Origin of the sequence: Lysinibacillus sp. NPDC097214 (assembly GCF_050277945.1) — a bacterium.
GTDB lineage: Bacteria > Bacillota > Bacilli > Bacillales_A > Planococcaceae > Lysinibacillus > Lysinibacillus xylanilyticus_B.
This window is the reverse complement of sequence record NZ_JBNNSS010000007.1, coordinates 45,991-103,661: the sequence shown is the minus strand read 5'-3', so window position 1 is coordinate 103,661 and position 57,671 is coordinate 45,991. Positions and strand designations below refer to the sequence as shown.

The window sequence follows — 57,671 nt, the reverse complement described above, 5'->3', positions numbered from 1 at the left end:
CCTGTGAACCTTGTAACTGCCGAATTGCGGAGGGACATGGTTTTTTTGTGTTTATTTTTAATTGATGACAAATGGTATATACATTTAGGAGGAAAACAAATTGAATTTAACAACTTTAGGATTTTCAACATATTTTGAAGAGCAAATGACTGGATATAAGCAGGATGCTAAACTGGCGAATTGTGTGCCAGCTAGGGTTACATTAGAGCATAAGCATTCCTATCGTGTACTGGCAGAAGAAGGAGAATGGCTAGCGACGATTGCTGGACATTACGCGTATACATCATTAGCACGTGAGGATTTCCCAGCAGTTGGAGATTGGGTGCTAGTTGAGAAAATGCCTGGTGAGGAAAAGGCGATTATTCATAAATTGTTTACACGAAAATCAGTCTTTTCACGTAAGGCTGCGGGTATGGGAATACAAGAGCAGATTGTAGCATCGAATGTTGATATCGTGCTTCTAGTGATGAGCTTAAATGCTGACTTTAATATTCGTCGTTTAGAACGCTATTTAGTAGCCGCGTGGGATTCAGGTGCGAAGCCGGTCGTTGTATTGACAAAGGCTGATCTGTGTGAAGATATTTCTAGTAAGATACGTGAGGTTGAGTCTGTAGCGTTCGGTGTGGACATTTATGTGACTAGTGCTGTGTCAGGAGAGGGCTTAGAAGATATTCGTACGCTATTTACAGAAGGTGTGACAGGTGCGTTGCTCGGTTCTTCTGGTGCAGGGAAATCCACATTGACTAATGCTCTTAGTGGTGAGGACTATATGAAGGTTTCGGATATTCGTGAAGATGATGCGAAGGGGCGCCATACAACCACACATCGTGAATTAGTTTTATTGCCAGGAGGTGGCTGTTTAATTGATACACCTGGAATGCGAGAACTGCAATTATGGGATCAGAGTGACAGCCTAGCCTCTAGTTTTAAGGATATTGAGGAACTTTCTACAGCCTGTCGTTACAGAGATTGCACACATAAGAAGGAGCCACATTGTGCTATACAGCAAGCCATTACAGATGGTGTGCTTGAACAATCACGTCTCCAAAGCTACTTTAAATTGCAAAGAGAGCTTGCTTTTATCGAACGAAAAGCAAATGCGCAGGCAAAGCTTGCTGAGCAACGCAAATCAAAGCAAATTGCGAAGGGGAAGAAAGGTAAAAAATCAAATTAAACGAAACTTGATATGAGCGGTTTCAAGTTGGGGGACATACGCATGACAATCCAAAACATAAATCATCTATTATTTTCAGTTTCAAATCTTGAGGAATCCATTGCATTCTATGAAAAGGTTTTTGACGCGAAATTATTAGTGAAGGGGAAAAGTACAGCCTATTTCGATGTAAATGGGCTGTGGCTTGCCCTGAATGTAGAGCAGGATATTCCACGCAATGAAATACATCAATCTTATACACATATAGCGTTTTCTATCCATGAGGACGATTTTGACAAAGTGTATGAAAAATTAATCCAACTTAATGTCAATATCCTAGAAGGTAGACAAAGAGATGTGCGAGATAAAAAATCGATTTACTTCACGGATCTAGACGGTCATAAATTCGAATTTCATACAGGGACTTTACAGGATCGATTAGATTACTATAAGAAGGAAAAAATGCATATGGAGTTTTTTGATGACTAATAGTTGCAACACTCCTTTTAATAATACGTTGATAATAGTAGAAGGGGTGATTTTATGAAAAAAGCTATTATTTTTGATATGGATGGTACTTTATTTCAAACAAATCTAATATTAGAGCCAGCACTATCGGCAACGTTCGATGTGCTACGTACAAAGGGATTGTGGCAGGGGGAAACACCTATAGAGAAATACCGCGAAATTATGGGTGTTTCATTACCTGTTGTGTGGGAAACGTTATGTCCTATGCACACGCTAGAGACACGTGAAGAAAGCAATGCATTATTCCACATTAAGCTTATTGAACAAATACGCAATTGCCAGGGCGCATTGTATCCACATGCGGAGCAAACACTGGCTACTTTGGCAGAAAACTATGATTTATTCATTGCTAGTAATGGGCAAACCGAGTATTTACAAGCAATAGTGGAAACCTATCAATTACAGCGTTTTATCAAAGGTACATATAGTATTCAGTCCATTTCGAGTGGTCATAAATCTGATTTAGTGAAAAACGTCATCGAGGAAAATGCCATTCAAAGCGGGGCAGTTGTTGGTGATCGTTCTTCTGATATTCAGGCAGCTCATGACAATCAGTTACTCTCTGTTGGGGTACGTTTCGACTTTGCACAGGAAACAGAATTACAGAAAGCGGACATTGTTATTGATGATTTAAAAGAGTTACTTGAAATAAAGCTAGGATAAAATGTTATCGACTACATATTCCGATTTATCGCTCAACTTTTTCGGTTTATCGAGAAGATTGAATGATTTATCACCCAACTTTTTTAGTTTATCGAGAAATAGGAACGATTTATCGACATACATTGCAATTCATAATCAAAAAGAGTAAGATGGTGGAAATCTATAATAAAAGCATTGATAAGGAAAAGTAGATTGGATAAGCATTATATAGAGAGCCTCTGTTGGTGGAAATGAGGTAAATGTCCCCTTTTGAAAATGACCTTTGAGCTTCGTACCGAAAGCATGTTTGCGAGTAGATTACGACGAGATGGGCACTCGTTACAACAGCGGCAGTATCTCTCATTGAAATTTGAAATGAGACGCACTGATGGAGGCAAATAGTGAGAGCTATTTGTAAATATAGGTGGTAACACGGGTATACTCGTCCTAATCAATTTTGATTAGGGCGTTTTTTTATACAATTTTTTCGTACATTTTTGGTGAGGGGAGCAATTTAGGATGACAATCGTTATTGGAGGCGCGTGGCCATATGCAAATGGATCTTTGCATTTAGGGCATGTTGCCGCATTATTACCGGGTGATATTTTGGCTAGATATTATCGACAAAAGGGCGAGAAGGTACTATATGTTTCAGGAAGTGACTGTAATGGCACTCCGATTTCTATTCGGGCTGCACAAGAAAACACGACAACGGAAGCAATTGCTAATCATTATCACGAAGAGTTTTCAAGATGCTTCAATGAATTAGGATTCACCTATGATTTGTATACGAGAACAGATGCGCAGCACCATCATGAATCTGTTCAAACAATTTTTTTACAGCTATTAGCGAACAATTTTTTATACAAAAAGAAAATTGAACAAGCATATTGCGAAACAGACAAGCAGTTTTTACCTGACCGATTTGTCGAGGGGATCTGTCCAAACTGTGGTGCGAAGGCGCGTGGTGACCAATGTGATAATTGCTCAACCATTTTAGACCCGCTCGATTTGATCGATAAACGCTGTAAAATTTGTGGAAATGCGCCAATTATCAGGGAGACAGAGCATTTTTATTTTGCTTTTAGTCAGTTTCAGGGGAGGTTGGAGACTTATTTAGCAGAGGCAAAGGCAGAAAAACGCTGGCGAGACAATGCCTTAGGTTTAACAGAGCGTTACTTGGCAGAAGGGGTCCCGGACCGTGCTGTAACAAGGGATTTACCAAATGGAATAGATGTGCCCGTACCAGGTTTTGAAGGCAAAAAAATATATGTATGGATTGAAGCAGTAGCAGGCTACTTAACAGCGAGTTTAGAATGGGCAAAGCAGCATCAACTAGCGATTGAAGATTTATGGAATGAAGAAACGATTTCATATTATGTACATGGTAAAGATAATATCCCGTTCCATACAGTTATATGGCCAGGCATTCTAATGGGAATAGGAGCGAAGGCATTACCTACACATATTGTATCAAACGAATATTTAACATTAGAAAAACGAAAATTATCGACGAGCCAAAACTGGGCGGTATGGGTGCCTTATATTTTGAGTCGTTACGATGCAGATTCCATTCGTTATTTTTTAACAATGAATGCGCCAGAAAATCGCGATACTGATTTCTCTTGGCGAGAATTTATTTATAGTCATAATGGTGAATTACTTGGCGCTTACGGTAATTTTGTTAATCGTACATTGAAGTTTTTAGAGAAATCATTTGATCGCAAAGTGCCTCATGCCGAGGTAGATGACACTATTCGAACACACACAATTCAGCTGTTTAACGATGTTGGGAATCATATAGAAGCGGGTCATTTTAAGCATGCATTAGAAGCTATTTTTGAATATATTCGTGCGGCTAATCGTTATTTTGACGAGCAGCAGCCGTGGCTGCAGGTGAAAGAGAATGTGGAAGCTGGCAATCGAACACTGGCAACATGTGTTTATATTATTGCTAATCTTGGCCAGCTATTACATCCATTTTTACCGTTTTCAGCTGAGAAGGTGAGGGTAATGTTAGGAATAAATGAAGTAACGTGGCATGAACAAGTGGACTTACCAGCAAGCATTAGCGAAGTGGCACCACTGTTTGAACGTCTTGATGTTGAATTGATTGAAGAGGAATATCGAAAGTTAGTAGAGGGCAGTCGATAGGAAAAATAAAAGCAGTATGACACTATTGGGTCATACTGCTTTCGACTATTTAATTCATAACAGGCGTTAATTTGGCAACAACAATACTGTTGATGGCATTAATATAAGCTAGCGCACTCGCTTTTAAAATATCTGTATCTGCAGCTTTGGCGATATACTTTTCACCTTCATGTTCGATTGTAATTTTTACTTTACCAAGCGCTTCCTTACCACGAGAAACGCTATTGATATTATATTCTACAAGTTTCACATCCATATTTGTAATTTCTGCGATGGCTGAATAAAGGGCATCAATTGGACCTGAGCCAACTGCACTAGCTTTAAATACCTCGCCACCTTTACGGACTTTCACGCTTGCTGAAGGGAAGCTTGCGTTGCTGACGACTTGTAAATCATCAAAGTCAAAGAATTGATCGCTATAATGAGTGGCATTGGCATTATTTGCGTCATGCTTTTCATAATAGCTTTCTACAATAACATATAAATCGTGATCGTAAACTTCTTTCTTTGCATCAGCCAGCTTTAAGAAGCCTTCGAAGATTCCTTCGAATTCATCCGTTGAAAGATTTGAAAAGCCCAGTTTTTCAAGGGCATTTTTCACCGCGTGACGCCCAGAGCGAGCTGTCAGGACTAGCTCCATATCATCAAGACCTACATCTTCTGGATGGACAATCTCATAGGCATCACGAGATTTAAGAAGACCGTCTTGATGAATACCAGATGAATGGGCAAAAGCATTATCTCCAGTAATCGCTTTGTTTACTTGTACGTCTAGGCCCATAAAGCTTGAAACAAGACGAGACGTATTCATAATTTCTCTTGTGTTGATACGTGTCTCAGCATTGTATACAGAGCTACGTGTTTTTAATGCCATAACGACTTCCTCTAATGCTGCATTTCCTGCGCGTTCGCCAATGCCGTTAATTGTACATTCTACTTTATCTGCGCCGTTTTTAATCGCAGCAAGCGTGTTAGCAGTTGCCATGCCAAGATCATTATGGCAATGAACACTTAACAGAACGCTGTCGTCTAAGTTTTTCATACGGTCATTTAGTTTATAAATCATCGCTCCAAATTCTTCTGGTTCTGCAAAGCCGACTGTGTCAGGTACATTAATCATCGTTGCACCAGCCTTCATTACGGCTTCAATGGTTTTCCAAAGATATTCAAAATCAGAGCGAGATGCGTCTTCTGTTGAATATTGGACTTGTGGTAGAAGAGTTTTCGCATATTTTACTGCATCTACGCCAATCTGTAGAATCTGATCCTTGGATTTGCTAAACTTTTTCTCTACATGAATATCAGAAGTACCCAGCACCATATGAATCATAGGATTTTCAGCGTATTTTACAGCATTATAAACAGCATCAATATCTGCCTGTACAGCACGTGCTAAAGCAGTAATCATAATATCACTTGTATTCCCAACTTTTTGTGCGACAGCTTTAACGGCATCAAAATCTCCTTGTGATGAAGCAGGGAAACCAGCTTCGATAATATCGACGCCTAATTTTTTGAGTTGCTGAGCAATCTCTACTTTTTCGTATAAATTCAGTTTTGCACCTGGCACTTGCTCGCCATCACGTAAAGTTGTATCAAACACCCAAATTTTTCTTCCCATTTTCAAACACTCCTTTTGTAGTAGTTATCATTATATTGATAATGTCTCTGCTTTGAACCGTTAGCTCTGTTAGAGACGAATTCCACACCTAGGCCAATGATTTTAATAAAAACAAAAAAACCCGCCTCTATATAAAAATATAGAGACGAGTTTATGCTCGCGGTACCACTCTAATTGACTTTCTCTTTACAGAAAAAGCCCCCTTATCGACAGCTATCACTGTCTATCCCGTTAACGGAGGAAACCGACGTCCCTTACTTAAAGTTCAGGGAGTGGCTCATGGACGAGTTCAAAATGTGTGCCTATCGGTTTGCACCAACCACCGACTCTCTACAAGTACACTTGCATTTCTACTATTTCCAATCTTGGCCTACAATAATGTGTTGTTGAAAGCAATCATACTTCGATATCATGTGAATGTCAATAATATTCTAAAAATTATTTCTTTTCTGTTTTATGTGGTAGGCAACAAATTATTATAAAGTCAATCATTTGATAATAATAAATTCCTTTATTTTTAGCTTTTCTCTGAAATTTTGGGGTGGTTTTGTTAAAACGTATGTCATGTATAAAGGTTGATCTTCGTTACGGCCGGGCGACTCCTTGGGGATCAGCAATAGAGGAACGAAGGCTAAAACCATCACGTCCTGTGATAACGCCTTCGTGACCAACATCCTGTTGCCCCAAGCAGCTCATCGGACGCCCCCAGGAAGCTTTGCTCTGTGCGAAAGCGAAGCGACAGCAATTGTTTTATCTGTGCGAAAGCGTAGCGACAGCAACAACAAAGCGCCCAGCCGGAACGGAAATCAACCCCACATTATGATAATAATCATTATTATTTCTACAATAAATGTAAATATTTATGAGATAATAAATGGGTAATGAATAGTTTAGAAAGAGGGCGTGACAATGAAATTTGTATTTGATTTAGACGGTACGATTTGCTTTAAGGGTCTACCATTAAGTGAGGGAGTTACTAATGCTCTAGAAGCTTGCATCGAAAATGGGCATGAAATCATTTTTGCATCAGCTCGTCCGATTCGTGATTTACTACCAGTATTACCGGAAACAATGCGAAAATTTTCAATGGTTGGGGGAAATGGTGCATTTGTTGCACGGAACGGAGAAACTATTGAGGTAACAGCATTTGAAGCAGGAATTGTAGAAGAGATTCAAAATATTATTTCAGCCTATCGATTGCCGTATTTAATAGACGGTGATTGGGATTATGCGTATACAGGCAGTGAGGCACACCCAATTTATCAAAATTTAGATCCACTAAAGCTTGCGAAAAATATTTCGTTGCAAGAGTTGAAGGATATAGTGAAAGTAGTATTATTCCCTGGAGATCAGCGTAATGAAATAGTAGTTGAACTAAAAAAACTACCAATCTCGTTGTATGAACATACATCCGAAAATATTGTAGATATGAGCCCGAATGGTATAGATAAATGGAATGGCTTAATGAAATTAGGGGTCTCTGAAGGTGAATTTATCGCATTTGGTAATGATGCGAATGATGCCTCGATGTTTGTAAAGGCAAAAGAAAGCGTTTGTGTAGGTGAGCATAAAGTACGTGAGCTTGCGTCCTTACAAGTACCAAGTAAGGAGACGTCGGTGATTGAAATGCTACATGTCTTAGTTGAAAAGTACAAATAAGGGACTCTACCTGAGCAGATTCCACGGCTACCTAAGCGGTATAAAGATACATATGAAGCGAAAGTGGTGAATTTTAGATAAACATGAAACACATACTCAGCGCAATAAAGCTGCCATTGAAACACGGTTGCCGATTGAGCAAGAAATGACATTTTTGCTAGGAAAACATACTGATTTTGACGTAGTGTTGACTAAGCTTAAGGGTCTTGTTGAAGAGGAAAGTGCTGGGAAATTAAGGCGAGCAGGTTTTTAATAAATGAAATCATTGAATGACATATACTAGATTCGAAGTTGCCTCCCAAATTGTATTTAATTACAAATACAGTTCGGGAGGCTTTTTTATGGAAAAGTTAATTTTGTCAACAAAATAGATTATCAAAATATGTCTGAGAATGAACAAATATTGATTTTGTTTATTTTAAAATTAATGCTATGTTTTGAGTGTCGAAGGGGAAGACGGAAATGTAACACCAGGTGATGATAAAATTAAAGGGGAATTTTGTTATGAAAAAAATTCTTTTTAGTTTTGCATGGTTAGCTCTATTTATCTTCCTTCCAATTAATGAAGCTTTCGCACAAGAGATATTACCTAATACAAAGCTTATAGATGAGGTTGAAGCGGAAGAAGAAGGGGACTTATCACAATCTATAGAAACTATTAAACCAGCTAATGCTCAGGGCATAAAGGCCTCTCGAAAAACTTCGACAACCTTAGAAGAAGCATATTGGTATATTAATGAAAAAGGCGAAGAGGTTCTAGTTACAACACTGAAAGTAAGTCAAGCGGACAGAGGTAAGTCGTATGATATTTCTATAAATCCAACGACAAATGAATATGAAGTGAAAGAATTGAGAGATTTTTTTCTAACACCAGAATTACGAGCTGCAAATATAAATTATTTTATTGGTGCCACATACACAACTTATGATCCTGTTTCAGTGGCATTAAATCGTTCAAGGCATGAATTAACTTGGGGAGGAAATCCCAATGATGCTTGGAAGATAAGTCGAAAAGCAACTGCTTGGGCAGCCAATCCATCTTCTTTAAATACTCATTGGTATATTGTTTCTAACAAGTATGAAGGGTATGTTGATGGTGGGAAATATATAAATTCTAGCTCTTACCATTCTTACTATAATACTGATTTTGTTTCAAGTAGTAAAAGAACAGATGTATGGCATAGATTAAATGTTCGAGGCTATGATGACGGCTATGCATATATCACGGCGGAAAATGGAAAGTCTGGAGAAGGGAGGTTATTCCTAAGTTTTAAATTAAGAACATATTAATTTATTAAAAAGGCTCTTCACCAAAACATGAGCTTGACTAAGAGTCGTACTCAATCCATTCTGCATCGCACTCAAGTAAAATCGTTTCCTTAAAGCGTTGCGGATTACGTGTGAAAAAATGCCGACATTGTATGGCTTTAAAGAGAGTTATTTTTCCCTTCAACTGCCACATTGGTGAAACGGTTTTTTATCCATTTTATTCAAGAACAGATTTTAGCGTTGAGCCATAAAAAAGGAAAGAAATTAATATTCTATAAGTATAAGAAATTAGTTCCTTTGATTTTATAAAAAGGAGAAAATAATATGATGGATTCTGACTCACTGTTGTTCCTTTGGCAGCTCTCATTTTTCATTTTTGGTGTCACATTAATAGTAGGTATTTTTAAAAAGTCTTGGGTTTTTATGCTGATAAGTACCATTACAGTTCTGCCTATAGCACTTTATTTTTTATTAGGAGCAAATAATGCTTTTAAATATATTGGACTAACACCAATTATTCTTTTCATTTTAACTATACTATTTTGGTTTTTAAAAAGAAAAAAATAAAATCTTTGCATTCATAGTAAAAAGTGTTTTCGGCGTTTCATCAACTTTAGAACGTCCTATACGTTTAACCATTGTCTAAATATAGGTCTTAATGGGATGGCTTAACTAAAACAAAAAGATACCTTATGAACTATCGTAAGGTATCCTTTATTTTAGCAATGTAAAAAAACCACTATCTTTTAAACTATACTGCGTAGAATCCGTAATACATTCAAAAGAATAAACAATAGAATCATTATTCTCAAGCTCTACAAAAAAAGTGATATTATTGAAATTACATAATAAATTACTAAAAGCTTCGACACTTTCAAAGTCTTTTTTTGCCTTACATACCTCCACTGTTTTTTCTAATGATTCTCTCAAAACAACTCTAGACAGTTCTGTAATTTCTTCCTTTTGGAGAACTATACCCATTTTTTTTGGACCATCTAATAAATCCGTAATCTCACTATCACTTAAAAGGTTAGATATACGCATATTTTTCATTGAATATCCTCCTATCTATTTCATAAATAGTTGAAAGCACATGATAGTATCAAAGCAGGCTTTAGTTAAATTTCAAAGATTTGAAAAAGTCAGCGCCTCCCAAGACAAATACAATTCGGGAGGCATATGATAGATCTTATTGCTAAACGTTAACTTTCAATTATCCCTTTTAATCTACTTTAAAACGCTCAACCTGTGTTTGTAATTCCTCGGCCATGTTGGATAGTGTGGCAGCAGAGGCGGCCACTTCTTCAATAGTCGCTAGTTGTTCCTCAGAAGCAGAAGCTACATTTTGTAGATTGGAAGAAGACATTTGAGCAATTGTTGCAATTTCATCGAAGGATGCGTAAATTTGCTCAGCACTTGATGACATTTCCTCTGAAACTGTCGTTGCCTCTTGAATTTGTTTGGATACTTGTTCGATCAGTTCAACGATTTTTGAGAAGCCTTCCTCCGCTACTTTTACAACTTGCATACCCACTTGAACCTCTTGTGTACCAGTATCCATAACAGTTACGGCGCGATTTGTATTCTGTTGGATTTCTGAAATCAAAGACGCGATTTGTTCAGCAGATCGCTTGGATTGTTCCGCTAATTTTTTCACTTCATTCGCAACTACCGCAAAGCCACGACCATGATCTCCTGCACGTGCTGCCTCAATTGCAGCATTCAGTGCTAGCAAATTTGTTTGCTCTGCAATATCTGTTATGAGGCTAATAATATTTCCGATTTCAACAGAATGGTTTTCTAAATTTTTCACAACGCTAGCAGATTCTAGAACTGCAGAGTTAATTGTGTTCATCTGTGTAATAACACGGTGAAGGGATTCATTTCCTTTATTCGCTTCTGTATTTGTCTCGATAGCAAGTTCTGAAACGGCAGCTGTAGTCGCAGCCAATTGTTGAATGCCTGTTGTCATCGTTTTCATAGCTACCGAGCTTTCAGTAGCATTTTTACCTTGAGCTTCGGAGCCACTTGCTACTTCTTGTATAGAGGAAGTAATTTGTTCTGTCGCTTGAATAGTTTGTTCAGCACTAGCGGTTAGCTCAGCAGCAGAACCACTTACTTGTACAGTGTTATGTCGTACATTTGTAATGAGATCCTTTAAATTTCCCGCCATTTGATTAAAGGCAAGCGCTAAATCACCTACTTCATCACGATTCTTAATGTGAATTTGCTCAGCTGTTAAATTGCCCCCAGCAATCTTTTTCGCAGTCTTCGCCATACCTTTGATAGGGCGGGAAATAAGGCTTCCCATGACCATAGCAATTATCAGACTAATGACGACGGCTAAGACGCCAAGAATAATCATTTGGAATTTAATGGATTGTATTTCTTTTGATGTAGCAGCAATTTTCCCTTTTATATATTCATCTTGATAGTTAGCGAGGTTAGCCACACGTGCATCGAATTGTTTAATAATTATGCGTCCCTGTGTGCTATCAAGCTTTACATATTGTTCTGTTTCACCATCTGCCTTTAATGAAAACATTCGATCTGCGAACTGTTGGACATCTTGTTCGCTTTTATAGATTGCTTCTAATAATTCAATTGATTTTTGAGAATCGAAGGATGTCTTTAATTCATCATATTTCTTTTTAAATTCTTCACGGGACGCTGTATTACTTTGATAATTTTGCTTGTCTCCAAGTAATAGATAGCCCCTCATATTTACAATTTCTTGTTTAGCAATTGCGCGGAGTTCTTGTATACTAATAGATTTTGTTGTTTGTTCTTCAAGTAACACCCGATATGTCTTGTTTACGGAATTAAGCTGCTTAAAGTTTAATCCGATGGTGCCAACTAATACTAAAATAACAATAAAAAAACCGAGTATTAACTTCTTATAGATAGTAAATCGCATAGTTGTCGTTTCCTTTCTCAGTAATTTAGTAGAAATGTTACAAAAAAATGAAATATGTATATACCATTTATATCAGATTATATGAATTTTACAAAGTATTATGAGAATTTTTACTATATTGAAAAGGAATAATAAGGGCGTAAGTTATAGATAAAATGATAAAAAAGGTAGAATAAAGTGCTGTTTTACGGTTAATGAAAGCGGATAGTTATGTGTATATAACAAACAATTAAGACAATTTGCATAAATTTGAAACTAAATGCACTGTAGTACCGTAGAAATAATAAAGGAATAAGCAAGGATGTGTGAAGATGTATAGACCTATTTTGAAATTACCGAAAACAACATATGAAAAGATTTGGGACTATATCGGTGGTGGATTATTTGTACTGTCCATCCTTTATACTTTTGTCATGTGGGGCAAACTACCCGAGGAGATTCCAGCTCACTTTAATGGTGCAGGAGAAGTTGATCGCTGGGGTTCCAAAATAGAATTATTTATCCTTCCGTTGATCGGAATATTTCTATGGATTTTTCTAGCGGTCCTTGAAAGGGTTCCGCATACGCATAATTACCCAGCACGTTTAAATGAAAGTAATGTTGAAGCTTTTTATTTAAATAGCCGAAAAATATTAAATGAAGTAAAAAACCTTTGTCTCATTTTATTTGCAGCTATATCATTCCAAATGGTACGTATTGCACTGGGTGAGGCGGAGAGTATTGGCTGGTGGTTCCTACCGATAGTGCTAATTGGAACAACTATTCCGATTATTAAAGGAATAGTAGCGACTACCAAAATAAAGTAGTTTATTTCAATGTAAATTAAACGCTCGAGAAAATTCGAGCGTTTTTTTTGTACGAATTTTTCATTAAATCAGCTATACTATCAAAACTAAGAGAAAATTGTATTGATTATTAAAAGAGGTGTTAAAGCTATGCAAAAGAAGTTTAAACTTAAAGATGGACTGTCTATGGCCATTCATAATCAGCCACAGGATATGATACTAGAGGGAATATCCCAATCTGGGAGTGTACCTCATGATCGAATCATTGCCTTTGTGTTTACGATTGATGAAATGGTTACATATTTACAAGATGCATTAAAGTTAAACATTCTCGCGGAACAGGGCTATTTATTTTTTGTTTATCCGAAAAAGGGGAATAAGAAGTATGAACAGTTTATCCATCGCGATGAAATCTTCCCAGCTATTCAAGTAGACGAGGGAAAATATATTGTTGGCAGTGATTATAAATTTGCGAGTCTGATGTCGTTAGATGAGACATTTTCGATATTAAGCATAAAAAGAGATGGCAAGGGCCGTGGCAAGAAGAAGACAGCGAGTAGTCAGTGCGTAAGTGATTATGAAGGTATGATTCCTCAATTGCGTGATGCACTTGCAGAAAATACGGATGATTTAACATTTTATGATGGATTAACACCGGGTTATCAAAAGGACTGGGCTCGTTATATCTATAGTGCGAAAAAGGAAGAGACGCAGGTAGCGCGCTTGGTGGAGATGCGTGAAATTATAAGACTTGGTTACAAAACAAAGGAATTATACAGAAAAGCAAAGGCAGAGGCCAAAGCATAAATAGCAAAGAAACTTTATTGATTCCTTTTAATGATGCTATATTCCTGGTAATTGGCAATCCTATGATTAGCCCAGCAAAATACTATGTTGAAAAGGGGACAGAGTATGAAAAACACTTATATTGAGCAAGTGGATGAAAAATGGCAGGAGGGTTTTGCCAAACTTGTAGATGTGGTAGAAAGCAATTTACCAGAGGGTTTTGAAGAAAGTATGTATTATGACATGATAAGCTATGTTGTCCCGTTATCTACTTATCCGAAGGGCTACCATTGTACACCGAATACTCCTTTACCCTTTATAAGTCTTGCTGCACAAAAACGTCATATTGCGGTTTATCATATGGGCATTTATGCAGATCAAACGTTACTCTCGTGGTTCCAGGAGGAATACGCGAAACGAGTACCGACGAAACTCAATATGGGGAAAAGCTGTATTCGTTTTACAAGCACTAAAAATATTCCGTATGAATTAATTGGAGAGCTTGTTTCGAAAATGACACCAGCACAATGGATTACAAAATATGAAGGGGAGTTAAATAAATGAAAAGTGCAACTACGTTTCTAATGTTTCAAGGACAAGCCAATGAAGCTATTCAGCAATATCAACAATGGTTTTCAGAGTTACAGGTAGAAAGCTTAACTTATATGGAAGACTCACAACAAGTTGCAATGGCTGTTCTTCATTTGAAGGGTTTGAAAATAATGGTGAACGATAGTGTGATACAACATAACTTTACATTTACACCGTCAACTTCTATTTTTGTGGAATGTGAGTCTATAGAAGAAATCGACAGTCTGGTTGCTCAAATTTTAGAGGGTGGACAGGCGTTAATGCCACTCGATAATTATGGATTTTCTAAGAAATTTGCCTGGATTCAGGATCGTTTCGGTGTATCTTGGCAACTAACATATAATTAAATTTAGGAATAGATGGATGGAATAAGCCCTTATGTCAGTAGAGGATGATACATAAATCCAATGCATAAGGTGCAATCAAGTTAAAAGGAGAATAGAATATGGCAGTAACTTTAGTGAGACACGCTATAAAATATGCTGAAGCGATGCATGCACTGTCTTCCGTGCCACAGGTTCGAGATGCACTAGGGTTACCTGCTGGCAAAGTGGAAGATACGATTAATTTTATTAAACGTGAGTGTGTGGACGAAGAAGCAGGAAAGACAGTTCCTCGTGTTGTCTTAGATGAGGAAGGACAACTTATTGGTGTGACTGCGTTAATGTTTATTGATCACAATAAAAAGAGCTGTCATATAGGTTCATGGCTGGGCCATGAATTTTGGGGAAAAGGCTATAATCTTCAATCAAAAATTGCCATTTTAGATATCGCATTCTTTGAGTTAGGTTTAGAGCGTGTTTTTGCAGGAGCTAGAAAGGTCAATATTCGCTCACAAAAGGCACAGGAAAAGTTGCCTTTTATTCGACTCGGAGTTGAAAATGATTTTCCGAAGGAGCATTCATGGCTAGAGGTCAAAGAAAAGCAGCCTTGTGTTTTAAATGTTTTTGAGCGTGAAGATTTTGTCCAATATCGTACATCTATAAAGAAAGTGGAAGGTGTTAGGGAAGACTATTTACCACACTTGTTATTGGCAGATGAAAGTGAGGAAGCTGTCCGAAAATATTTAAATGACGGTGAATTATACGAGATTAAATGTGGTGAGCAATTAGCGGGTGTAGCTTTACTTCTTGCTCAATCTGATAAGACAGTAGAACTAAAAAATATTGCGATTGTACCGAAGTATCAAGGTATAGGGTTTGGGAAAGAAGCGCTTCGTCAAATAACAGCAATTTGTCAAACACAAGGATATCAAACGGTAATAGTTGGAACTGCAAATTCTAGTATTGATAATATTGCATTCTATCAAAAAGCAGGTTTTCGTATGGAAGCAATTGAAAAAGATTTTTTCAGTAATTATCCAGAGCCAATCTATGAAAATGGGATTCGCGCACTAGATATGATTTTCTTTTCAAAGGCATTGTAAAATATATAGACATAAAAAATACCCGTCCAACTTGAGTTGTGCGGGTATTTTTATTCGCCAAGCAACAGTGCCATCAACTTTTCTTTCGAATGTAAAAAATCATCAAGCGTATAGCGATCTAAGACGGTTAAATAAGCTTGTAATGCTTCGTATAATACACCTTTTAGCTGACATTCTGGTGCAATTTTGCATAGATTATTTTCTTTGTCAAAGCACTCGACAAGATGAAAGTCTTCCTCTGTATGACGCACGATTTCACCAATTGTAATGGTTTTCGGATCAATTGCTAGGCGAATTCCTCCACCACGCCCTCGAATCGTTTCAATATAGCCCAATAATCCAAGCTGGTGTGTCACCTTCATTAAATGGTTCTTCGATATATTATAAGCATCAGAAATTTCTTGGATAGTTGATAATTGGCCTTCTTCCTTCGCACCCAAATAGATGAGTGTTCGAAGAGAATAATCTGTGTATAAAGTTAAGCGCATAAGAACACCCTACTTTCTATAGTTCAAAATAATTATAGCATTTTTACATTGAAGTATAATAAATTCAATACTTTTTTAAAGATGTATTTAATATACATTAATTATGTCCATTTTGTTAAAGATGTATTTGATATATTGCTTTTAAAAAACGAAAGCGTTATATTGTAATCACGAAAGGATGGTAGGTCATATGTTAAAACAAGAAACAGTACAAATTATTAAAGCAACAGTTCCTGTATTAGAAGTTCATGGAGTGGAGATTACTAAAACGTTTTATAAAAATTTGTTCCAAAATCATCCAGAATTATTGAATATTTTTAACCATACAAATCAAGAAAAAGGTCGTCAGCAAACAGCATTAGCAAACACAGTTTATGCTGCTGCAGCGCATATAGAAAATTTAGAAGCTATTTTACCAGCGGTGATGTTAATTGCTCATAAACACCGTAGTCTAGGTATTTTACCTGAGCATTATCCTATTGTTGGAGAATACTTATTAAAAGCGATTAAAGAAGTGCTTGGTGATGCAGCAACGGATGATATTATTAATGCTTGGGCTGAAGCATATGGCGTAATTGCAGATATCTTCATTCAAGTAGAAGAAGAGCTATATCAAAAAGCTGAGCGTAATGGCGGTTGGCGCTTATTTAAACAACTGAAAGTGGCGAAAAAAGTAGTAGAAAGTGATCTTGTTACATCTATCTACTTTGAAAATGAAGACGGTTCGCCTCTACCAGCTTATGAACCAGGTCAATATATCAGTATCCGCGTGAAAGTACCAGGCGAAGAATATTTAATGAACCGTCAGTATACGCTTTCGCAAGCAAGTGCAGAAGATGGCTACCGTATTTCAGTGAAACGTGAAAGTGATCATACGCCAAATGGTAAAGTATCTAACTTTATTCATGACGTATTAGAAGTGGGAGATTTAGTGGATGTAAGTGTTCCAGCAGGGCTATTTGTCTTAGAAGAAACTTCTACTCCTATTACATTTATAAGCGGTGGTATCGGTGTAACGCCATTAAATAGTATGCTGCAATCACTAACAGATGATGCGACAAATGAAGTGAGCTTTATCCAGTGTGCTCGCAATGAAAAAGTTGTAGCATTTAGCGATGACATCAAAAAGAAAGTAAATGTGCTACCAAATGCAACATACACAGCGTTATATTCGGATGAAAATAAGAAAATCTCAAAAGAATTATTAGCGGAAAAAGTAGCTGATAATGCAGATGTTTACGTATGTGGACCTGTTGGCTTTATGGAAGCAATCATTGAAAATTTACATGAGATTGGCGTGAAAGACGAAAAAATTCATTTTGAATTCTTTGGTCCAGCAATGCAGTTAGCAAAATAAATAACTATCTGACCCCTTGTTATAAGAAGCAGTTTTCTGCACTTGTAGCAGGGGGTTTTTGTGTGCGTAGAAAAAGTTAAAAAAAGTAATTGAATTCTTAGTAAAACAAGTGGTAATATACCCTATAAGAATACTAAGGTATTGAAGGGGGAATGATGGATGGGTCAAATGGTTATTACGGGACTTATTTGCGGAGCTTTACTTGGATTTGTTATGCAACGTGGTCGTTTTTGCTTAACTGGTGGATTCCGCGATATGTATTTAACAAAAGATAACCGTATGTTTTACGCATTACTTATTGCAATAGCAATCCAAAGTGTTGGTGTATATACCTTGATTAGTTTAAAGGTATTTGAATTCAGTGCTGGTTCTTTACCAATCGTGGCTGTTATTGTTGGTTCATTTATTTTTGGAATAGGCATTATTTTCGCTGGTGGTTGTGCAACAGGTACTTGGTATCGGGCAGGCGAAGGTTTAATTGGCAGTTGGATTGCATTAGCTGGCTATATGCTTGTAGCAGCAATGATGAAATCAGGCGTATTGTTGCCGTTGGATACGGCTATTAAAGAAACGAACATTAAAAGTAATTCTATTGCCGAGACAATTGGCGTAAACAACTGGCTGATAATATCGATTTTTGTAGTAGTTGTTGCACTGGTTATTTACCGTGAGCTAAAGAAGCCTCGATTGAAAATCCCGGGGTTAAAGCCGAAAAAAACGGGATTAGCACATGTTTTATTTGAAAAACGTTGGCATCCATTTATAACTGCAACAATTATTGGTGTGATTGCAACTTTAGCATGGCCGTTAAGTGTTGCTACTGGTCGCATAGGCGGGTTAGGCGTTACAACACCTTCAGCTAATATTTTGCAATTTTTGGTGACAGGACAAATTAGCTTCATCAACTGGGGTGTTTTCCTAGTGCTAGGGATTTTCTTAGGATCATTATTCGCTGCAAAAATGAGTGGCGAATTTAGATTTCGTATTCCAGATACAAAAACTGCGATTAACAGCTTATGTGGTGGACTTATGATGGGATTCGGCGCAGCTTTAGCAGGAGGTTGCTCAATTGGTAATGGATTGGTGATGACAGCGATGATGACTTGGTCAGGATGGATTTCTTTAGGATTTATGATTTTAGGTACATGGACTGCGTCTTACTTTGTATTCGTTCGACCAAATAAAAAAGCTAAGCAAGCTACACGAGTAATACCAGCGTAAAAAAAGGAGTGTTTTCATATGAAAAAAACATTAGAAGTTATGGGGATGGTTTGTCCATTTCCTTTAGTAGAAGCAAAAGAAGCTATCAAAGACTTAAATTCAGGTGATGAATTAGAAGTGCAATTTGATTGTACGCAAGGTACAGAATCCATTCCTCGTTGGGCAGCTGAAGAAGGGCACGAGGTAACAGAGTATGAACAAGTTGGCGAAGCGGCTTGGACAATTACGATTAAAAAGAAATAAGGCAATGTACTATGAAGTTCATATAAGCGAGAAATTCGGTGATAGAATCGTCGGATTTCTCGCTTTTTTTATTTAAGAAATAAAAGGAGATGTGGATAACAACCTGAAATTAACGGGATAAAACGTTGATACAAGAGGGACATAACATGAAAACGACGGTTAAGAAAAAATTAGAACTTTCATGTTGACAATATACCTAATGGGGTATATTATAAATCTCGTAAGCAAGTTCAATCAATCGTTTTGGAAGGAGGCGTGACAGTATGGCTTACGGTACAAAAACAGCTAATCGAGTGAAGCGAATAGAAGGTCAATTGCGTGGTGTTTTACGCATGATGGAAGAAGAAAAAAACTGTAAAGATGTGATTACACAGCTATCTGCCGTGCGTTCTGCGGTTGATCGGACTATCGGAGTAATCGTTAGTGAAAATTTATTGGAATGTGTAACGACTGCTGAAGGGGATGCTGGAAAAGTGAATACGGCCATCCAAGAAGCGATGGATTTAGTCGTGAAAAGTAGATAATTTTTATATACCCTAAATAGTATGTGTGAGGAGGCGGATGTTACTTGGAAACATGGATTATACTTGCTGTTGTTATAGCATTTTTCGTTTGGCGAATGAAGCCAACGAAAGGAGTACAGTCAATTTCAGGGGCACAATTGAAAAACATTCTAAATGATAAGGATAAAGTTTTTATCGATGTGCGTACACCAGCTGAATATAAGGGACGGAATATCCCGCAATTCAAAAATATTCCGCTCGGTTCTAGCTTTGACAAGATACCGAAGGATAAAGAGATCGTTGTCATTTGCCAAAGCGGCATGCGCAGTAGTCAGGCATGTAAACAACTGAAGAAACAAGGATTTGAGCGTGTGACAAATGTTCGTGGTGGCATGAGCGCGTATTAGGAGGAGAATAGCATGAAGGAAATTTCAACAATGGAAGTACAACAAGCTTTAGAGCAAGGTCAGGCAATAAATTTAATCGACGTACGTGAAGTAGATGAAGTGGAATCAGGACATATTCCGGGCATTTTTCATATCCCACTTGGCTTACTTGAATTCCGTATGCATGAGCTAAATAAAAATGAACCATATGTTATGGTCTGTCGATCAGGTGGTCGTAGTGGTAGTGCTACTCAGTTTTTAGAAAGCCACGGCTTCGATGTATCCAATATGGTTGGTGGCATGCTTTCTTGGAATGGTGAAGTAAAGTAACCTGAAACTCTTGCTATATTTTTTTAGAAGAAATAATACCTGTATAGGTATGAGGGAGGAAGTTATGAGTATTAAGGTAGATTTTCAGCTGGATGCCAAGGGGCTTTCTTGTCCTATGCCAATTGTTAAAACGAAAAAGGCGATGGCGGATTTAGTAGATGGTCAAATTTTAGAAGTATCAGCAACAGATAAGGGTTCGAAGGCGGATATTGCTGCATGGGCTGAATCTGTGGGGCATCAATATATTGGGACAGTCGAAGACGAAAGTGTGCTAAAACATTATATTCGCAAATGCTCAGACGACACGATAGATGAGCAAACATTTGAACATACAATGGAGCTAAAAGAGGCAATGGAAAGAGAAGGTCTTATTCTCGATGTGCGTGAGGAGGCGGAGTTTGCTTTTGGCCACATTGAGGGAGCAAAGTCTATTCCGATGGGTGAGCTAGATGGACGCCTTTCTGAGCTTGATAAAGAGCAGGAAATCTATGTGGTTTGCCGTACTGGCAAGCGTAGTGATTTAGCCGCCCAAAAGCTTGCGGCACATGGCTTTACAAAAGTATTTAACGTTCTACCAGGAATGACTTCCTGGACTGGCAACTTAACAAAAAACATTTAGGGGGAATTTTTTATGTCAAATAAAGTAGCAATTATTGCAAGTAACGGTGGTCTTTTCGATGCGTATAAGGTGTTCAATATTGCAACGGCAGCGGCAGCTACAGAGAAAGAAGTAGCAATCTTCTTTACATTCGAAGGGTTAAATTTAATTCATAAACAAGGGATGCATGCATTACCTATGCCTGCAGGAGCGGAGCATTTTGCAGAAGGGTTTGCTAAAGCTAATGTACCAGCAATTCCGCAATTAGTGGAAATGGCACAGGAATTAGGTGTGAAAATGATCGCGTGTCAAATGACGATGGATGTTATGGGTTTAACGACAGATGATTTTATTGAAGGTATCGAGGTTGGGGGAGCTGTGACGTTCTTAGAGTTTGCAAAAGATGCAGCACCATCATTAACGTTCTAATTAACATAAATGATTCAATATATAAGCGGAGAGGACAATCCTTTCCGCTATAAAAATCAACAAAATAATACCTTAGGGGGTAATCAGTGTGTCAATTTTAAAATGGAGTGCAGCAGAAGTAGCGAAAAAAGTAATTAATAATGAAGAATTATTTATTTTAGATGTTCGAAATGCGGATGCATTCGAAGATTGGAAAATTGATGGCCATAAATTTGAATACCTTAATATTCCATATTTTGAGCTACTAGATGGTGTTGAGGATATCTTGCCGGTGATTCCAGCTAATAAAGATGTATTAGTCGTTTGTGCGAAAGAAGGATCATCACTAATGGTAGCTGAGATGTTATCTGAAGCAGGACGTACGGTGGCTTATCTAGCTGGAGGAATGAAAACGTGGAGTGAATATTTAGAACCGATTAAAGTTGGAGATTTAACTGGTGGCGGTGAGCTTTATCAATTTGTACGTTTAGGGAAGGGCTGCCTTTCTTATATGGTCATCTCTGAGGGAGAAGCGGCGATTGTCGATGCTGTGCGTTTTACTGACGCATTCACAAGCTTTGCGGAAGAGAAAAACGTGAACATTAAATATGTGTTCGATACACATTTGCATGCTGATCATATATCTGGTGGACGACATATAGCAGCTGCTACAGGTGCGACGTATTATTTACCACCGAAAGATGCAGAAGAAGTTGTGTTTGACTATACACCGTTACTTGATGGCACGACTGTACAAGTTGGTGCCTCAAAAATTGACGTAGGAGCGATTTATTCGCCTGGTCATACAATTGGTTCAACATCATTTGTTGTGGACAACAAGTATTTATTAACTGGAGATATTTTATTTGTTGATTCAATTGGACGCCCTGATTTAGCGGGTCTTGCAGAAGATTGGGTTGGTGATTTACGCGAAACACTTTACAAACGATACAGAGAATTATCGGATGATCTAATTGTTTTACCGGCTCATTTTATGGTGATTGATGAATTAAATGAAGACGGAACTGTTGCAAAACATCTTGGACAATTATTTGCCGAAAATCACGGCTTAAACATTAAAGATGAAGCCGAATTCCGAAGTGTTGTAACAGAGCATTTGCCTCCACAGCCAAATGCGTATCAAGAAATTCGTCAAGTAAATATGGGTAAGGTTACGCCAACGCAGGATGAGCAGACAGAGATGGAAATTGGTCCGAATCGCTGCGCAGTTCGATAGTCCGTTAAGTGAAATGTAATGAGTACGCATGCATGGTTATAGCATGTAAATACCGCGAAGCGAAGGCGCTCATCCTTCGTAAAGTCGTGAAAAAACAAACAGAACCAGCAAAATCGCTTACAACGTTTGCTGTTCCGAAGGAGAAAAATATGAAATCAAACTTACAACTAGATGCAAAGGGTTTATCTTGTCCGATGCCTATAGTGAAAACAAAAAAAGCTATAGATACATTGGCTTCGGGTGAAATTTTAGAGGTTCAAGTAACGGATAAGGGAGCTCTTGCGGATATCCCTGCTTGGGCAAAAGCTGGCGGTCATGCAATTTTAGACAAAGCTGAAGACGCTGGTGTCATTACATTCTTTATTCAAAAAGCTTAATGCTGGTGAGGGTTGTCTCTTCTATTTGAAGGTAAGAACAACCCTCCTTTCATTTGATATTGGTGGAAATGACAATGCCGTTAAGGCGCAAGTGACCAGAAAGAAGGAAAAAAGATGGATTTAGCATGGATCATTACAATATTTTTGATTGGCTTTGTCGGTTCATTTATATCAGGAATGTTGGGGATCGGCGGAGCAATTATTAAATATCCAATGTTATTATATATCCCACCTTTACTTGGTTTTGCAGCATTTTCAGCACATGAGGTATCAGGTATTAGTTCGGTAGAAGTGTTTTTTGCCTCTCTTGCTGGGGTGTGGGCATATCGAAAAGGTGGTTATTTAAATAAATCACTGATTATATATATGGGTAGTGCTGTATTAGCAGGAAGTTTCGTTGGTAGTTACGGCTCCCAATTTTTATCTGAAGTGGGGGTTAACATCGTTTATGGTGTATTGGCGTTGATTGCTGCAGTGATGATGTTTATTCCGAAGAAGCAAATTGACGATAAGCCATTGGATGAGGTAACGTTCAATAAACCGATAGCAACTGTATTAGCTTTTATTGTTGGTATTGGATCGGGGATTGTTGGGGCAGGTGGTGGCTTCTTGTTAGTACCTATAATGCTAGTCGTATTAGGTATACCGACACGTATGACAATCGCTACAAGCCTTGCTATTACTTTTATATCCTCAATAGGCGGGACAATTGGAAAGTTGATGACGGGACAAGTTGATTATTATCCTGCATTCATTATGATTGTAGCTAGCTTAATAGCAGCTCCGCTAGGTGCAAAAGCAGGGAAAAAAATAAATACAAAAGTTTTGCAAGCTATTTTAGCAGTGCTCATTTTAGCAACTGCCATTAAAATTTGGATCGATATATTGTAGGAGGCTGTAGTAAATGAAAATTGAGATTTTCTCAGATTTTACATGTCCATTCTGTTACATTGGCAAGAGAGAATTGGAACGCGCCATTGACTTGGCAGGTTATTCAGGGCAGGTAGAAATTGAATACAAAGCATATCAAATTGGACCGCATACGCCTAAGAAAGATGCACCAACTTTATATGAAGGTATGACTGCAAAATTTGACTCCACGATAGAAGAAGTAAAGGAAATTACTAAGGGTATAGCAATACGGGCCGAAGAGGTTGGTTTGCATTACAATTTTGAAGATATGAAAACAGCGCATACTGAAAAAGCGCATCGATTAGCAAAATGGACAAGACAGTTTGGTAAAGAATCGGTCTATACGGAAGAGCTTATGAGTGGTTACTTTACGAAAGGAAAAGACTTAAACGATAATATGTTCTTGTTAAAAGTCATTGAAAATATAGACTTAGATGTTGAAATAGCGAAGGGTATTTTGGCATCAACTGACTTCAGCGAAGCTTTAGACAGAGATCGATATGATGCCCAACAGCTAGGTGTACAAAGTGTTCCGTTCTTTGTTTTTGAAAATCGTTACGGTATTAAAGGTGCGGAGCCAAATGAAGTTTTCGTACGAACATTGCATCAAGCGGCAGAGATAGCCGGGATTCAGCCAGTATTAAAGATGGTAGGTAATGGTGAAGCTATTTGTGCTGATGGTGAATGTAAATTATAGTGGAACGCTAAAATGTCGGGTACAATGCTGTGCTCGTCATTTTTATTTTTATTCAGAAATGTTGATCGGTGCGGAAGTGAAGCGTCAGCTACAAATACAGGGAAAAGGACATACTGCAAGAGGTATTAAGTCTCGTTTAGTGTGTTATAGAACAATGAATTTCGTAATTTTATCCTCTAAATGATTCTATTTGCGTAAGGTGTGAGAAAAGTCACATCGGAAAACATGCTGTTTTGCTAAAATATAGGTGAGTATACAAAGGGGGGTATTATAGATGAAACCTATAGTAGCGGGAGTAGCGGGGACAGTGCTGTTAGCGGGTACACTTTTTGTGGGGGCAGCCATTAGTGACAAAATTTTAGGTGATGCCGAAAGCAAAGAATCCGCTGAACAAACAAAAATACCAGCAACAGCAGCTGCTCAGTCAGTTGTCTATGCGCCACCAAGCATTGAAGAAGTACCAGATGGACCTATGAAGGAAGCAATATTATACGGTTATGAGCTTGTCAATGATACACATGTTGCTGCAGAAGAATATGTTGGGAATCAATTGTCTTGCACAAGCTGTCATGCAGGGGCAGGTTACGATGAGCAAGTTTCGTCATTAGTAGGCGTTATGGCGGATTATCCCCAATATATCGCTCGCTCAGGTGATATTGTAACGATTGAGGAGCGTATTAATGGTTGTATGGTTCGCAGTATGAACGGTAAGAAATTTGACATGAATAGCAAAGAGTTAGAAGCGATGGTCTCGTACTTCGCCTATATTTCAGAAGGTGTGCCTATCGGGGCAGAACGTGAATGGGTAGGTGCAAGTACTATGAAGAACGTTCCTATACCGGATGTTAAGAACGGTGAGGAAGTATATGCTCAGTCTTGTATCGCTTGTCACGCAGCTGATGGCTCGGGCAATGGTGCTAATACAGGTCCGGCATTATGGGGTGAAAAATCATTCAATGATGGAGCGGGTATGGCAAGAATGTCAAAAATGGCTGGCTACATCCAAAATAATATGCCAGTCGGTGCAGCAGGTACTTTGACAGATCAAGATGCCGCTGATTTAGCAGCCTTTATTTTATCGCAGGATCGACCTGAATGGGCAAATCATAATAAAGATTGGCCAAAAGGCGGACGTCCAAATGATATTATGAATAAAGAGAAACGGGAACAAGTTAAAAATGGCACAATAAATTGGGAGAAAGTGCTTTCTACTAATTAAAATGAAAAGGGATGCTGCAAACTAGCGGCATCCCTTTCGTGCTATTTAAAATTGTAGGCCGTAACAATTTTATCTCTGTTAGTTGTTGTATCTGTGAAATATTCATACAAGCAAATACCGAGGAAGGATCCGGCAACATTGAAGACATTCGAGAAACCGTTATTTTGGAGGGTCATTACAGCATTGTAGCTCCGCTGGCCAGATCGGCAATGTACGTAAACTCTTCTATCTTGTGGGATCTCATCCAAACGTTCACGGAGCTCACTTAACGGAATATTATGCGCGTGAATGAGATGACCAGCCTCGAATTCATTTCTTTCGCGGACATCTAAGAAATAGGCGTTATTTTCAATGAGACCTCTAACCTCGTCAACTTTTACTTGTTTATAATGACCGTATAACTGGTTTTGAGCAACGAGTGCAGCTAAATTAACTATGTCACGTGCGGTACTAAACATTGGAGAATATGATAGCTCTAACTCTTTTAAGTCTTCTAATGTGCCATCCATTGTTATCATGGTTGCAATAACGTCGATGCGTTTGTCGGCATTACCTTTTCCGATCGCCTGCGCTCCAAGAATTTTCCCGGTTGGCACTTCGTAAACAAGCTTAAAATGAAGTGGATTACTATTTGGCATTAAACCAACTTTGTCTGGTGCAATTAAATACACGCTTTTTGCTTGAAAGCCATGTGCGAGTGCTGTTTTTTCATTTAAGCCCGTTGTGGCACACGTGTAATCAAAAATTTGTACGCTTGAAGAGCCGATAACTCCTTTGTTTTGTTGAGGTATATTGTACATATGATTAGCTGCTGCTCGTGCTTGTCGTTGCGCTGGACCTGCAAGTGCCAAGCGAGTTTGTTTATGAGTTAGCTGGTGAAATACTTCTATAGCATCGCCCACAGCGTAAATAGAAGGATCGGATGTTGCGTAATTAGCATCCACTTGAATGCCGCCAAGTTCACCTATTGTCAGTCCGGCTTCTTTCGCTAAAGAGGTTTCGGGACGAACGCCGATAGCTAATACGACAGCCTGTGCTTTCAATTGTTTACCGGAATTCAATTCTACATAATCTGCTGTAACCTTAGCTAGACCATCATTGACGATGACATTAATTCCTTTATCCATCATTTCTTTGTGTAATATTTGTGCCATATCATAGTCAAATGGCATCATGATTTGTTGGCTAAATTCAACGAGTGAGACATTAAAACCGGCAAGCTGTAAATTTTCTGCAACCTCTACGCCTATAAATCCGCCACCGATTACAGCGATATCCTGTATGTCATCACTCTGGATATAGCGATTTAAACGGTCAATATCCACGACATTACGAACAGTAAAAACGTGTGAAGAATGAGCGCCATCTAAATTTGGAACAATTGGGCTCGCACCAGGAGATAACACTAACGTATCGTAGCTTTCTTCATACTCAGTGTCAGTAGTTAAATCTTTTACAGTAATGTTTTTATCTTTTCGATTAATATGTAAAACTTCTTGATTAACACGCGCCTCAATCTTGTATTTTGTTTGAAAGGCTTGTGGTGTCATTAAGATTAATTTGTCGCTGTTATCAACGATTCCACTTAGATGAAAGGGTAAAGAGCAATTTGAAAATGAAACGTTCGGTCCTTTTTCGAACATTATAATCTCAGCATGTTCATCGAGGCGACGAATACGCGCAGCGGTCGAGGCACCGCCTGCGACACCACCGACTATTAAAAATTTTTTACTCATGTGTAAGCACATCCTTTTCTTGTGATATACGTATATGGGTATATTGTGGATAAATCAAAACTTTCCGGGTGTTGATAATGAATAAAATTGTGGATAAGTATTGATTTAAGTGGATTATATACCCTATTAGGTATTTTATCAACAAAAATTACTGAGTAAAAATCATTGTAAGTGGATAAATACGAAAGAAGTAAACAAATAGACAAAATTTTGGGGATAAACTTAGTAAAAGAAATTAAGTAACCGGATTTGATTTCAATAAAAGTTGGGGATGACAGTCGGGACGGAAGTGACCCCGCTTTATGATGATAAGCCTTAGATTTGTTATACTAGCAGTATTAGGAAGTAGCATCGGAGGTGACGCTGTTGATTTTTTTGAAATTTTTTATTCAAATACTAGTTGTTTCAGGGCTTATTTATTTTGTGAGTGGTCGATTAATTGGATCAAACATTAATTTTATACGTAGGATTCTTTCTGTAGTTATTAGTGTGACCCTAACGTCCTTTGTTTACTGGTATACCTATTTACGTCATACAGATTTTTTATATGAACCGATGATGCAAGCCGTGACAGAGGTCAGTACACTTATTTGGATTGGTAGCATGCTACTCATTTCGATGCTGCTCTATCTTGTTTTTGAGCTTTTCGATTCAAGTGGTATTACAGCTAGAGATCATCGAAATGGGAAAAAGAATATATTCTTGCGCATTCGTAGCTACTGGCGACAACAAAAGCGCTTGCGCCAGGTATTTAAAATAGCTGTGACAAATGGCGTTGTTCAAACGATTAAATATGCAAGACAGCGAGAAAATGAAAAGGAGCTTGCCGTTGCTTTTAGGGTAACTTTGGAGCAATGTGGTGGGATATTTATTAAATTCGGCCAGGTCCTTTCTACTCGTAAGGAATTATTTTCTCCTATCTTTATTGCCGAATTGGAGAGGCTACAACATAGTGTGAAGCCTTTACCTTCAGAACAGGTAACAAAAATTTTAGAAGAGTCACTCCCGAAGCCTATGAATGAACTATTTGCAAGCTTTCAAATGGAGCCTATTGCGGCAGCATCTATTGGACAAGTCCATAAGGCACGATTGAAAAATTTTGATGAAGTCGTGGTGAAGCTACTGCGTCCAGAAGTGAAGGGGATCATGCGAGATGATCTCGAGATTTTAGAGGAGTTTGCCAATTGGCTTTCACGAAAGTCTACATGGGCTGAGTCACTTGGTTTTCGTGAGCTTGCTAAAGGATTTGCAGATGGTTTACGCGAGGAAATTCATTTAGATATTGAGGCTCGTAATACATTGCAGGTGACGAAAGCTCTTGCCAAAAGCGAATATAAGGTGCGAATTCCCAAAATCTATACAGAATATTGTTATGAAAATATTATTGTCATGGAATATATACGTGGGAAAAGTGTTGCTAATGCTGCGGCTGAATTTAGTCGTTTAGAAAGTGATCGTAGGCAGTTTGCCCGGACTGTTTTATATTCTTTCTTTGAGCAGATGCTTCTTTCTGGTATCTTTCATGCAGATCCACATCCAGGGAATATTCATATTGATGAGACGGATGGCACACCGATACTGCTTGATTTTGGGGCTGTAGGGCGTTTGGGTGCTACACAACAAGAGGGCTTAAAGCTAATTTTAATGGGGATTCATCTAAATGATTCAAGTACTTTGTTTGATGGCTTAACATTATTGGTTGAAAATGCTGATCATGCAGAACGTACGAAGATGGAGCAAGCTATTGATCAAATTCTCTTGAAAATCTCTTATGTGGATCGGATTCCAACAGAGGAATTGATACATGCGTTATTTACAGTTGTTCGTGATTTTGGTCTTGCTTTCTATCCATCAGTAGGTTTAGCGCTGCGTTCCTTAGTAACATTGGATGGCACATTACGGGTAATTGACCCAAGATTTGATATTTTTACAGAAGCAAAAGATTTTTCATCCGCATATATGCGGGCATCCTTCCTGAAGCCATTTAAAGAACCGTTGGCAGCAAAGGAACGTATACAAGAAGAATTGTCCATGCTTATTCCGACATTGCGCAAAATGCCAAGACGAGTCGACCAACTTATTCAACGGATAGAGAGTGGGAAAATTATTTTACATCACGACGTTTTTTCGGATGAGGATAATGCTCGTTTTATTACCAATCTGTTTTCCCGTTTCGTCTTGCTCCTCGTTGGTATTACCTTTGGTATTATTTCTGTAGCACTTTTAGCGATTTCACAATTTATTCATGACACGTATGCGGTTTACTTAAATACAGCTGCATACTTAGGCTTATTTTTATGTGCCATTCTCTTAGTACGGCTTTCTATCCAAGCACTACGTTCCATGAAGCAATAGAAATGCCAACTCGGAGTGAAAATCAATCTTTGTTTATGGTTACACATTATTTATAGGTAGGGGAAATGGTCCCTTACCTATTTTTTATTGTAAAAAAGATCATTAGAAATATTACAAAAACATTACAAGATAGAGAGTGTGTCTAATGGTAAAGTAGCTAAAAACGTTGCTATGTAGAATAAAACAAGATTTTGTAGAATTTATTAGAATTTACATGAATATTACAAGAATGTTTCGAGTTTTACTAAACCATTAAAAAGGCGCGAAATAGTATAAAAGTTATGCTAATAGTGCTAAACTTTAAAAGGCTAATAAAATATAAGATTACATATAAGAAATCGTTCCAATGATACAGTAAAATTCTACGAACGAAATTGACTAGTGAAGGGAAAGAATAACGTGGGTAAGCGCAATAAATGGCGTAAGTCGATGGTGCTAGCATTAGCACTAGCGGGCGGCTTATTATTTAATACAGTTCAACCAACTGAAGTGCACGCAGAAGAAACATCTCAACAAATGATTGATAAGAAAGCTAAAATAGATACAGAGGTTAAAAAGCTACAAGAAGAGCTAAAAAACCTACAACAAGAGATTGATGAAAAAGTAAAAGTATTTAACAAAGTACAAGCAGACATTAAAGAAGTTGATGCAAATATTGTAGATACTAAAAAACGTATTGAGCAACGTTCAGCGATTTTAAGTGACCGTATGGCTGCATACCAAGCTCAAGATAATACTGTAGGTATTTATTTAAATGCTGTTCTTGAATCAAAAAGCTTTGCAGATTTAATGGACCGTGTCGTAGCGGTAAAAACATTAATGGATGCTGACCAAGAATTAGTAGATCAACAAGAAGCAGATAAGGCTAACTTAGAGAAACAAAAAACAACATTAGATGAAAAACAAAAAGAGCTTCAAAAGCAATTCCAAGAGCTTCAAGAAAAGGAAAGCGAAATGGAAGTGAAAAAAGCTGAAAATGAAGCAAAATCTCTTGCATTAAAGGCACAAATTGCAACGAAACAAGAAGAAGAGCGTTTAGAAGCAGAACGTAAAGCAGCAGAGGAAGAGGCAGCTCGTTTACGTGCACTTCAAGCAGCTACTCCAGTTGTACAAGCAACAAACAACAATAATAACAGTAACGATAATGATAATAGCGATGCTAGCAAGAGCAGCAAAGCTAACAATGAAAAATCAGTACAAAAAGTCGTTGTTGGTTCAGGGTCAGGAACTGCATCTTCAGGTGATGCTATTTCAACTGCGAAACAATTCCTAGGTCGTAGCTATGTTTGGGGTGGTAGTAACCCATCGACAGGATTTGACTGTTCAGGTCTTATACAATGGTCTTACCAACAAGCAGGCGTATCTTTACCACGTACAGCATCACAACAATATTTAGCAACACAACGTATTTCAGCAAGTGAAGCACGTGTAGGTGACCTAGTATTCTTCAGCTATGGTTCGGGTATAGCGCATGTAGGTATTTACTTAGGAAACAACACGATGATTGATGCTCAAAATAAAGGTGTTGTCATTGAATCACTTGATTGGTGGAATCAATATTTAGTAGGCTTCGGTCGTATTTAAAAAGCCGTACTAAAATATAGACGATTTAAATAGCGAAAAGGTTATCTTTGTAAAAGAAATTACAAGGATAACCTTTTTTATTATTTGACGGTATTGGAGATTATCCCGTAAAAAACAACTATTTAAAATATAGTTAAAATCCTACGAGTAAACCTAGCAGGCAAACAGATATGGTTATCCATTAATTTATGCTCGACTACTCGATCAATAATGAGTAAAATAACTTTTGTGAAGAATAAATTTACATAAGTAGATATATTTACTACTATAGGCCCGGTTACAAAAATGAAAATGGAGCCGAGAAAAGAAATAACATTACTTATTCATAGAATGATTGTCATCATTAATGCGTATTTTACTTGAATTAAAGCAAAGGCTGATAAGTGTGACACCTCTAACGAGTAAAATGTGACTTCATATAGCTAAAAGAAAGTATTCCTTGCATATTGAACCTCGTTTCTGATAATTTTGACATATACAAGTAGGGATCTTACTTTGAAATTATAATTATTTGAGACTTTTATTTTGTAGTAGCGAAGTAACGAATGATGGGAAATGAGAAAACACTTACAAGTGCATTATTTTTTTTCGTTCTGAAACAATAAAGGTAGGGATGAATCATGGAAAAAGAGATTTTGCAACTTTTTAGTAATTTAACAGAGCGTGACCGTGATATTCAATACAAATCATACGAAGAATTAATGAAGATTATGCAGGAGCCAGTTGATTGGACATATTCAGTTTGGGAACAACTTGTTCAGACTCTTACATACAAAAATGGTCATGTGCGTGCAAGTGCTGCACAATTTTTATGCGCATTGGCTGCAAAAAGTGATCCTGAAGAAAGAGTATTAGAGGACTTCTTAAAGATTTGGGCAGTAACGTATGATGAAGAAACAATCACTGTGAGGCATACTTTACAGGCAATTTGGAAAATAGGCTTAGCAGGGCAAGTACAAAGAGATTTAGTCGTATCATATTTGGCTAAAAGGTATCAAACATGCTTAGACGAAAAACACCCGACATTAATACGCTATGATATTATTGTTTCCTTTAAAAAGCTATTCGATGCAACAAATGACCCAAAACTACTAGAGATTGCACAACGTTTAATTGAGGAAGAAAAAGATATTAAATCCAAAAAGAAATATAAGAATGCCATCCGGTAAAAGTTATGAAATAGCTAATTTTTTATAACGTATGAAAGATTTTACTCCATGAAGCATAACAAGTATCTGCACGAGCAGGATGAATACCCGTGGGGGCAGTGAATATATCCGCGTGCATAAGGTAATACCTGCATGATTTTTATCCATCGTAATTTGTTTATTCTAAATTCCACAGCTATTTTTTCCTATCAATCTATGTTAAACTGCATTACAAGTGAATAATTCTTGCAGAATAAAGGTGCTGAACTATAGCATAATCGGGAATTCGGTGAAAAACCGAAGCTGTTTCCGCAACTGTAAGTACAGGAATCATAAAGATATACCACTGTCGAATTATCCGATGGGAAGGTTTTTTATGAACGTAGTGAACTGTGCAAGCCAGGAGACCGACCTTTGTTTGAACGTATAGATAACTCTTCGGAAGCTAGGAGGATATGCGGCAAATACATAGGCTATGTCGTATCTATGCGACAATATTTATGTTATTTTTCGTTGTTTCCTTAGGAGTGGGAACAACGTTTTTTTATGTGCACTTATAATTCACCTAAATGTAAGCCGGGTGTTAATAAGGTAAGAATTTTTCATGAAGGAAAGCGGGGACTTAGATTTGAAAAAAGATGCACGTTATTCTTGTTATCCATTTATGCGTGAAAAGGCATCGACAGTAGATTTTGAAATTCGAACAGATAGCCTAACGACACATATTGGTGTAGCATTGGCGGCGGTGAAAAAAGAAACGGTAGAGGTAGTAGCAGCTGATTTGCTAGCCATTTTGCCAATGGCATACCATGTAAATGGCTCGGTCCGAGGTAAATTAGCGGTAACCGAAGGTGATTTGACTTGGCTAAGTGATCGCTATGATTTCTATGTTAGTCATGTTAAGGATGAAATACAAAACTTTGTATTACCTCAAGGAATAGAGGCTGCTACTACATTACATTTATGCCGTAGTGAGGCGAAAAAATCATATCGTGTTTTGCACAAAGTGTCTGAAGAACGCGAAGTACCAGCTATTCTCTTTGATTATTTAGGATTGCTAGCCAATGTGTTTTTTGTAATGGCTGTCTATATGAATCAGCATGCTGGTATTGCTGAAATACCGTTTATTAGTAAGTCATACCCGATGAAAAAGAAAAAGGAGAATCAATGAAATGAAGAAAATGTTTAAGCTGCAATGGCTTTCTGTGTTGATGCTGGCACTCGTATTAGTTGGCTGTGGCACGAAAGAAGATACAAATGAAGGAACTGTTTCTAAGGAAGCTCAACAAGTTGAGAAAACTACTAGCTATAAAGTTAAGGATGACCGTGGTGTAGAAGTAGAGTTTAATGCAGTACCTAAAACTATTGTTTCATTACAACCGAGTAATACAGAGATTTTATTTGCGCTAGGTGTGGGTGATAAAATAGTTGGTGCGACTAAGTATGATTCGTATCCAGAAGAAGCTCAAAAAATTGAGCGTGTTTCTGATTCTACAAAATTCAATAGTGAGCGTATTTTAGCGTTAAAGCCAGATGTCGTTATTGCCTATACAACTGGAGGCAAAGATGAAGAAAATTTAAATGGATTAAAAGGCCTTGAGGATGCGGGTATTAAAGTGTTTGCCATTCAATCAGCTAAATCATTTGATGATGTTTATGGGGATATTGAACAAATCGCAACGGTTATGGGCATCAAAGATAAAGGCGAAAAGTTAAATGAAGATATTAAAGCTAAAATTGCAGATGTCCAAGCGAAAGTTAAAGATGTGAAAGAACCAAAAAATATCTATTTAGAAATTAGTCCAAAGCCAGACATTTATACAGCTGGTTCTGGTACATTCCAACAAGAGATTTTAAATGCTGCAAATGTTAACAACGTTTTTTCTGACCTTAAAAGCTGGGCACCGATATCTGAGGAAGATGTCATTGCGAAAAATCCAGAAGTCATTTTAACAACAGTAAGCTATGTGAAAAACTCAGCGGAAGAAATTCTTTCTCGTGATGGATGGAATTCAATCACGGCCATTCAAAATAAAGCGGTTTATTCTATAGATACTGATATTTCAAATCGTCCAGGTCCGCGTATTGGCGAAGCTGTTGAGTTAATCGCAAAAGCCGTATACCCTGAGTTATTTAAATAATTTATATTGAAAAATAGTATTTTCGAGCTGTCCTTTATCAAGGGCAGCTTTTTTGATGGATAAGAAGGAGACCTACTCAGGGAGGAAAAGTGATCGGGAAAGGTGGATAACTGCTCCGCTTGGAAGGAAAAGTGATCGGGTAAAGTGGATAACTGCTCCGCTGGAAGGGAAAGTGATCAGGTAAAGTGGATAACTGCTCCGCAGGAAGGAAAAATGATCGGGTAAAGTGGATAACTGCTCTGCTTGGCAGGGAAAGTGATCGGGTAAAGTGGATAATTGCTCCGCTTGGAAGGAAAAATGATCGGGTAAAGTAGATAACTGCTCCGCTTGGAAGGAAAAAGTGATCGGGTAAAGTGGATAACTGCTCCGCTGGATGAAAAAATGATCGGGTAAAGTGGATAACTGCTCCGCTTGGAAGGAAAAAGTGATCGGGTAAAGTGGATAACTGCTCCGCTGGATGAAAAAATGATCGGGTAGAGTGGATAACTGCTCCGCTTGGAAGGGAAAGTGACCGGGTAAAGTGGATAACTGCTCCGCCTGGGAGGAAAAGTGATCGGGAAAGGTGGATAACTGCTCCGCTGGATGGAAAAGTGACCGGGTAAAGTGGATAACTGCTCCGCTTGGAAGGAAAAGTGAACGTGTAATACGGCTACCCGATCCACCTAGATAAAGAAACGCTCAAATAAATCTCCTCGTTGCTCTAAGTAGCACAGGACATTTCCTAGTTCGAAAATTGGTATTATATCGAATTGTTCTATAAAATAGAGATAAGTATGCTTGCTAACAGGAAGAGGTGCAGTGAGTGAAACAGTTTGATATAAAGATTATTCCGTTTGAGGCAGTTTATAATTTTCGGGATATGGGTGGTTATAAGTCGAGAGATGGGCGTGCTGTTAAGAATGGTTTGATTTATCGTTCGGCGGCACTTGGTAAAATGACGACAGCAGATAAAGAGCTTTTTGAAACGCTAGGTGTGAAAACAATTTTTGATTATCGAGACAACCATGAGGCTCAAAATAATCCTAATCCGATATTCCCGTATGCCAATTATATTCAAATACCAGCTAAGGGAAATCATGCTTTTGAGATGCCTACAAACGCTGGTGGAAAAGATTTTTATAAGGTTGTAAGCCCGGAGATGTTCAGAGAATTTTATGCACAAATGCCTTTTAATAATGCCTCGTTCAAAGAGTTAATAGCAACGATTCAACAACCTGAAAATTTAGGGCTTGTTCATCATTGTGCAGTCGGGAAGGATCGAACAGGTATTGGCAGTGCACTTATTTTACTTGCTTTAGATGTACCTGTGGAAACGATAATGGAGGACTATTTAGATACAAATGTACATTTACATCCCTTAGTCGAACGGATGGCTAAGACAATGGAGCAAGATTATAGCGATCAAGAATTACAGCAATTTTATGCCTTAATGTCTGCCCGTGAAGACTATTTACAAGCAGCATTTGATGCAATGGATAACCGATATGGCTCGAAGGCAGCCTTTCTAGAGCAAGAGTTTGGGTTAACAACTGAAAAACGTAAGCAATTGCAGGACTATTGCTTACTATGATAAGAAGCCCTTTCACATAAAATTGTGAGAGGGATTTTTTTGAGTATTATAGTAGCTTTGCATAATCTTTTAACTCCTGTTGGCCTAAAGCCTCCGGACGTAATTATGCGAGGCATAATGTTTCATTATAAAAATTCTTTACAGTCTAAAAATCTATGATAAGATACTATATATTTTTAACTTCTTTCAGCGGGTGTCCAAACACCCGCTGAAAGAAGTTAAAGCCCCCGGCGGATGTCACGGAATCGAAAAGGAGTTCTTAGGGGATGTTAGCCTAAAATCATCGCATCCATGCGATAACGGCTAACTGACCTGCGTCGTGCAGGCCTAAGCACAAAGCCGATTCCGGACGCAATTATGCCGAGGCATAATTGATTGGGTAGTAATTAATCTGTATCGAAGGCAAAGAAGGTAGTTGAAAGATTAACAGCCAGTGAAATATTTACGAAGCGATTAGGAGAAGTGAAAAGTATTGGCAGATACATTAAGAGAAAGTGATATTAAAGAGACAGATAGGTTAAGTTTATTCCATTTAACATGGCCGATATTTTTAGAAGTATTTTTATTTATGTTAATGGGACTAGCTGATACTTTTATGCTCAGTGCTTTATCAGATAATGCTGTATCAGGAGTTGGTGCAGCCAATCAATATATTCATATTGCAATTTTAATACTTGAAGTAGTTGGTAATGGTGCTTCCATTGTTGTATCTCAATATTTAGGTTCAAGGCGCTTTTTTGAAGCTGCGAAGATTTCCGCTTTAGCAGTAACGATGAATTTGATCGTTGGACTAATGATGAGTGTTTTATTTTTCTTCTTTTCAAGTCATTTAATGACCATGATGAACTTGCAAGGGGAAGTGCTTAAATACGCTCAAAGCTACTTGGTAATCATCGGAAGCTTTATTTTTTTACAGGCAATTATAAATGCGTTAGCAGCGATTATCCGTGTACATGGATGGACAAAGCAAACGATGTATGTATCACTAGGTATGAATGTGTTACACGTTGTCTTAAACTACGGTTTAATCTTTGGTAACTTAGGATTACCAGAGTTAGGTGTAAAAGGTGCGGCTATTTCCTCAGTGATAAGTCGTGGTTTAGCAGTTCTTGTGTTTTTCTGGCTGTTGTATCAAGTCTTGGAAATAAGAGTGAAGCTAGAATATTATTTCGAGTATTCAAAGGAATATGTTCAAAAAATATTAAATATAGGCTTACCGTCAGCATTTGAGCAGGTGCTTTATCAGTTCTGTCAAATTGTCTTCCTTTATTATGCAACGTATTTAGGCGCAGAGACACTTGCTGCGAGACAATATGCCATGAATATTTCGATGTTTACGTATTTATTTGCGATTGCCATCGGAACAGGTACAGCTATAATTATTGGACGAAATGTCGGTGCTGGTAAAAAGGATCAAGCTTATGATCAGCTTTGGACAAGTGTACGCGCAGCTTTTGCCTTTACGATTACTATGGTTGCAGTTGTAACGATATTCCGTCAGCAACTTATGCACGTTTTTACAGATAATCCAGAGGTTATAGGCATCGGAGCATCTGTCCTAGCATTAAGTATTCTACTTGAAACGGGTCGTACAATGAATATTGTAGTTATTAACTCGCTACGTGCCTCTGGGGATGCAAGATTTCCGGTGAAAATTGGTTTCTTATCAATGGTATGTATGAGCCTCCCACTCGGTTACTTGTTCGTATTCGTTTTACATTGGGGGTTAGTAGGTATTTGGCTAGCAATTGCAGCAGATGAATGGATGCGAGCCATTATCGTATACTTTAGATGGAGAAGTCGTAAGTGGGAGCGTTTTGCACTTGTTTCACCTACAGAACAGAAGGAGGAAAATTAATGGGGGCACTTTCTAAAAGAGCTGCAGGGGCAGCGTTAATGGATAAAAATATAAAGCTTTTTGCTTGTCCAATTTGTCAGGAGTCAATGGATGTTTTTGAGCAAGGTAGATTAGTATGTTCTTCAAATCATTCTTTTGATATTGCCAAACAGGGCTACGTCAATATGCTGACACATGGTGCTGTTTCTAAGTACAGTAAAGAGCTCTTTGAATCTCGAAAAGCGGTTATTGATAGTGGTATCTATGATGTAGTAGAAGATAAAATCGGAGAGCTAATTGCTAATGCAGAAACCGTGCTTGATACAGGTTGTGGTGAGGGCTCACATTTAGCTCGTATTATGGCAAAGAAACATGGGATAGGAATTGGTATTGATATTGCCAAGGAAGGCATCCTTGCTGCGTCTCGACATTATCCAGAGCAAATTTGGTGTGTCGGTGATTTAGCGAAAAGTCCATTTGCAAGGTCGAGCTTCGATGCCATATTAAATATTTTATCGCCTGCCAATTACGAAGAATTTAAACGTCTATTAACACAGAATGGTTGTGTTGTTAAGGTTGTACCTCAGAGCGGGTACTTACATGAGCTTCGAGCGCAATTATATGCGGATTCTACTAAAGAGTCGTATTCGAATGAACAAATAGTTGCTCGGTTTAAAGAAAGCTTTACCGATGTTAGTGTAGAACGTATAACTTATACAGTACCGCTAGCTACAGAGCTTGTACCAGCACTGCTTGAAATGACACCGATGGGCTGGCATAAAAAAGAGGGATCCAATATCCTGTTAAATGAAATTACGATCGATGTTGATGTATTAGTGGGAAGAGTCTAGAAATTTCACATGCAATTGCAGTATACGGGTCCTTTCGTTTACAATGGGGATAACTATTGAATAAGGTAGGAATGAAACAGTGTATAAATTTATAGCAAATGTTGTAAAAGTGATATTGAAATTAACGGGCTCAAAAGCGCGTGTATATGAAGAGCAAAACTTACCGAAGGAAGGTGGGTTTATTATTGCATGTACACATACAGGCTATGTTGATATTTTAAATCTTGGTGTTGCAATGTCTCCTCGAGAAATTCACTTTATGGCTAAAAAGCAGTTGTTTGATATAAAAGGTCTTGGCTGGCTTATTGAACGATTAAATGCCTTTCCGGTTGATCGTGACAATCCAGGACCAAGTGTTATTAAAATCCCTTCACAGTTATTGAAAGAGGGTAAAATCGTAGGGATTTTCCCATCTGGTACAAGAAATGCAGAAGGTTCGGATTTGAAGCAAGGTGCGATAACAATAGCGCAGCTATCCAAAGCCCAAATTGTACCAGCCGCTTATGTTGGCGCGCGTAATGCTGGTGATGTCTTTAAGCGTGGAAAAGGTTATCTAATTTATGGCGAGCCATTTTACGTAACGGGTAAAGGTAAAGAAGGGCGCGAGGAATTTACACTTCACCTTGAGCATGAATTAGTAGCATTAACTGAAGAATTAGAGAAGCGAGTTGCAGCAGAAAAGAAATAAAGTGAAACACCGAGGAGAACCCTCTGTGTGAAGAACACAAACTAAAATCTTCACATTCTCTTGAAGTAGTAGCATACTGCCAGTAATGTGGATAACTTAGAAGGCGCTCAGAATCGATTGATTTTGAGTGCTTTATCTGCATTCACAAATATTTTGCTGAAAAGATAAAACGTTAGATACAGATGTTAATTGTAGCGACAGCTACAATTGTGCCAAGGCGAAATTGATTGTAGGAGGACATAAAAATGATTCGAGTACTTTTTGTATGTTTGGGGAATATATGTCGATCACCAATGGCTGAGGCGGTCATGCGTGATTTGGTAGAGAAAGAGCATTTGAGTCATAAAGTCCATGTAGATTCGGCTGCAACAAGCTCTTGGCATATCGGCGAACCACCTCACAAGGGAACACAGAATAAGCTAAAAGAATATGGCATCTCAACAAAAGGGATGCAAGGCCGACAATTACAAAAGGCTGACTTTGAAAATTTTGATTACATTATTGGCATGGATGAAAGCAATATACGTAATATCCGCACAATGTTGGGGGATCCTGATTCCCCAAAAATTTTCCGCTTTTTAGATTTAACTAACCATCGAAAAGACGTTCCTGATCCGTACTATACAGGAGATTTCCAAGAAACCTATGATTTAGTTTTAGAAGGCTGTCATGCACTATTAGAAAAAATCAAAGGACAACATAAGCTGTAAGAGAGGAAAGCGCCCAGTCGGAACGGAAATCAACCACACGTTTTGGTGATCATCCCAAGTGGCTCTAAGTGAAACAAATTTTTGCAATTAATGACTTAATAAAGTTACCTTAAACATTGGCATATCTAGCTTTGTAAGCATCATTTGTGTTATTATTTGCAGAGTAAAGATACTTCAAGTATTTAATCACCATTTACAAATGTGCAACTGCGCATTTATAATTTTATCTTCATTCAGTGGAAGATCTATATAAGATGAGTGCAATCCTATTCATGGGTGTTTAAATGAAAATAAAACATCCGGACGAAATTACGCCGAGGCGTAATTGATAAACTTATAATTTGAAAGAGAGTGGAAACTATGGGTCGTAAGTGGAACAATATTAAAGAAAAGAAAGCGTCTAAAGACCAAAGCACAAGCCGTATCAATGCAAAATTTGGACGTGAAATTTATGTGGCAGCTAAATCAGGCGAGCCAGATCCAGAATCAAATCGTGCCCTTAAAGTTGTTCTTGAACGAGCAAAAACATACAGTGTTCCTAAACATATTATTGAAAAAGCAATTGAAAAAGCGAAGGGTGGCGGCGATGAAAACTTCGACGAATTACGTTATGAAGGTTTCGGACCAGCAGGCACTATGTTAATCGTGGATGCTTTAACGAATAATGTTAATCGTACAGCTTCTGATGTACGTGCAGCATTTGGTAAAAATAATGGGAATATGGGTGTCAGTGGATCTGTTGCCTACATGTTTGATTCAACAGCGGTTATCGGTTTAGAAGGTAAATCAGCAGATGAAGTTCTTGAAATTTTAATGGAAGCAGATGTTGATGCTCGTGATATTCTAGAAGAAGATGAGGCTGTCATTATTTATGCTGAGCCGGACCAATTCTTTGCTGCACAAGAAGCACTAAAAGCTGCAGGCGTTCAAGAATTTACAGTAGCAGAGCTTTCAATGCTTCCACAAACAGAAGTAGCATTAACTGGTGACGACATTGCGAAATTTGAAAAATTAATTGATGTATTAGAAGATTTAGAGGATGTCCAAAACGTTTATCATAATGCAGATTTAGGCGAATAATTTAAACATAAGAAACCAGTAGCGAATAAAGCTACTGGTTTTTAATTAGGGAGGAAAATGGTGCAAGCTCTTTTAGCGATTGCGATATTTTTAGTAACTTTATTTTTTGTAATAGTGCAGCCACGTAAAATATCGATCGGCTGGTCTGCTTGTTTTGGTGCTGCAATTGCGTTAATGCTCGGAGTTGTTACCTGGCAAGATGTTGTTGAGGTGACAGGGATTGTTTGGAATGCAACGTTATCGTTTATAGGAATTATTTTTATTTCACTTATTTTAGACGAAATAGGATTCTTTGAATGGTCTGCCCTACATATAGCACGCGTGGCAAAGGGAAGTGGTATACGCTTATTCATTTACCTTTCCTGTCTAGGTGCTATTGTTTCAGCATTATTTGCAAATGATGGTGCAGCTTTAATACTAACACCAATTGTTCTCGCAATGATCCGTAAATTGAATTTAACCGATAAAATGATCTTTCCATTTATTATTGCAAGTGGCTTTATAGCGGACACAACATCTTTACCGTTAGTCATTAGTAATTTAACAAATATTGTGTCGGCAGACTATTTCGGTATTGGATTTATGGAATATGCCCTACATATGTTGATACCGAACTTCGTTTCTTTACTAGCAAGCGTAGTTGTACTTTATATTGTCTTTCGCCGTTCGATTCCAAAAGAATATTCACTCGGGGCGGTTGATAATCCAAAGCTTGCAATTCGTGATTCGAGATTATTTTTATTATCATGGTATGTTTTAGCTATTCTATTAGTTGGTTTCTTAACGAGTGAGTTTTTCAAAATTCCAGTGTCATTTATTTTATGTGGTGTAGCAGCTATCTTTTTCCTACTAGCACGACGTAGCCATATTGTAGATACAAAGAGAGTTGTGAAAGGGGCACCTTGGAATATTGTGTTCTTTTCTATCGGTATGTATGTGGTTGTTTATGGTTTGAAAAATGTAGGAATGACAGGATTGCTAGCAAGTCTATTAGAGCACGCTATACAGCAAGGGTTGATGGTAGCGACAATAACGATGGGGTTTGTAGCAGCGATTTTGTCAGCTATTATGAATAACCTACCAACTGTAATGATTGATGCATTAGCTATTACTGAAACTAGTGCGACTGGAATTATTAAAGAAGGGCTTATTTATGCAAATGTCATAGGCACAAATTTAGGTCCTAAAATGACACCGATTGGCTCACTCGCAACATTGTTATGGCTCCATATACTGAAGCAAAAAGGAATAAAGATTGGCTGGGTTCAGTATTTAAAAATAGGTATTATTTTAACAATCCCGACCCTTTTCGCTACTTTATTATCTTTAGTGGTTTGGATTAAAATCATATCATAGGCGAGAGGTAAGATAGTGTCTAAACATTTTAATAACGATAACAATCAAAAAACTATTTTTCTATAAGGCATATCCCTGTAGAAAGATAGTTTTTTCTTAACTATTGAAATGTGTATATACATATTTGAAGCTCGTCATTAAAAGTTTGGAATCATATTTGTTAGATTTGGAGTGAAGGCTGGACGCCCCCCGGGAAATGGCCCAGTAGGAATGGATATCCCCCCTCGTTAAGTTATCGAGCATATTTGCGTAAAAAGGCGAATAATTCAAACGTAAATTACATTTTACCCATTGTGAAAAATCCCTAATCATAACATAATATAGATTAATAGTCATAGTGGAAGAGGAAAGAAGGGGGGCTAAAGCATGAAGTTTTCACGTTCAATACAGGGGAAACTAATTATCATTTCGTTAGCACTATTAATTATCCCTAGCTTAGTTATAGGTTTAGTTAGCTACAGTAAAGCAAAAAAAGGCATGGATGATATTGGTGAACAAGTTATTAAAAATAGTGTTGAATCTTCTTTGCAATTAATTGAGCTTGCGAATGAGAGTGTTAAGAGGGGCGACATTCCTTTAGAAGTTGCACAGGAGCAAGTGCGGGAGGCACTTCTAGGACCAAAGGATAGTGAAGGGAAGAGGCCAAGTAAATATCCTGGAGACTTAGGGGAGTATGGTTATCTATATGTTTTAGATGATAAAGGGACATTAACAACCCATCCGACTCGAGAAGGAGATAACCTATGGAACGATCAGGACAGTAGCGGAAATTACTTTATTCGGGAAGTAACTGAAAAAGCACTTGCCGGTGGGGGATTTACACAATATGAGTTTGAGCTGCCGGGTCAAGATGTATTAGCTGATAAAATAATTTATTCTGCAAAAGATCCTAATTGGGGCTGGATCATTGCATCGGGTACATATATGCAAGACTTTAATAAAGGGGCTAATTCATTATTACTCGTTATTGGTATTACATTATTAGGTGCCATCATTATAGGTACTGCAGTTGTCATAATGGTTTCAAGACATTTAGCTTTACCAGTGCGAAAATTATCTAAACGTGTACGTGAGGTAGCCAAGGGGAATTTAACCGTAGAAATTGAAAATCTACAACGCTCAGATGAGATTGGTCAGTTAAATGAAGGCTTTAATGAAATGGTTAATCAATTGAAAACATTAATTACAGATGTAGAGGAAGCTATTGTAGAAATTCAATCGACATCGTCAAATTTAACATCTGTGACAGAGGAAACAAACGCTTATGGAGATGAAATAGTAAAAGCAATAAATGAAGTTTCAAACGGTGCAGTAATGCAAGCTTCAGATGCAGAGGATACGAATAGAACTGCCATGGATTTTGCGCAACAGATTGAAGTATTGCATGACAAAAATGAAGTAATGCTTGATGCGTCTCAACATATGAAGCGATCGAATCAAGAGGGGCTCTTAAATTTAAAGAGCTTAAAAGAGAAATCACACGAGTCTTCAGAATTGATTCAGAATGTTCATGTTGTATTTAATAGTTTAATTGTGAAAGTCAGGGAAATTGAAGGGATTGTCGGTACTATTACGGAGATTTCTGATCAGACGAATCTACTTGCATTGAATGCCTCTATTGAGGCGGCTAGAGCTGGGGAACATGGCAAGGGCTTTGCGGTTGTTGCTGAGGAGGTACGTAAGTTAGCGGATCAAACATCTGTAGCAACAGAGCGAGTGCGTACAACCTTAAAGGGAATTGAAAGTGAAACTAATTTAGTGAACGATGAGATGAAGAAAACAGACGTCATTGTTCGTGAGCAAAATGATTCGGTTGCCATAACAGAGTCATCCTTTAAGGAAATAGAATTGGCCGTAGAAGAAATCATTTCTATCATTAGAGAAATGACTACAGGTGTAGAATATTTGAATAGTTCAAAGAATAACATTATACAATCTATCGAAAGTATTGCGATGATTAGTGAGAAAAATGCTGCTGCATCAGAGGAAGTAACGGCATCGGTTGATGAACAACAGCGTGCCATTCAAGTTGTTAGTGAATCTTCCAATGATTTAACAGATGAAATAACTGCGTTACAGGATTCTATTAAGCGCTTTATATTAAGATGATCGATTAGGGTGTTTGTACAGTAATTTTAGTACAAGCATCCTTTTTTTTCTCTGTACGTTAATAAATGGTAAGGGGGGATTAATCGTGAAGAAATGGGTAATAAGATTAGGGGTAATACTATTTGCTATAAGTAGTGTTGTTTATATTTGGCTCGGCGAGGAGATGAAACAAGGGGTCCAGCCAGCTGCAAATGGAACAGCTACATACATGATCGTCCTGGGAGCGAAGGTGAAACCGGGAGGAATTCCATCACTTTCTTTGAAAAATAGATTAGAAGAGGCTGTAAAGTATATGAAAAAGTATCCTCATGTAAACGTAATTGTGTCAGGTGGAAAAGGGAGAGATGAAGATCGGACAGAGGCTTCAGTTATGCTTAAATACTTACAGGACAATGGTATTGATGCTAATAGAATAGTAGTGGAAGACCAATCTACTTCAACCTATGAGAACTTATTATATAGTAAAGATCTTTTGCCTAAAGGAACTAAGAAAATCACGATTGTCTCTAATGATTTTCATTTAAAGCGTGCGAAATATTTAGCTGAGTCTTTAGGTTTTGAAGTAGATGTCGTTGCGGCAAAAACGCCAAAATCGGTAGAATTGAAGTTAACACTACGTGAAAGGGCAGCATTATTAAAAACATATGTATTTGGCTATTAATTTATTTCTTAATAATAGAGATTTGGCATATAATAGAAATATAACGGGGTATATGACAGAAAGAGGGGACTTCTATGAAAACATTTAAAGACTATGAATACAGCCGTCCGCAAATTGAGGCAATGAAAGAACAGCAATTATCTTTAATTGACCAATTTAAAAATGCGCAAACGATGGACGAGCAAAGTGAAATAATTGAAAAATTAAACGGATTGAGTAATGACTATGCTACGATGGCGAACCTAGTGTACATTCGTGCTTCGATTGATACAAATGATGAATTCTATCATGCAGAACGCGATTATTTTGACGAGGTTGGACCTGAGCTGGAAGAGGTAACAACAGAATATTATAAGGCGCTAATCGCTTCACCATTCCGTGAGCAGCTAGAAGAAAAGTGGGGCCAGCAATTATTTGATTTAGCAACCTATCAAATTAAAGGTTTTTCACCAGCAGTCATTGATCTAATGCAAAAGGAGAACAAGCTCGTTTCAGAATATAATAAACTAGTTGCCTCTGCACAAATTGACTTTAATGGTGAAACATTAACGCTTGCCCAGCTTGGTCCATATGCAGAGTCTACTGATCGTGAAATGCGTAAGGCGGCAACGGATGCGCGCTTTGGCTTCTTTACTGAGCATGAAGGAGAATTTGATCGACTATATGATGAACTTGTTAAGGTGCGTCATGAAATTGCTGTTAAATTAGGCTATAAAAACTATGTCGAGCTAGGCTATATTCGAATGAATCGCATTGACTATAATGCAGATATGGTAAAGAAATTCCGTGACCAAGTTCGTGATTTAATCGTACCTATTGCAACTAAGTTATATGAACGCCAGGCAAAGCGTATTGGTATTTCTGAATTTAAGTTCTATGATGAAGCATTCAACTTTGTGTCAGGGAATGCTACACCAAAAGGCGATCCGCAATGGATTGTTGCGAACGGTAAAAAAATGTATGAGGAGCTATCACCTGAGACAGGTGAATTCTTCAACTTTATGATTGACCATGAATTAATGGACTTAGTGGCGAAGAAAGGTAAAGAGGGTGGCGGTTATTGTACATTTATCGAAAACTATCACTCACCATTTATCTTCTCGAACTTTAATGGTACTTCAGGTGATATCGATGTGTTAACACATGAAGCTGGACATGCTTTCCAAGTATATTCAAGTCGTAACATCGGAATACCAGAGTATTTATGGCCGACATATGAATCTTGTGAAATTCACTCGATGAGTATGGAATTTTTCACATGGCCATGGATGGAGCTATTCTTTAAGGAGGACACTGAAAAATATAAGTTCACACACTTAAGTAGTGGCTTATTATTCCTTCCTTACGGTGTTGCAGTAGATGAGTTCCAGCATGTGATCTATGAAAATCCGAATATGACACCGGCTGAACGTAAAGCTGCGTGGAAAAAAATTGAGGAGACATATTTGCCACACCGTGACTATGATCATAACAGCTATCTAGAAGCAGGTGGTATATGGCAACGTCAAGGTCATATTTATTCAAGTCCGTTCTATTACATCGATTACACGTTAGCGCAAATTTGTGCATTCCAATTCTGGAAACGTTCACGTGAAGAATTTGCAGCTGCCTGGAAGGACTATATTCATTTATGTGGTTTAGGTGGTTCTATGTCCTTTACGAAGCTTGTAAAAGAAGCGGGATTAATTTCACCATTTGAGGACGGCTGTGTTGAATCGGTTATTGGAGATATTGAAGATTACTTAAATTCAGTAGACGATACAAAATTATAAACTGCTACATTGTGAAAATTTGCGACACTCCTGTGGAAGGCAAACCGTATGAGTCTCCTCAGATGCTTTGGCATTTGAGGGGTTTGCGGGATTGCCCGCTGGAGGGTTGCGAATTTTTTTGTCTTAAAACTCTATTATTTAGACAATAAATACTAGGATACTTGCTAAATGGTTAATATATAAGTAGTATTTTCAGTAACTGAGATAAAAGGAAGTGAATGAAAGTGACGAGGAAAGTTTGGTTTCAAGTAGGCGTAGGGATTTTACTTGCGCTACTAGTCATTAAATATTTTATAGAGATTCATTGGATTTTTTCGCCGCTTGTTATTATTTTAAAGGCTATTTTTATACCTTTATTGCTTGGCGGCGTTTTGTATTATGTTACGGAGCCGATTCAGAGGTTTTTAGAGAAGCGTGAATGGCCGAGATGGGCAAGCATATTAACGATAGTCATTGGATTAATTGCACTTGTTGTTGGCTTTGGGTGGATCGTTGGTAATCCGATTGCAGTACAGGTAAATAATTTAGTGAAAAATGTACCACAGATTAGTGCTAGTATTCAAGAGGCAGCTGATTATGTGTTGAAAAACAGGGATAACTTCCCACCGCAGTTAAAAGATTTAATCGACAATATGGCGAATTATGTGCAGGATATTGCTTTTGCGGCAAGTAAGGGACTAGTATCGTTTTTACAATCAGTTGTTTCAGTTTCTTTATTAGCTATTTTAATTCCATTTTTCTTTATATTTATGTTGAAGGATCATGAAAAATTTGCACCATCCATTTATAAATATTTTAGTGGTGAACGTCGTGAATGGGTGAAGAAAACGTTAAGTGAAATTGATAGTGTTTTACGTAGCTATATACAAGGGCAGCTACAAATTAGTTTTTTACTAGCACTCATTATGTATGTCGGGTATTTAATTATAGGTTTAGAGTATTCATTGCTTCTTGTTATATTTGCTTTCTTTATGAATATGATTCCGTTTATAGGACCATGGATCGCCTTTACGCCAGCGCTGATCGTGGCTGTTGTTCAGGATCCAGTGTTAGTCATATGGGTGTCTGTTGTCACACTCGTGGCGCAGCAAATTGATAGTAACTTTATAACGCCTAATGTAATGGGGAAAACACTCGATATCCATCCGTTAACCGTTATTACAGTTATTTTAGCAGCAGGTAATATTGCAGGCTTTATTGGTATTATCATTGCTGTACCGTTTTATGCAGTATTAAAAGTGATCGCTTCCAATATTTATGATGAACGGAATGTGATTAAGAAAAAGGCTACGAAGTCGGTATAGGAGTCGGAAAAAATGGAACAAGAAATTGTGAAAGTTTTTAATGAACAGCATGAACAGATAGGGACGGCAACGAGAGCAGAGGTACATGAAAAAGGGCTATGGCATGAAACATTCCACTGTTGGCTTGTCAATGAGGACTATATCTATTTCCAAATCCGTAGTGCACAAAAAAAGGACTATCCGGGTTTGCTTGATATTACAGCGGCGGGGCATCTATTAGCCGTAGAGACAGTAGAATCAGGAATTCGTGAAGTGAAGGAAGAGCTAGGACTCGATGTCGACGTACACGAAGTTGTTAGAATGGGCATGACATCTTGTAGTATCGTTTCAGAAAACATGATTGACAATGAATTTTGTCATGTTTATATATATCCATTCAAACATGATTGGGAATCATTTAACCTGCAGTATGAGGAAGTGTCAGGGGTCGTTCGAGCAAAGCTTGATGAGGCTGAGGCATTCTTTTTAGGAGATACAGCTACTCTGAATATTGAAGGCTATGAATATTTCCCTGATGGTCAACGAGTGAAAATTGTGCGCCCAGTAAGTACGGCACAATTTGTCCCTTACCGGGAACTATACGTTGCACATGTTATTCAGTTTGTAAAAGATAAAATGTTATGAAGTTGTAGGGAGTCTGAAAAGCCTTCATAAGAATCCTAGGATAATTGTAAACGGTAAATCCGCTTCACTTTCCGTGAATAAGGTATGAGCAACATCGGTGTGCTCTTGCTTTTTCCGCAGAGAGTTTAAGTGGATTTTTACTTTTATAGTAGAAAATGATTAGGCTCTAGTTTCTTGTTTCATCATCAATTTTGTTAAAGAGTATGTCATGTATATAAGTTGATATTCGTTTGAGCGACTCCTTGGGAATGCGGCTCATAGGACGCCCCTAGGAAAGCGCCCAATCGAAACGGAAATCAACCCACATGTTATGGACATGAAACTTTACTTTTTAGTACTTTCTATTTTACTTCAATATAACAGGAAGAATAAGTTATACTAAAAGGTATATTGAATAGAAAAGGAGCATTTTTATATGCTAACATTTGAACAAAAGCAAGCCATCATCGACTCATTTCCTGAACTGACAAAGAAGGAAATTTCATTGAAACGCGTAAATTATCACTTTATGGATAGTCTTTATGAAAAAACAATTGTTGTGGAAAAACTACACCCAAATGGCAACGGCTTCGTATTTGTCGGTGATTTATTGCGCTATGAGGAAGAAGCAAATAAAGGCTTAGTAAATATTCGTGACTACGATGAACAACAGCTTCGTGAAATTATTGAAGATGCCATTCAATATTTATCGGAAGAAGCAGAGGAGCAAGAACCAATCGAAGAGGTATGGCAAAATCGTGAAGGTGCTCAATTAATGCTAGCCTTTGAGCAACGTTCGTGGAATGTTTATCATGGAGAAAATTTAGAGGAAGCCTTTGGTACACACGATGCTGCGAAAGAATATTTACTAGAAGAAGGTTTTCGTAAAAAGAAATAAGTAATTCGGGGGATACGAACGAATGAATGGGAAAAAATTAGTGGGAATAGTTATTGTTGTTGTTCTAGCTGCTTGTTTATTTTCAGTATTTACGATTACAAAATTTTACAAAGACCACAAGGAACAGCCAAATAGTGAAAATCGCGAAATTAATAAGTCAAAGAGCTTGAATTTAATTTTGCCACAGGCTACAATTACCTCGAATTCAAGATAATCGAGAGGTGGACTGTAAATGCAGCACGTTTTTTATAAAGGGATAGATGAAACAAAACCAACTTTTTTATTGTTACACGGTACAGGTGGAAATGAACAAAGCTTAATTGGCCTTGCAAAGGAAATTGATGAGACAGCAAGCATTTTAAGTGTCCGTGGAAATGTACTTGAAAATGGTATGCCACGCTTTTTCCGTCGATTAGCGGAAGGTGTTTTTGATATAGAGGATTTAATTTTCCGTACGAAGGAGTTAAATGATTTTTTATTGGAAGCAGCACAGCGGTATGGCTTTGACCGTAATCGAGTTGTTGCTATCGGCTACTCTAACGGTGCGAATATTGCTGCTAGCCTATTATTCCATTATGAGGATGCTTTAGCAGGTGCAATCCTGCATCATCCAATGGTGCCTAGACGTGATATTGAATTGCCTACACTTTCTTCTATTCCTGTCTTTATCGGTGCTGGAACGAATGATCCAATGTGTTCAGCTCAGGAATCCGAAGATTTAGAGGCGCTTTTAGCGTCAGCTGGGGCAGAGGTGACAACTGTATGGTTTAATTACGGTCATCAGCTAACAATGCCTGAGGTACAAGCAGCAAAAGAATGGTACGACCGTATTTATTCAAAATAAGGAAAAATCCGCAACCTTTGTGTAAGGGAGCGGATTTTTTTACTTCTTTCAGCAGGTGTTTTTGTAGCGAAAGTGAAACGCCAGCTACAATTATTAACGTAAAATGCAATGTGCCGAGGCATCATTGATCTCCATTTATTTTTGTTTCTTCGCGAAGGGTAGCCACCAATTCCAGTCTCCAAAGAGCTTCATAAGGCTTGGTACGAGCAAGAGACGGATAATGGTTGCATCGATGGCGACCGCAACAGCTATACCAACCCCAATTTGCTTCACGGGCATCACATCTGTAAAAGCGAATGCCCCTGTTATAACAATCATAATAAGCGCTGCTGACGTAATGATACGACTTGTAGAAGTTAGACCGTCAATTGTGGCATGTGTATTATCCGCTCCATTTTGATATTCCTCTTGAATACGAGATATTAAAAAGACTTCATAGTCCATACTTAAGCCGAATACAAGGCAAAATACAATTACTGGGATAATAAGGACGATCGTACCGGCTTCAATGCCCAAATGACCATATTGGAAAATATAGACGAGAATACCGAAGGCTGATGAAAGTCCAATAATATTCATAATAATCGCTTTCAGTGGGATTAAAATAGAGCGGAAAGCGAGCATTAAAATAAAGAACGTTGAAACAATAATAATAGATACCGCCAAGAAAATTTTACTAGCAATTTCATCGAAAATTTCTTGATTGAATTTCGCATGACCTCCAAGAGTAAAATCGACACCTAAATCTTTATCTTTCCATGTTCGAGCAAATTCTTGAGCAGTAGTGGATGAACCGGCTGCGTTCAATGTGATTGGGATAAACAGTTGTTTATCTTTAGCAAACGTATTTAGAATTGGTTTTAATTGTTCTGCCACTTGTGGACTTTTCAAAGAAGCTGTCAGTTCCTCAGGTGACTTAATGTTAGCCGTTGTATAAATGGTTGATACCTGATTTACTAATGGGTCATCAAGCAACTTTTCTTGAATAGTGTAAATAAGCTCTCTTGCCTCAGCATTGTGCCAACCTTCCTTACGTTCTGCTAACAAATATAAAGTTGAGGTATCGCCAAGTCCGAACGTTTCGTCTAACTGATCATAAGCTGCACGTGCCTCATATTTCGCCGGTAATGAATCCACCTGAGGAATTGTAAGTTTAATATCCTTCAATGGAATCATACCAATACCTAGTAATAATAAAGCTATAATAACGATGGCAACAGGATGTTTCATGACAAAACCGGCAAAGCCACGCCAACGATTTGCGCCATCAGGTTTTACACGTAATAGGCGCCATTTATTAAGACGATCACCTAATAACATCATCGTAGCAGGTAGCAAGGTTAAGCCTGAAAGTACTGCAAGAAATACAACAATTGCGCCTCCTAAAGCGATATTGTGAAAAATCTCGACGTCAATGACAATCATGGCACCTAAGCCAATCATGACACAAGCAGCAGAAAAGATGATTGAACGGCCAGCTGTCTGTATAGCTGTTTGAATAGCTTGTACAATGGAAGTGTGGGCACGTTCCTCGCGATACCGGTTAATAAACAACAAGGCGAAATCAATGCTTAATGCAAGTCCAAGCATGGGGACTATATTTAATACAAAAATCGATAAATTGACATTACCGCTAAACAAAGTCAAAATTCCAAACGCGGTGACTACAGTAACAACGCCAATAATGATAGGTAAGATGGAGGCTACGACAGTACCGAAAGCTAGTAATAGCACTATGATAGCGATTGGTAGGCCTATTGCCTCCGCTGACGCTAAATCCTTTTGACTGGCTGTGTTGATGTCCGCTGAAATAACAGGTCCGCCTGTAATGCTCACACCATCATCCTCTATTAATGAACGAATGTCTTTCACAACATCCGGTAGATGATCAATATTATTTTTAAGATGAATCATGGCATAAGCTATACCATTCTTTTGTAAAGAAGCATCATCGAGTGGTGATTGGATTGAATGAATCTCCTTTACTTTTTTTAACTTTTTTAATGTATCTTGAATTTTCTTATCGTCCGCTGGATGGAAGACGACCAAAATTGTATCGGAAGGTAAATCAAATGTTTTGGCAAGCTCATTGGTTACGTAGGTATGATCTCCTTTCACAAAGAAACCGTCGCCATGAAGCTTATTTGGAAGTTGTATGGCAAACATAGCCATGGAAATAAAAATGACAAACCATAAGGCTACGATAGCTTTAGCGTGGGCCGTTATAAAAGCAGAAAAAGTTTTCATAGTAGGTACTATCCCCCTTTTTAAAATAGTGTAAAGGATGTGTCACATTTTGTCGTGTAATAATGTAAAGACTCCTGTCCCTAATAAGGAACAGGAGTCTTAGTATGCAATAAAAATCAATTATGCCTCGGCATAATTGTGTCCGAGAAGTTAAAAGAATAACGATAATAAAAAGTAAATAATAGCTGCCATAACTGCAGAAATTGGCATTGTAATAACCCAAGTAGTGACGATTTTACGCGCCATCCCCCAGTTTACGCCACGTACACGTTGTGCAGAGCCGACACCCATGATAGAGGAAGAAATAACGTGTGTTGTAGAAACTGGTAGATGAATTAATGTAGCACCGAAGATAATAGATGCAGATGCTAAATCTGCGGCAACTCCGTTTACTGGACGGATTTTCATAATTTTACCGCCGACTGTTTTAATAATTTTATAGCCACCGATAGAAGTACCAAGCCCCATTGCAGTTGCAGCTGCAGCTCGTACCCAGAAAGGAATTTCATCTCCTGTATGCAAACCGCCAGCGATTAACGCCATCGTCATAATACCCATTGCCTTTTGTGCATCGTTTGTACCATGTGTAAAAGATTGAATGGCGGCAGTGAAAATTTGCATCGTACGGAAGCCTTTATTCGTACGATATAAATTTAAATTTTTAAACCATAATTTAAACAATGTCATCATAATAAAGCCAGCGCAAATCGCAAGGATTGGTGATAGCACTAAGGCCATAATGATTTTAGTAAAACCGCCATAGTTAAGAACCCCGAAGCCTGCAGATGCAATTGCTGCACCAGCAATGGACCCAATCAGAGTATGTGAAGAACTCGATGGAATACCGAAATACCATGTTAGTAAGTTCCAAATAATAGCGGAGATTAATGCTGCTAAAATAACGACTGATCCTGTCGTATCTCCTGCAAAGGCATTTAAAGAGAATGGATCTACAATATCTTTTGTTAAAGCCTTTGCAACACCGACGAAAGTAATAGCTCCGATAAAGTTCATCGTCGCAGCCATCATGATAGCTACGCGAGGTTTCAATGCTCTAGTGGATACGGAAGTTGCGATAGCATTTGCTGTATCATGGAAGCCATTGATAAAGTCAAATGTTAGGGCAAAGATAACGACCAGTACAGTTAGTATAATGATTGTGTTCATTGTAAGTGCCCATCTCCTAATTACGCGTTACGCATGATAATTGTTTCCATAGTATTTGCAACGTTTTGGCAATGATCAGCGATATCTTCAAGTTGTTCATATATATCTTTATATTTAATAAGTCGAATTGGATCTTTTTCATTTAAAAATAGTTGTTTAATAGACGAACGTTGTACTTCATCGCATTCACGTTCATAGTCCTTAATAAGAATTGCGTGTGGGCGCATGCCAATAAGATTCTTTTTCTTTAACTCTTCTGTTGCTTTAACAATTTCATCAGCACCTTTTGAAATATAGCCTAAGAAAGTACGCATTGATTCATCAACCTCAGTTAGAGAGAACATCTCAAAATGAGCGATACAATGCTCCGTACCATCTAATACGTCGTCCATACGAATTGCAAATTCTAGAATGTCTTCGCGTTCGATAGGTGTCATAAATGATTTGTTTAGCATCACGATTAGTTCGTGAATGAGCTTATCACCAGCTGTTTCGTAATTTTTCATAGTAATGCTAATCTCTTTTAAGTCAGCTACACTGTTAATACGAAAATCATTTGCGTAATGTACGGCCTCTCTCATATTCTCAGCAATTTTATGCAAAGCTATAAAGAAAGGGTCTTGTTTTTTTGAGTTAAGCATGTAAATCGAATCCTCCTGGATATAAATAAATTGGCCTCTAAACTTTACTATCATAACAAAATCTTTAATTTATCTACATAAAATTCTTCTATTCTCCATAAAACTTTACAATCCTGTAATATACAATTTGTTCATAAAATAATAAGGGCATCACTGTATTTGTTTTTATTAATACAGAAAAGTGCTTTTAAAATAGGTTTTATAAAGGTTTCTACTTTCTGTTTACTACAAAAGAATACTATGGAGACATAAAATTTTGAATAACTTATATGTCAGAATTGTAAAGGGAATGTAAAGGAATCGTTTTGCTTATAGTTTTCCCCTTTCTTAAGAATATCTTCATTTTTATCCTTCAACTTTATTAAGAATTCTTTACTACAATGAAGAAAGAGTTACTCATCACCATAACGTGTGGTTGATTTCCGTTCCGGCTGGGCGCTTTCCTGGGGGCGTCCGATGAGCCGCTTCACTCGCGTTGCTCGCTCCAGGGTCTCATCTGTGACGCTGATCCCCAAGGAGTCGCCCAGCCTCCACTCCAATCAACTTATATATAAGGCATAATTTTTAACAAATGTTTTTCCTAACTTATGGTGATGAGTCAGAAGAATGTGAAAGGGGCGTTTATTTGAAAATGATACAAGTTGAAAACTTACAACATACATTTTTAATTGGAAAGAAAGGCAAGGAAAAGCAGGTACCGGTATTAAAAGGTGTCAACTTTGAGGTGAAAAAAGGAGAGATTGTCGCAATTGTTGGTAAAAGTGGCTCCGGTAAATCAACCTTACTACAAATACTAGCTGGATTTATGAAATCTGAACAAGGATCTATTAAGGTAAACGGAAAGGAAACAGCTAATCTCACTGAAGTAGAAAGTGCAGCTTTTCGCTTGCAACAGTTCGGATTTATCTTTCAAAACTTTCAATTGATGCCAGGCTTAACAGCGTTTGAAAACATAGAACTACCATTAAAGTTACAAGGTATCAAGAAAGCTATGCGTACAGAAAAGGTAAAAAAATTAATGGACAAGGTTGGTTTAACGGAGGTGGCAGACCATTACCCAAATGAATTGTCGGGTGGTCAGCAACAGCGTGTTAGTATTGCGAGGGCTCTAATTACAAATCCACCGATTTTGTTGGCAGATGAGCCGACAGGAAGTCTTGACTCGGAAACAGAGCAAGATATATTGTTGCTCATTCAAAGTCTAAACCGTGAGCTTGGTTTAACATTTGTCATCATTACTCACGACGAGGAAGTAGCAACGATAGCACACCGACGTTTCCGCATGTACGACGGGGAACTTGTAAAGGAGGAAGCATAACATGTTATTTAAAGATCAATTAGATTTTGTTACACAGCATATAAAGAAAAATAAATTACGTGTGTTTATGACAGTACTAGCGGCAACGATGGGCTGTGCATTTTTGATTGTCCTCGCATCAGTTGGGTTTGGGCTGCAGGATTCCATACGTAATGAAATATTATCGGATGAAAATATTACGAAAATTCAAGTGTTTGGTAATGATCAATTTACAGAGGAACAAGTCCATGAAATAAAAAGTATAGAACATGTGGAAACAGTCCTTGAAACGATTACTGTCAATGCATCCGCACATTCATTTTTTGAGGATCGCGATACACTATCTGATGTATACGTTGCGAATATGCATGATTTTGAGCAAGTAAATGGCAAACTTGCGGGAGGGAAGTATCCAACAAAACCAAACGAAATCGTTGTTGGTTATCATTTTGCTCAAACATTAATAAATGATGCTGAGCGCAAAATTATTGAAGAAAAGAGTAAAAAAGCTGAAGTAGAAGGCACGTATTATAATGGTAGTGAGGAAGGCTATAAGGACTCATTAATTGGTAAAGAGATCGAATTGTCATTAATGCCACGTACTGATGGGGCAGAAGAAGGCGAGAAAATAAAGTATACGATTGTCGGTGTTATGAAGAAGCCTTCTTATGATTGGATGATCAATAACTCTATTTATATGGATACAGAGCAAAAGCCAATGCTAGCAACTAATTTAGTAGCAACAGGTAATGTGAAAGAGGATGACGTGTTTCATTCAGAATTCAATATTTTTGCTGATAGCATGGAAAATGTAAAACCGATATTAGACAAACTAAAAGACAAAGGCTATAACGTTTATTCAGTGACTGAGCAATTAGATCAAATGAATGTATTTTTCCTAGTTTTAAAAATCGGCTTAATTTTTGTAGGAACAATTGCTGTCTTGATCGCCTCGATTGGCATTTTCAATACAATGACAATGGCAGTTACAGAGCGTACTCGTGAAATCGGTGTTTTAAAGGCGATTGGAGCTAGTCCAAAGCTTATTCAACGATTGTTCTTAATGGAAAGTACGTTCATTGGTATTATTGGAACTTTAATAGCTGTTGCCATTTCATATGTTATTAGCTTTGTAGCAAATGCTGCACTGCCTTTAATTCTAGAAGCAGCAACAGGGGAAGAGGCATTTAGTAAAAATGACATTACATTTTCACTTATTCCTTGGCAGCTCGTTATTATTGCATCAGCGATTAGTATTGGTGTAGCGATGATTTCAGGCTATCGTCCGGCACGTAAGGCCACGAAAATTGACGTTATTCAAGCATTACGACAAGAACTATAATAGAAAGGGCGGTCCAAAAGTTATTGGACCGCCCTTATAATTTGATTAAGCAAATTCGGAATTACCCGCGGAAGGAGAGTGATTACCCGCGCTTGGCGATGAAATACCCGCGGAAGGAAGGTGAATACCCGCGCTTGGCGATGAAATACCCGCGGAAGGAAGGTGAATACCCGCGCTTGGCGATGAAATACCCGCGGAAGGAAGGTGAATACCCGCGCTTGGC

At 37.9% G+C, this 57,671-nt stretch carries 56 protein-coding genes, 1 riboswitch and 2 other annotated features; of the genes, 48 read left to right on the top strand and 8 right to left on the bottom strand.

What is annotated here, in order from left to right:
* Nucleotides 1-100 precede the first annotated feature (100 nt).
* The 4 genes from rsgA (at nt 101) to metG (ending at nt 4,477) form a co-directional block, all read left to right on the top strand.
* Nucleotides 101-1,174, top strand: a complete 1,074-nt coding sequence (gene rsgA, locus ACQKMI_RS16855; protein ID WP_427490785.1) for a ribosome small subunit-dependent GTPase A — start codon at nt 101-103, stop codon at nt 1,172-1,174.
* Between the two features lie 42 nt (nt 1,175-1,216).
* On the top strand, nt 1,217-1,642 hold the full coding sequence (fosM, locus tag ACQKMI_RS16850; RefSeq protein WP_427490783.1) for a FosM family fosfomycin resistance protein: 426 nt from the start codon (nt 1,217-1,219) through the stop codon (nt 1,640-1,642).
* A 54-nt stretch (nt 1,643-1,696) separates the two neighbouring features.
* Nucleotides 1,697-2,344: an NIF family HAD-type phosphatase gene (locus ACQKMI_RS16845; protein ID WP_427490782.1), complete on the top strand. Its 648-nt coding sequence runs from the start codon at nt 1,697-1,699 to the stop codon at nt 2,342-2,344.
* A gap of 165 nt (nt 2,345-2,509) precedes the next feature.
* Nucleotides 2,510-2,776, top strand: a binding site (T-box leader).
* Between the two features lie 66 nt (nt 2,777-2,842).
* The gene (gene metG / locus ACQKMI_RS16840; protein ID WP_427490781.1) at nt 2,843-4,477 is read left to right on the top strand and encodes a methionine--tRNA ligase; all 1,635 of its coding nucleotides are present in this window, start codon (nt 2,843-2,845) and stop codon (nt 4,475-4,477) included.
* Between the two features lie 49 nt (nt 4,478-4,526).
* Here the strand turns inward: metG and ACQKMI_RS16835 are convergent, their stop codons facing one another.
* On the bottom strand, nt 4,527-6,098 hold the full coding sequence (locus ACQKMI_RS16835; RefSeq protein ID WP_427490779.1) for a 2-isopropylmalate synthase: 1,572 nt from the start codon (nt 6,096-6,098) through the stop codon (nt 4,527-4,529).
* Between the two features lie 138 nt (nt 6,099-6,236).
* Nucleotides 6,237-6,474, bottom strand: a binding site (T-box leader).
* Nucleotides 6,475-7,007: 533 nt separating this feature from the next.
* On the opposite strand from ACQKMI_RS16835, the gene ACQKMI_RS16830 reads away from it, so the two are divergent.
* The 4 genes from ACQKMI_RS16830 (at nt 7,008) to ACQKMI_RS16815 (ending at nt 9,593) form a co-directional block, all read left to right on the top strand.
* Nucleotides 7,008-7,757 carry an HAD-IIB family hydrolase gene (locus tag ACQKMI_RS16830; protein WP_427490777.1) on the top strand — a complete coding sequence of 250 codons (750 nt, stop codon included), beginning with the start codon at nt 7,008-7,010 and terminating at the stop codon, nt 7,755-7,757.
* A gap of 127 nt (nt 7,758-7,884) precedes the next feature.
* Nucleotides 7,885-8,010, top strand: a complete 126-nt coding sequence (locus tag ACQKMI_RS16825; RefSeq protein ID WP_427490775.1) for a hypothetical protein — start codon at nt 7,885-7,887, stop codon at nt 8,008-8,010.
* A 251-nt stretch (nt 8,011-8,261) separates the two neighbouring features.
* Complete coding sequence (locus tag ACQKMI_RS16820) at nt 8,262-9,047, top strand: hypothetical protein (protein WP_427490773.1); 786 nt, start codon at nt 8,262-8,264, stop codon at nt 9,045-9,047.
* 303 nt (nt 9,048-9,350) lie between these two features.
* Nucleotides 9,351-9,593 (top strand): hypothetical protein, encoded by a 243-nt coding sequence (locus tag ACQKMI_RS16815; protein WP_427490771.1) that lies wholly within the window; start codon nt 9,351-9,353, stop codon nt 9,591-9,593.
* Between the two features lie 147 nt (nt 9,594-9,740).
* On the opposite strand, the gene ACQKMI_RS16810 is transcribed toward ACQKMI_RS16815, so the two are convergent.
* A complete protein-coding gene (locus ACQKMI_RS16810; RefSeq protein WP_427490769.1) occupies nt 9,741-10,079 on the bottom strand; it encodes a hypothetical protein in 339 nt (112 codons plus the stop codon).
* A 169-nt stretch (nt 10,080-10,248) separates the two neighbouring features.
* Nucleotides 10,249-11,943, bottom strand: a complete 1,695-nt coding sequence (locus ACQKMI_RS16805; RefSeq protein WP_427490767.1) for a methyl-accepting chemotaxis protein — start codon at nt 11,941-11,943, stop codon at nt 10,249-10,251.
* 311 nt (nt 11,944-12,254) lie between these two features.
* On the opposite strand from ACQKMI_RS16805, the gene ACQKMI_RS16800 reads away from it, so the two are divergent.
* The 5 genes from ACQKMI_RS16800 to ACQKMI_RS16780 all read left to right on the top strand — a co-directional run bounded on the left by ACQKMI_RS16800 (nt 12,255) and on the right by ACQKMI_RS16780 (nt 15,531).
* Entirely contained in the window at nt 12,255-12,749 is a 495-nt protein-coding gene (locus tag ACQKMI_RS16800; protein ID WP_427490765.1) for a DUF1648 domain-containing protein, read from the top strand.
* Nucleotides 12,750-12,851: 102 nt separating this feature from the next.
* Complete coding sequence (locus tag ACQKMI_RS16795; RefSeq protein ID WP_427490763.1) at nt 12,852-13,535, top strand: YdeI/OmpD-associated family protein; 684 nt, start codon at nt 12,852-12,854, stop codon at nt 13,533-13,535.
* A gap of 105 nt (nt 13,536-13,640) precedes the next feature.
* Entirely contained in the window at nt 13,641-14,078 is a 438-nt protein-coding gene (locus ACQKMI_RS16790) for a DUF1801 domain-containing protein (RefSeq protein ID WP_427490761.1), read from the top strand.
* A complete protein-coding gene (locus ACQKMI_RS16785) occupies nt 14,075-14,452 on the top strand; it encodes a VOC family protein (protein WP_427490759.1) in 378 nt (125 codons plus the stop codon). The genes ACQKMI_RS16790 and ACQKMI_RS16785 overlap by 4 nt, the downstream gene beginning before the upstream one ends.
* Nucleotides 14,453-14,550: 98 nt before the next feature.
* Nucleotides 14,551-15,531, top strand: coding sequence for a GNAT family N-acetyltransferase (locus ACQKMI_RS16780; protein ID WP_427490757.1), 981 nt, complete (start codon nt 14,551-14,553; stop codon nt 15,529-15,531).
* A gap of 50 nt (nt 15,532-15,581) precedes the next feature.
* On the opposite strand, the gene ACQKMI_RS16775 is transcribed toward ACQKMI_RS16780, so the two are convergent.
* Nucleotides 15,582-16,019 (bottom strand): Rrf2 family transcriptional regulator, encoded by a 438-nt coding sequence (locus ACQKMI_RS16775; protein ID WP_427413882.1) that lies wholly within the window; start codon nt 16,017-16,019, stop codon nt 15,582-15,584.
* A 190-nt stretch (nt 16,020-16,209) separates the two neighbouring features.
* Between ACQKMI_RS16775 and hmpA the strand changes: the two genes are divergently transcribed.
* The 13 genes from hmpA to ACQKMI_RS16710 all read left to right on the top strand — a co-directional run bounded on the left by hmpA (nt 16,210) and on the right by ACQKMI_RS16710 (nt 25,507).
* A complete protein-coding gene (gene hmpA, locus ACQKMI_RS16770) occupies nt 16,210-17,376 on the top strand; it encodes an NO-inducible flavohemoprotein (protein ID WP_427490755.1) in 1,167 nt (388 codons plus the stop codon).
* A gap of 159 nt (nt 17,377-17,535) precedes the next feature.
* Nucleotides 17,536-18,597 carry a YeeE/YedE thiosulfate transporter family protein gene (locus ACQKMI_RS16765; RefSeq protein WP_427490753.1) on the top strand — a complete coding sequence of 354 codons (1,062 nt, stop codon included), beginning with the start codon at nt 17,536-17,538 and terminating at the stop codon, nt 18,595-18,597.
* An 18-nt stretch (nt 18,598-18,615) separates the two neighbouring features.
* Nucleotides 18,616-18,840, top strand: a complete 225-nt coding sequence (locus tag ACQKMI_RS16760) for a sulfurtransferase TusA family protein (protein WP_249074808.1) — start codon at nt 18,616-18,618, stop codon at nt 18,838-18,840.
* 263 nt (nt 18,841-19,103) lie between these two features.
* Entirely contained in the window at nt 19,104-19,364 is a 261-nt protein-coding gene (locus ACQKMI_RS16755; RefSeq protein WP_132361424.1) for a metal-sensitive transcriptional regulator, read from the top strand.
* 44 nt (nt 19,365-19,408) lie between these two features.
* Nucleotides 19,409-19,750 (top strand): rhodanese-like domain-containing protein, encoded by a 342-nt coding sequence (locus ACQKMI_RS16750; protein ID WP_427490751.1) that lies wholly within the window; start codon nt 19,409-19,411, stop codon nt 19,748-19,750.
* A gap of 12 nt (nt 19,751-19,762) precedes the next feature.
* Nucleotides 19,763-20,059: a rhodanese-like domain-containing protein gene (locus ACQKMI_RS16745; protein ID WP_427490749.1), complete on the top strand. Its 297-nt coding sequence runs from the start codon at nt 19,763-19,765 to the stop codon at nt 20,057-20,059.
* A 64-nt stretch (nt 20,060-20,123) separates the two neighbouring features.
* Nucleotides 20,124-20,678 (top strand): sulfurtransferase TusA family protein, encoded by a 555-nt coding sequence (locus tag ACQKMI_RS16740; protein ID WP_427490747.1) that lies wholly within the window; start codon nt 20,124-20,126, stop codon nt 20,676-20,678.
* A 12-nt stretch (nt 20,679-20,690) separates the two neighbouring features.
* Entirely contained in the window at nt 20,691-21,086 is a 396-nt protein-coding gene (locus tag ACQKMI_RS16735) for a DsrE/DsrF/DrsH-like family protein (protein WP_323647779.1), read from the top strand.
* An 88-nt stretch (nt 21,087-21,174) separates the two neighbouring features.
* Nucleotides 21,175-22,302 (top strand): MBL fold metallo-hydrolase, encoded by a 1,128-nt coding sequence (locus tag ACQKMI_RS16730; RefSeq protein ID WP_427490745.1) that lies wholly within the window; start codon nt 21,175-21,177, stop codon nt 22,300-22,302.
* 149 nt (nt 22,303-22,451) lie between these two features.
* A complete protein-coding gene (locus tag ACQKMI_RS16725) occupies nt 22,452-22,679 on the top strand; it encodes a sulfurtransferase TusA family protein (protein ID WP_323648046.1) in 228 nt (75 codons plus the stop codon).
* A gap of 114 nt (nt 22,680-22,793) precedes the next feature.
* The gene (locus ACQKMI_RS16720; protein ID WP_427490743.1) at nt 22,794-23,570 is read left to right on the top strand and encodes a sulfite exporter TauE/SafE family protein; all 777 of its coding nucleotides are present in this window, start codon (nt 22,794-22,796) and stop codon (nt 23,568-23,570) included.
* 13 nt (nt 23,571-23,583) lie between these two features.
* The gene (locus ACQKMI_RS16715) at nt 23,584-24,288 is read left to right on the top strand and encodes a DsbA family oxidoreductase (RefSeq protein WP_427490741.1); all 705 of its coding nucleotides are present in this window, start codon (nt 23,584-23,586) and stop codon (nt 24,286-24,288) included.
* Between the two features lie 274 nt (nt 24,289-24,562).
* Complete coding sequence (locus tag ACQKMI_RS16710; RefSeq protein WP_323647773.1) at nt 24,563-25,507, top strand: c-type cytochrome; 945 nt, start codon at nt 24,563-24,565, stop codon at nt 25,505-25,507.
* A gap of 41 nt (nt 25,508-25,548) precedes the next feature.
* Here the strand turns inward: ACQKMI_RS16710 and ACQKMI_RS16705 are convergent, their stop codons facing one another.
* Nucleotides 25,549-27,243 carry an FAD-dependent oxidoreductase gene (locus ACQKMI_RS16705; RefSeq protein ID WP_427490739.1) on the bottom strand — a complete coding sequence of 565 codons (1,695 nt, stop codon included), beginning with the start codon at nt 27,241-27,243 and terminating at the stop codon, nt 25,549-25,551.
* A gap of 366 nt (nt 27,244-27,609) precedes the next feature.
* Here ACQKMI_RS16705 and ACQKMI_RS16700 point away from each other — a divergent pair, with 366 nt between their 5' ends.
* The 20 genes from ACQKMI_RS16700 (at nt 27,610) to ACQKMI_RS16605 (ending at nt 50,754) form a co-directional block, all read left to right on the top strand.
* On the top strand, nt 27,610-29,598 hold the full coding sequence (locus ACQKMI_RS16700; RefSeq protein ID WP_427490737.1) for an ABC1 kinase family protein: 1,989 nt from the start codon (nt 27,610-27,612) through the stop codon (nt 29,596-29,598).
* A gap of 381 nt (nt 29,599-29,979) precedes the next feature.
* Nucleotides 29,980-31,182: an NlpC/P60 family protein gene (locus ACQKMI_RS16695; RefSeq protein ID WP_427490735.1), complete on the top strand. Its 1,203-nt coding sequence runs from the start codon at nt 29,980-29,982 to the stop codon at nt 31,180-31,182.
* A gap of 620 nt (nt 31,183-31,802) precedes the next feature.
* The gene (locus ACQKMI_RS16690; protein WP_427490733.1) at nt 31,803-32,351 is read left to right on the top strand and encodes a hypothetical protein; all 549 of its coding nucleotides are present in this window, start codon (nt 31,803-31,805) and stop codon (nt 32,349-32,351) included.
* A 219-nt stretch (nt 32,352-32,570) separates the two neighbouring features.
* Nucleotides 32,571-32,760, top strand: a riboswitch (cobalamin riboswitch).
* A gap of 198 nt (nt 32,761-32,958) precedes the next feature.
* Nucleotides 32,959-33,501 (top strand): hypothetical protein, encoded by a 543-nt coding sequence (locus ACQKMI_RS16685; protein WP_427490731.1) that lies wholly within the window; start codon nt 32,959-32,961, stop codon nt 33,499-33,501.
* A gap of 1 nt (nt 33,502) precedes the next feature.
* The gene (locus ACQKMI_RS16680) at nt 33,503-34,471 is read left to right on the top strand and encodes an ABC transporter substrate-binding protein (RefSeq protein WP_427490729.1); all 969 of its coding nucleotides are present in this window, start codon (nt 33,503-33,505) and stop codon (nt 34,469-34,471) included.
* 802 nt (nt 34,472-35,273) lie between these two features.
* Nucleotides 35,274-36,041, top strand: coding sequence for a tyrosine-protein phosphatase (locus ACQKMI_RS16675; RefSeq protein ID WP_427490727.1), 768 nt, complete (start codon nt 35,274-35,276; stop codon nt 36,039-36,041).
* A 472-nt stretch (nt 36,042-36,513) separates the two neighbouring features.
* The gene (locus tag ACQKMI_RS16670) at nt 36,514-37,899 is read left to right on the top strand and encodes an MATE family efflux transporter (RefSeq protein WP_427490725.1); all 1,386 of its coding nucleotides are present in this window, start codon (nt 36,514-36,516) and stop codon (nt 37,897-37,899) included.
* Complete coding sequence (locus ACQKMI_RS16665) at nt 37,899-38,729, top strand: putative RNA methyltransferase (protein WP_427490723.1); 831 nt, start codon at nt 37,899-37,901, stop codon at nt 38,727-38,729. Before ACQKMI_RS16670 ends, ACQKMI_RS16665 begins: the two co-directional genes overlap by 1 nt.
* Before the next feature lie 79 nt (nt 38,730-38,808).
* Complete coding sequence (locus ACQKMI_RS16660) at nt 38,809-39,417, top strand: lysophospholipid acyltransferase family protein (protein WP_427490721.1); 609 nt, start codon at nt 38,809-38,811, stop codon at nt 39,415-39,417.
* Nucleotides 39,418-39,662: 245 nt separating this feature from the next.
* A complete protein-coding gene (locus tag ACQKMI_RS16655) occupies nt 39,663-40,127 on the top strand; it encodes a low molecular weight protein-tyrosine-phosphatase (protein WP_427490719.1) in 465 nt (154 codons plus the stop codon).
* 360 nt (nt 40,128-40,487) lie between these two features.
* Nucleotides 40,488-41,207, top strand: coding sequence for a YebC/PmpR family DNA-binding transcriptional regulator (locus ACQKMI_RS16650; protein ID WP_323647756.1), 720 nt, complete (start codon nt 40,488-40,490; stop codon nt 41,205-41,207).
* A 57-nt stretch (nt 41,208-41,264) separates the two neighbouring features.
* Nucleotides 41,265-42,563 (top strand): arsenic transporter, encoded by a 1,299-nt coding sequence (locus ACQKMI_RS16645; protein ID WP_427490717.1) that lies wholly within the window; start codon nt 41,265-41,267, stop codon nt 42,561-42,563.
* Between the two features lie 366 nt (nt 42,564-42,929).
* Nucleotides 42,930-44,672 (top strand): methyl-accepting chemotaxis protein, encoded by a 1,743-nt coding sequence (locus tag ACQKMI_RS16640; protein WP_427490715.1) that lies wholly within the window; start codon nt 42,930-42,932, stop codon nt 44,670-44,672.
* Between the two features lie 85 nt (nt 44,673-44,757).
* Entirely contained in the window at nt 44,758-45,333 is a 576-nt protein-coding gene (locus ACQKMI_RS16635; RefSeq protein WP_427490713.1) for a YdcF family protein, read from the top strand.
* 74 nt (nt 45,334-45,407) lie between these two features.
* Nucleotides 45,408-47,105, top strand: coding sequence for a M3 family oligoendopeptidase (locus tag ACQKMI_RS16630; RefSeq protein WP_427490711.1), 1,698 nt, complete (start codon nt 45,408-45,410; stop codon nt 47,103-47,105).
* Nucleotides 47,106-47,323: 218 nt separating this feature from the next.
* Entirely contained in the window at nt 47,324-48,409 is a 1,086-nt protein-coding gene (locus ACQKMI_RS16625; protein WP_427490709.1) for an AI-2E family transporter, read from the top strand.
* A 12-nt stretch (nt 48,410-48,421) separates the two neighbouring features.
* On the top strand, nt 48,422-49,033 hold the full coding sequence (locus tag ACQKMI_RS16620) for an NUDIX hydrolase (RefSeq protein ID WP_427490707.1): 612 nt from the start codon (nt 48,422-48,424) through the stop codon (nt 49,031-49,033).
* A gap of 415 nt (nt 49,034-49,448) precedes the next feature.
* A complete protein-coding gene (locus ACQKMI_RS16615) occupies nt 49,449-49,910 on the top strand; it encodes a hypothetical protein (protein WP_427490705.1) in 462 nt (153 codons plus the stop codon).
* 22 nt (nt 49,911-49,932) lie between these two features.
* The gene (locus tag ACQKMI_RS16610) at nt 49,933-50,124 is read left to right on the top strand and encodes a hypothetical protein (RefSeq protein ID WP_427490703.1); all 192 of its coding nucleotides are present in this window, start codon (nt 49,933-49,935) and stop codon (nt 50,122-50,124) included.
* An 18-nt stretch (nt 50,125-50,142) separates the two neighbouring features.
* Nucleotides 50,143-50,754: an alpha/beta hydrolase gene (locus ACQKMI_RS16605; protein ID WP_427490701.1), complete on the top strand. Its 612-nt coding sequence runs from the start codon at nt 50,143-50,145 to the stop codon at nt 50,752-50,754.
* Between the two features lie 135 nt (nt 50,755-50,889).
* Here ACQKMI_RS16605 and ACQKMI_RS16600 read toward each other — a convergent pair whose 3' ends face one another.
* From ACQKMI_RS16600 to ACQKMI_RS16590, 3 genes are all read right to left on the bottom strand, one after another.
* Nucleotides 50,890-53,001 carry an MMPL family transporter gene (locus ACQKMI_RS16600; protein WP_427490699.1) on the bottom strand — a complete coding sequence of 704 codons (2,112 nt, stop codon included), beginning with the start codon at nt 52,999-53,001 and terminating at the stop codon, nt 50,890-50,892.
* A 150-nt stretch (nt 53,002-53,151) separates the two neighbouring features.
* Nucleotides 53,152-54,168, bottom strand: coding sequence for an inorganic phosphate transporter (locus ACQKMI_RS16595; protein WP_427490697.1), 1,017 nt, complete (start codon nt 54,166-54,168; stop codon nt 53,152-53,154).
* Nucleotides 54,169-54,188: 20 nt separating this feature from the next.
* The gene (locus tag ACQKMI_RS16590) at nt 54,189-54,809 is read right to left on the bottom strand and encodes a DUF47 domain-containing protein (protein WP_197143807.1); all 621 of its coding nucleotides are present in this window, start codon (nt 54,807-54,809) and stop codon (nt 54,189-54,191) included.
* Nucleotides 54,810-55,440: 631 nt separating this feature from the next.
* Between ACQKMI_RS16590 and ACQKMI_RS16585 the strand changes: the two genes are divergently transcribed.
* Together ACQKMI_RS16585 and ACQKMI_RS16580 are read left to right on the top strand one after the other, a co-directional pair.
* A complete protein-coding gene (locus tag ACQKMI_RS16585) occupies nt 55,441-56,127 on the top strand; it encodes an ABC transporter ATP-binding protein (RefSeq protein ID WP_323647738.1) in 687 nt (228 codons plus the stop codon).
* Nucleotide 56,128: 1 nt separating this feature from the next.
* Nucleotides 56,129-57,448: an ABC transporter permease gene (locus ACQKMI_RS16580; RefSeq protein WP_427490695.1), complete on the top strand. Its 1,320-nt coding sequence runs from the start codon at nt 56,129-56,131 to the stop codon at nt 57,446-57,448.
* Nucleotides 57,449-57,671 lie beyond the last annotated feature (223 nt).

Bases quoted from the DNA above. Each gene is read 5' to 3' on its own strand.
- ACQKMI_RS16645 (WP_427490717.1), top strand. From the start codon at position 41,265: ATGGTGCAAGCTCTTTTAGCGATTGCGATATTTTTAGTAACTTTATTT.
- ACQKMI_RS16805 (WP_427490767.1), bottom strand. From the start codon at position 11,943: ATGCGATTTACTATCTATAAGAAGTTAATACTCGGTTTTTTTATTGTT.
- ACQKMI_RS16600 (WP_427490699.1), bottom strand. From the start codon at position 53,001: ATGAAAACTTTTTCTGCTTTTATAACGGCCCACGCTAAAGCTATCGTA.
- ACQKMI_RS16830 (WP_427490777.1), top strand. From the start codon at position 7,008: ATGAAATTTGTATTTGATTTAGACGGTACGATTTGCTTTAAGGGTCTA.
- ACQKMI_RS16745 (WP_427490749.1), top strand. From the start codon at position 19,763: ATGAAGGAAATTTCAACAATGGAAGTACAACAAGCTTTAGAGCAAGGT.
- ACQKMI_RS16720 (WP_427490743.1), top strand. From the start codon at position 22,794: ATGGATTTAGCATGGATCATTACAATATTTTTGATTGGCTTTGTCGGT.
- ACQKMI_RS16765 (WP_427490753.1), top strand. From the start codon at position 17,536: ATGGGTCAAATGGTTATTACGGGACTTATTTGCGGAGCTTTACTTGGA.
- ACQKMI_RS16590 (WP_197143807.1), bottom strand. From the start codon at position 54,809: ATGCTTAACTCAAAAAAACAAGACCCTTTCTTTATAGCTTTGCATAAA.
- ACQKMI_RS16680 (WP_427490729.1), top strand. From the start codon at position 33,503: ATGAAGAAAATGTTTAAGCTGCAATGGCTTTCTGTGTTGATGCTGGCA.
- ACQKMI_RS16650 (WP_323647756.1), top strand. From the start codon at position 40,488: ATGGGTCGTAAGTGGAACAATATTAAAGAAAAGAAAGCGTCTAAAGAC.
- ACQKMI_RS16580 (WP_427490695.1), top strand. From the start codon at position 56,129: ATGTTATTTAAAGATCAATTAGATTTTGTTACACAGCATATAAAGAAA.
- ACQKMI_RS16835 (WP_427490779.1), bottom strand. From the start codon at position 6,098: ATGGGAAGAAAAATTTGGGTGTTTGATACAACTTTACGTGATGGCGAG.
- ACQKMI_RS16760 (WP_249074808.1), top strand. From the start codon at position 18,616: ATGAAAAAAACATTAGAAGTTATGGGGATGGTTTGTCCATTTCCTTTA.
- metG (WP_427490781.1), top strand. From the start codon at position 2,843: ATGACAATCGTTATTGGAGGCGCGTGGCCATATGCAAATGGATCTTTG.
- ACQKMI_RS16625 (WP_427490709.1), top strand. From the start codon at position 47,324: ATGAAAGTGACGAGGAAAGTTTGGTTTCAAGTAGGCGTAGGGATTTTA.
- ACQKMI_RS16605 (WP_427490701.1), top strand. From the start codon at position 50,143: ATGCAGCACGTTTTTTATAAAGGGATAGATGAAACAAAACCAACTTTT.
- ACQKMI_RS16845 (WP_427490782.1), top strand. From the start codon at position 1,697: ATGAAAAAAGCTATTATTTTTGATATGGATGGTACTTTATTTCAAACA.
- ACQKMI_RS16790 (WP_427490761.1), top strand. From the start codon at position 13,641: ATGAAAAACACTTATATTGAGCAAGTGGATGAAAAATGGCAGGAGGGT.
- ACQKMI_RS16715 (WP_427490741.1), top strand. From the start codon at position 23,584: ATGAAAATTGAGATTTTCTCAGATTTTACATGTCCATTCTGTTACATT.
- ACQKMI_RS16800 (WP_427490765.1), top strand. From the start codon at position 12,255: ATGTATAGACCTATTTTGAAATTACCGAAAACAACATATGAAAAGATT.
- ACQKMI_RS16690 (WP_427490733.1), top strand. From the start codon at position 31,803: ATGGAAAAAGAGATTTTGCAACTTTTTAGTAATTTAACAGAGCGTGAC.
- ACQKMI_RS16755 (WP_132361424.1), top strand. From the start codon at position 19,104: ATGGCTTACGGTACAAAAACAGCTAATCGAGTGAAGCGAATAGAAGGT.
- ACQKMI_RS16810 (WP_427490769.1), bottom strand. From the start codon at position 10,079: ATGAAAAATATGCGTATATCTAACCTTTTAAGTGATAGTGAGATTACG.
- ACQKMI_RS16615 (WP_427490705.1), top strand. From the start codon at position 49,449: ATGCTAACATTTGAACAAAAGCAAGCCATCATCGACTCATTTCCTGAA.
- ACQKMI_RS16740 (WP_427490747.1), top strand. From the start codon at position 20,124: ATGAGTATTAAGGTAGATTTTCAGCTGGATGCCAAGGGGCTTTCTTGT.
- ACQKMI_RS16785 (WP_427490759.1), top strand. From the start codon at position 14,075: ATGAAAAGTGCAACTACGTTTCTAATGTTTCAAGGACAAGCCAATGAA.
- ACQKMI_RS16780 (WP_427490757.1), top strand. From the start codon at position 14,551: ATGGCAGTAACTTTAGTGAGACACGCTATAAAATATGCTGAAGCGATG.
- ACQKMI_RS16815 (WP_427490771.1), top strand. From the start codon at position 9,351: ATGATGGATTCTGACTCACTGTTGTTCCTTTGGCAGCTCTCATTTTTC.
- ACQKMI_RS16640 (WP_427490715.1), top strand. From the start codon at position 42,930: ATGAAGTTTTCACGTTCAATACAGGGGAAACTAATTATCATTTCGTTA.
- ACQKMI_RS16610 (WP_427490703.1), top strand. From the start codon at position 49,933: ATGAATGGGAAAAAATTAGTGGGAATAGTTATTGTTGTTGTTCTAGCT.
- hmpA (WP_427490755.1), top strand. From the start codon at position 16,210: ATGTTAAAACAAGAAACAGTACAAATTATTAAAGCAACAGTTCCTGTA.
- ACQKMI_RS16620 (WP_427490707.1), top strand. From the start codon at position 48,422: ATGGAACAAGAAATTGTGAAAGTTTTTAATGAACAGCATGAACAGATA.
- ACQKMI_RS16705 (WP_427490739.1), bottom strand. From the start codon at position 27,243: ATGAGTAAAAAATTTTTAATAGTCGGTGGTGTCGCAGGCGGTGCCTCG.
- ACQKMI_RS16665 (WP_427490723.1), top strand. From the start codon at position 37,899: ATGGGGGCACTTTCTAAAAGAGCTGCAGGGGCAGCGTTAATGGATAAA.
- ACQKMI_RS16820 (WP_427490773.1), top strand. From the start codon at position 8,262: ATGAAAAAAATTCTTTTTAGTTTTGCATGGTTAGCTCTATTTATCTTC.
- fosM (WP_427490783.1), top strand. From the start codon at position 1,217: ATGACAATCCAAAACATAAATCATCTATTATTTTCAGTTTCAAATCTT.
- ACQKMI_RS16630 (WP_427490711.1), top strand. From the start codon at position 45,408: ATGAAAACATTTAAAGACTATGAATACAGCCGTCCGCAAATTGAGGCA.
- ACQKMI_RS16735 (WP_323647779.1), top strand. From the start codon at position 20,691: ATGTCAAATAAAGTAGCAATTATTGCAAGTAACGGTGGTCTTTTCGAT.
- ACQKMI_RS16725 (WP_323648046.1), top strand. From the start codon at position 22,452: ATGAAATCAAACTTACAACTAGATGCAAAGGGTTTATCTTGTCCGATG.
- ACQKMI_RS16775 (WP_427413882.1), bottom strand. From the start codon at position 16,019: ATGCGCTTAACTTTATACACAGATTATTCTCTTCGAACACTCATCTAT.
- ACQKMI_RS16710 (WP_323647773.1), top strand. From the start codon at position 24,563: ATGAAACCTATAGTAGCGGGAGTAGCGGGGACAGTGCTGTTAGCGGGT.
- ACQKMI_RS16585 (WP_323647738.1), top strand. From the start codon at position 55,441: ATGATACAAGTTGAAAACTTACAACATACATTTTTAATTGGAAAGAAA.
- ACQKMI_RS16655 (WP_427490719.1), top strand. From the start codon at position 39,663: ATGATTCGAGTACTTTTTGTATGTTTGGGGAATATATGTCGATCACCA.
- ACQKMI_RS16595 (WP_427490697.1), bottom strand. From the start codon at position 54,168: ATGAACACAATCATTATACTAACTGTACTGGTCGTTATCTTTGCCCTA.